General features: G+C 57.5%; 49 protein-coding genes (2 of these 49 cut by a window edge). 32 read left to right on the top strand and 17 right to left on the bottom strand.

Annotated features, from left to right (window positions below; genetic code table 11):
* Nucleotides 1-145, top strand: partial view of a beta-ketoacyl-ACP synthase I gene (gene fabB / locus CF137_RS04430; RefSeq protein WP_101319878.1) — the 3' portion only. 1,067 nt of this gene lie to the left of the window's left edge; 145 of the gene's 1,212 nt are visible here — the last part of the coding sequence; its start codon lies off the left edge, out of view; its stop codon occupies nucleotides 143-145.
* A 746-nt stretch (nucleotides 146-891) separates the two neighbouring features.
* Nucleotides 892-1,548 carry a HEPN domain-containing protein gene (locus CF137_RS04420; RefSeq protein ID WP_139718158.1) on the top strand — a complete coding sequence of 219 codons (657 nt, stop codon included), beginning with the start codon at nucleotides 892-894 and terminating at the stop codon, nucleotides 1,546-1,548.
* Nucleotides 1,549-1,587: 39 nt separating this feature from the next.
* Here CF137_RS04420 and CF137_RS22250 read toward each other — a convergent pair whose 3' ends face one another.
* Nucleotides 1,588-2,226, bottom strand: coding sequence for an ADP-ribosylglycohydrolase (locus CF137_RS22250; protein WP_240038508.1), 639 nt, complete (start codon nucleotides 2,224-2,226; stop codon nucleotides 1,588-1,590).
* A 6-nt stretch (nucleotides 2,227-2,232) separates the two neighbouring features.
* Nucleotides 2,233-2,523, bottom strand: a complete 291-nt coding sequence (locus CF137_RS04410; protein WP_139718157.1) for a DUF4258 domain-containing protein — start codon at nucleotides 2,521-2,523, stop codon at nucleotides 2,233-2,235.
* A 100-nt stretch (nucleotides 2,524-2,623) separates the two neighbouring features.
* On the opposite strand from CF137_RS04410, the gene CF137_RS04405 reads away from it, so the two are divergent.
* Nucleotides 2,624-3,562, top strand: a complete 939-nt coding sequence (locus CF137_RS04405) for a WYL domain-containing protein (RefSeq protein ID WP_139718156.1) — start codon at nucleotides 2,624-2,626, stop codon at nucleotides 3,560-3,562.
* Nucleotides 3,563-3,669: 107 nt separating this feature from the next.
* Here the strand turns inward: CF137_RS04405 and CF137_RS04400 are convergent, their stop codons facing one another.
* From CF137_RS04400 to yhfZ, 8 genes are all read right to left on the bottom strand, one after another.
* Nucleotides 3,670-5,856 (bottom strand): carbohydrate-binding protein, encoded by a 2,187-nt coding sequence (locus tag CF137_RS04400; protein ID WP_139718155.1) that lies wholly within the window; start codon nucleotides 5,854-5,856, stop codon nucleotides 3,670-3,672.
* A gap of 76 nt (nucleotides 5,857-5,932) precedes the next feature.
* On the bottom strand, nucleotides 5,933-7,165 hold the full coding sequence (locus CF137_RS04395; protein ID WP_139718154.1) for a phosphopentomutase: 1,233 nt from the start codon (nucleotides 7,163-7,165) through the stop codon (nucleotides 5,933-5,935).
* 10 nt (nucleotides 7,166-7,175) lie between these two features.
* Nucleotides 7,176-8,339, bottom strand: coding sequence for an alanine racemase (locus CF137_RS04390; protein ID WP_139692767.1), 1,164 nt, complete (start codon nucleotides 8,337-8,339; stop codon nucleotides 7,176-7,178).
* A gap of 73 nt (nucleotides 8,340-8,412) precedes the next feature.
* Nucleotides 8,413-9,714: a YhfT family protein gene (locus tag CF137_RS04385; protein ID WP_139718153.1), complete on the bottom strand. Its 1,302-nt coding sequence runs from the start codon at nucleotides 9,712-9,714 to the stop codon at nucleotides 8,413-8,415.
* A 10-nt stretch (nucleotides 9,715-9,724) separates the two neighbouring features.
* Entirely contained in the window at nucleotides 9,725-10,084 is a 360-nt protein-coding gene (locus CF137_RS04380) for a DUF2620 family protein (protein ID WP_139692762.1), read from the bottom strand.
* Between the two features lie 13 nt (nucleotides 10,085-10,097).
* Complete coding sequence (locus CF137_RS04375) at nucleotides 10,098-10,976, bottom strand: phosphotriesterase family protein (RefSeq protein ID WP_139692760.1); 879 nt, start codon at nucleotides 10,974-10,976, stop codon at nucleotides 10,098-10,100.
* The gene (locus CF137_RS04370) at nucleotides 10,976-11,344 is read right to left on the bottom strand and encodes a PRD domain-containing protein (RefSeq protein ID WP_139718152.1); all 369 of its coding nucleotides are present in this window, start codon (nucleotides 11,342-11,344) and stop codon (nucleotides 10,976-10,978) included. Before CF137_RS04370 ends, CF137_RS04375 begins: the two co-directional genes overlap by 1 nt.
* 22 nt (nucleotides 11,345-11,366) lie before the next feature.
* Nucleotides 11,367-12,266: a GntR family transcriptional regulator YhfZ gene (gene yhfZ, locus CF137_RS04365; protein ID WP_204787358.1), complete on the bottom strand. Its 900-nt coding sequence runs from the start codon at nucleotides 12,264-12,266 to the stop codon at nucleotides 11,367-11,369.
* Between the two features lie 391 nt (nucleotides 12,267-12,657).
* Here yhfZ and sbcB point away from each other — a divergent pair, with 391 nt between their 5' ends.
* Nucleotides 12,658-14,085, top strand: a complete 1,428-nt coding sequence (gene sbcB / locus CF137_RS04360) for an exodeoxyribonuclease I (RefSeq protein WP_139718151.1) — start codon at nucleotides 12,658-12,660, stop codon at nucleotides 14,083-14,085.
* Nucleotides 14,086-14,240: 155 nt separating this feature from the next.
* Nucleotides 14,241-14,741 carry a hypothetical protein gene (locus CF137_RS04355; protein WP_139718150.1) on the top strand — a complete coding sequence of 167 codons (501 nt, stop codon included), beginning with the start codon at nucleotides 14,241-14,243 and terminating at the stop codon, nucleotides 14,739-14,741.
* 77 nt (nucleotides 14,742-14,818) lie between these two features.
* On the opposite strand, the gene CF137_RS04350 is transcribed toward CF137_RS04355, so the two are convergent.
* Nucleotides 14,819-16,528, bottom strand: coding sequence for a glycoside hydrolase family 36 protein (locus tag CF137_RS04350; protein WP_139718149.1), 1,710 nt, complete (start codon nucleotides 16,526-16,528; stop codon nucleotides 14,819-14,821).
* Nucleotides 16,529-16,703: 175 nt separating this feature from the next.
* On the opposite strand from CF137_RS04350, the gene CF137_RS04345 reads away from it, so the two are divergent.
* From CF137_RS04345 to cdd, 3 genes are all read left to right on the top strand, one after another.
* Nucleotides 16,704-17,060, top strand: coding sequence for a CidA/LrgA family protein (locus tag CF137_RS04345; protein ID WP_042023702.1), 357 nt, complete (start codon nucleotides 16,704-16,706; stop codon nucleotides 17,058-17,060).
* A complete protein-coding gene (locus CF137_RS04340; RefSeq protein WP_139718148.1) occupies nucleotides 17,057-17,743 on the top strand; it encodes an LrgB family protein in 687 nt (228 codons plus the stop codon). Before CF137_RS04345 ends, CF137_RS04340 begins: the two co-directional genes overlap by 4 nt.
* Nucleotides 17,744-17,962: 219 nt before the next feature.
* A complete protein-coding gene (gene cdd / locus CF137_RS04335) occupies nucleotides 17,963-18,847 on the top strand; it encodes a cytidine deaminase (RefSeq protein WP_139718147.1) in 885 nt (294 codons plus the stop codon).
* Between the two features lie 134 nt (nucleotides 18,848-18,981).
* Here the strand turns inward: cdd and CF137_RS04330 are convergent, their stop codons facing one another.
* Complete coding sequence (locus tag CF137_RS04330; RefSeq protein WP_139718146.1) at nucleotides 18,982-20,367, bottom strand: tryptophanase; 1,386 nt, start codon at nucleotides 20,365-20,367, stop codon at nucleotides 18,982-18,984.
* A gap of 457 nt (nucleotides 20,368-20,824) precedes the next feature.
* Between CF137_RS04330 and CF137_RS04325 the strand changes: the two genes are divergently transcribed.
* Together CF137_RS04325 and CF137_RS04320 are read left to right on the top strand one after the other, a co-directional pair.
* Nucleotides 20,825-20,989, top strand: coding sequence for a DUF2256 domain-containing protein (locus tag CF137_RS04325; protein ID WP_139718145.1), 165 nt, complete (start codon nucleotides 20,825-20,827; stop codon nucleotides 20,987-20,989).
* Nucleotides 20,989-22,509 (top strand): cryptochrome/photolyase family protein, encoded by a 1,521-nt coding sequence (locus CF137_RS04320; protein WP_139718144.1) that lies wholly within the window; start codon nucleotides 20,989-20,991, stop codon nucleotides 22,507-22,509. The genes CF137_RS04325 and CF137_RS04320 overlap by 1 nt, the downstream gene beginning before the upstream one ends.
* Before the next feature lie 180 nt (nucleotides 22,510-22,689).
* Here the strand turns inward: CF137_RS04320 and CF137_RS04315 are convergent, their stop codons facing one another.
* Complete coding sequence (locus CF137_RS04315) at nucleotides 22,690-35,901, bottom strand: retention module-containing protein (RefSeq protein ID WP_139718143.1); 13,212 nt, start codon at nucleotides 35,899-35,901, stop codon at nucleotides 22,690-22,692.
* A gap of 700 nt (nucleotides 35,902-36,601) precedes the next feature.
* Between CF137_RS04315 and nrfA the strand changes: the two genes are divergently transcribed.
* The 9 genes from nrfA (at nucleotide 36,602) to CF137_RS04270 (ending at nucleotide 45,651) form a co-directional block, all read left to right on the top strand.
* Nucleotides 36,602-38,044 carry an ammonia-forming nitrite reductase cytochrome c552 subunit gene (gene nrfA, locus CF137_RS04310; protein WP_139718181.1) on the top strand — a complete coding sequence of 481 codons (1,443 nt, stop codon included), beginning with the start codon at nucleotides 36,602-36,604 and terminating at the stop codon, nucleotides 38,042-38,044.
* A gap of 51 nt (nucleotides 38,045-38,095) precedes the next feature.
* Nucleotides 38,096-38,695 (top strand): cytochrome c nitrite reductase pentaheme subunit, encoded by a 600-nt coding sequence (gene nrfB, locus CF137_RS04305; protein WP_139718142.1) that lies wholly within the window; start codon nucleotides 38,096-38,098, stop codon nucleotides 38,693-38,695.
* The gene (gene nrfC / locus CF137_RS04300) at nucleotides 38,692-39,372 is read left to right on the top strand and encodes a cytochrome c nitrite reductase Fe-S protein (protein WP_139718141.1); all 681 of its coding nucleotides are present in this window, start codon (nucleotides 38,692-38,694) and stop codon (nucleotides 39,370-39,372) included. The genes nrfB and nrfC overlap by 4 nt, the downstream gene beginning before the upstream one ends.
* A complete protein-coding gene (gene nrfD / locus CF137_RS04295; protein WP_139718140.1) occupies nucleotides 39,369-40,325 on the top strand; it encodes a cytochrome c nitrite reductase subunit NrfD in 957 nt (318 codons plus the stop codon). The genes nrfC and nrfD overlap by 4 nt, the downstream gene beginning before the upstream one ends.
* A gap of 317 nt (nucleotides 40,326-40,642) precedes the next feature.
* Nucleotides 40,643-42,610, top strand: a complete 1,968-nt coding sequence (nrfE, locus tag CF137_RS04290) for a heme lyase NrfEFG subunit NrfE (RefSeq protein ID WP_139718139.1) — start codon at nucleotides 40,643-40,645, stop codon at nucleotides 42,608-42,610.
* The gene (locus CF137_RS04285; protein WP_139718138.1) at nucleotides 42,607-43,221 is read left to right on the top strand and encodes a DsbE family thiol:disulfide interchange protein; all 615 of its coding nucleotides are present in this window, start codon (nucleotides 42,607-42,609) and stop codon (nucleotides 43,219-43,221) included. The genes nrfE and CF137_RS04285 overlap by 4 nt, the downstream gene beginning before the upstream one ends.
* Nucleotides 43,218-44,423 carry a heme lyase NrfEFG subunit NrfF gene (gene nrfF / locus CF137_RS04280; RefSeq protein WP_139718137.1) on the top strand — a complete coding sequence of 402 codons (1,206 nt, stop codon included), beginning with the start codon at nucleotides 43,218-43,220 and terminating at the stop codon, nucleotides 44,421-44,423. The genes CF137_RS04285 and nrfF overlap by 4 nt, the downstream gene beginning before the upstream one ends.
* 91 nt (nucleotides 44,424-44,514) lie before the next feature.
* Complete coding sequence (locus tag CF137_RS04275; protein WP_101319840.1) at nucleotides 44,515-45,144, top strand: DUF2268 domain-containing putative Zn-dependent protease; 630 nt, start codon at nucleotides 44,515-44,517, stop codon at nucleotides 45,142-45,144.
* 54 nt (nucleotides 45,145-45,198) lie between these two features.
* Nucleotides 45,199-45,651: an NUDIX hydrolase gene (locus CF137_RS04270; protein ID WP_139718136.1), complete on the top strand. Its 453-nt coding sequence runs from the start codon at nucleotides 45,199-45,201 to the stop codon at nucleotides 45,649-45,651.
* Between the two features lie 715 nt (nucleotides 45,652-46,366).
* On the opposite strand, the gene CF137_RS04265 is transcribed toward CF137_RS04270, so the two are convergent.
* Complete coding sequence (locus CF137_RS04265) at nucleotides 46,367-46,645, bottom strand: YcgL domain-containing protein (protein WP_101319837.1); 279 nt, start codon at nucleotides 46,643-46,645, stop codon at nucleotides 46,367-46,369.
* A 107-nt stretch (nucleotides 46,646-46,752) separates the two neighbouring features.
* Here CF137_RS04265 and minC point away from each other — a divergent pair, with 107 nt between their 5' ends.
* From minC to CF137_RS04235, 6 genes are all read left to right on the top strand, one after another.
* Entirely contained in the window at nucleotides 46,753-47,466 is a 714-nt protein-coding gene (gene minC, locus CF137_RS04260) for a septum site-determining protein MinC (protein WP_139718135.1), read from the top strand.
* Nucleotides 47,467-47,484: 18 nt separating this feature from the next.
* Nucleotides 47,485-48,297, top strand: a complete 813-nt coding sequence (gene minD, locus CF137_RS04255) for a septum site-determining protein MinD (protein WP_042023745.1) — start codon at nucleotides 47,485-47,487, stop codon at nucleotides 48,295-48,297.
* Nucleotides 48,298-48,299: 2 nt separating this feature from the next.
* Nucleotides 48,300-48,566, top strand: coding sequence for a cell division topological specificity factor MinE (gene minE, locus CF137_RS04250; RefSeq protein ID WP_042023747.1), 267 nt, complete (start codon nucleotides 48,300-48,302; stop codon nucleotides 48,564-48,566).
* A gap of 196 nt (nucleotides 48,567-48,762) precedes the next feature.
* Complete coding sequence (locus CF137_RS04245; RefSeq protein ID WP_162515835.1) at nucleotides 48,763-49,089, top strand: HI1450 family dsDNA-mimic protein; 327 nt, start codon at nucleotides 48,763-48,765, stop codon at nucleotides 49,087-49,089.
* Nucleotides 49,074-49,865 (top strand): monofunctional biosynthetic peptidoglycan transglycosylase, encoded by a 792-nt coding sequence (gene mtgA / locus CF137_RS04240; protein WP_162515833.1) that lies wholly within the window; start codon nucleotides 49,074-49,076, stop codon nucleotides 49,863-49,865. Before CF137_RS04245 ends, mtgA begins: the two co-directional genes overlap by 16 nt.
* Before the next feature lie 266 nt (nucleotides 49,866-50,131).
* Nucleotides 50,132-50,455, top strand: a complete 324-nt coding sequence (locus CF137_RS04235; protein ID WP_101319834.1) for an HI1450 family dsDNA-mimic protein — start codon at nucleotides 50,132-50,134, stop codon at nucleotides 50,453-50,455.
* Between the two features lie 47 nt (nucleotides 50,456-50,502).
* On the opposite strand, the gene CF137_RS04230 is transcribed toward CF137_RS04235, so the two are convergent.
* Both CF137_RS04230 and CF137_RS04225 read right to left on the bottom strand, forming a co-directional pair.
* A complete protein-coding gene (locus tag CF137_RS04230; RefSeq protein WP_139718134.1) occupies nucleotides 50,503-50,814 on the bottom strand; it encodes a DUF1289 domain-containing protein in 312 nt (103 codons plus the stop codon).
* Nucleotide 50,815: 1 nt separating this feature from the next.
* Complete coding sequence (locus tag CF137_RS04225; RefSeq protein ID WP_101324676.1) at nucleotides 50,816-51,706, bottom strand: CvfB family protein; 891 nt, start codon at nucleotides 51,704-51,706, stop codon at nucleotides 50,816-50,818.
* 213 nt (nucleotides 51,707-51,919) lie between these two features.
* On the opposite strand from CF137_RS04225, the gene CF137_RS04220 reads away from it, so the two are divergent.
* The 4 genes from CF137_RS04220 to CF137_RS04205 all read left to right on the top strand — a co-directional run bounded on the left by CF137_RS04220 (nucleotide 51,920) and on the right by CF137_RS04205 (nucleotide 54,306).
* Complete coding sequence (locus CF137_RS04220) at nucleotides 51,920-53,134, top strand: UPF0149 family protein (protein WP_139718133.1); 1,215 nt, start codon at nucleotides 51,920-51,922, stop codon at nucleotides 53,132-53,134.
* Between the two features lie 170 nt (nucleotides 53,135-53,304).
* The gene (locus CF137_RS04215) at nucleotides 53,305-53,769 is read left to right on the top strand and encodes a MarR family winged helix-turn-helix transcriptional regulator (RefSeq protein WP_162515569.1); all 465 of its coding nucleotides are present in this window, start codon (nucleotides 53,305-53,307) and stop codon (nucleotides 53,767-53,769) included.
* 2 nt (nucleotides 53,770-53,771) lie between these two features.
* Nucleotides 53,772-53,960 (top strand): DUF4250 domain-containing protein, encoded by a 189-nt coding sequence (locus CF137_RS04210; RefSeq protein ID WP_101347203.1) that lies wholly within the window; start codon nucleotides 53,772-53,774, stop codon nucleotides 53,958-53,960.
* Nucleotides 53,961-54,126: 166 nt separating this feature from the next.
* On the top strand, nucleotides 54,127-54,306 hold the full coding sequence (locus CF137_RS04205; protein ID WP_101324669.1) for a hypothetical protein: 180 nt from the start codon (nucleotides 54,127-54,129) through the stop codon (nucleotides 54,304-54,306).
* A gap of 182 nt (nucleotides 54,307-54,488) precedes the next feature.
* Here the strand turns inward: CF137_RS04205 and CF137_RS04200 are convergent, their stop codons facing one another.
* Nucleotides 54,489-55,076, bottom strand: coding sequence for an FMN-dependent NADH-azoreductase (locus CF137_RS04200; RefSeq protein ID WP_162515832.1), 588 nt, complete (start codon nucleotides 55,074-55,076; stop codon nucleotides 54,489-54,491).
* A gap of 226 nt (nucleotides 55,077-55,302) precedes the next feature.
* Between CF137_RS04200 and CF137_RS04195 the strand changes: the two genes are divergently transcribed.
* The 3 genes from CF137_RS04195 to hxpB all read left to right on the top strand — a co-directional run.
* The gene (locus tag CF137_RS04195; protein ID WP_139718130.1) at nucleotides 55,303-56,193 is read left to right on the top strand and encodes a DMT family transporter; all 891 of its coding nucleotides are present in this window, start codon (nucleotides 55,303-55,305) and stop codon (nucleotides 56,191-56,193) included.
* Between the two features lie 85 nt (nucleotides 56,194-56,278).
* Complete coding sequence (gene purT / locus CF137_RS04190) at nucleotides 56,279-57,457, top strand: formate-dependent phosphoribosylglycinamide formyltransferase (RefSeq protein ID WP_139718129.1); 1,179 nt, start codon at nucleotides 56,279-56,281, stop codon at nucleotides 57,455-57,457.
* Between the two features lie 127 nt (nucleotides 57,458-57,584).
* On the top strand, nucleotides 57,585-57,671 hold the start of the coding sequence (gene hxpB, locus CF137_RS04185) for a hexitol phosphatase HxpB (protein WP_139718128.1). It continues 573 nt past the right edge of the window; only the first 87 of its 660 coding nucleotides appear in the window; its start codon is at nucleotides 57,585-57,587; its stop codon lies beyond the right edge, outside the window.

Below are 57,671 nucleotides of genomic sequence, written 5' to 3'. Positions count from 1 at the left end.
CAACATCGAGACCCTGGACGAGAAGGCTGAAGGCCTGCCCATCGTACGCGAGTACGAAGAGGCCGAGCTCAATACCATCATGTCCAACAGCTTTGGCTTTGGCGGTACCAACGCCTCTCTGGTGTTCAGTAAGTTCAAAGGCTGATATCCGGGTGATATAAAAAGCGCCTCAGGGCGTAATCACCAACAGCTTGGGATCTTTTGATTGGTCCTCCAGATCTGAAAAAATCCGAAACCACGTGAGTTGGTTTCGGATTTTTTATTTGCCTCTATTCGTATCACCCCAGCATCTTCTCGCCCTGTCATCCCCTCCTTATCCCAATCTACCGCCCTATAACCCCACATATCTCCATCCCGTTGTTCAACCAGAACTACGCTGCAATCTCTGATGGCCTACTTCAATATGAGCCTTTCAACACATCATTGGGACCTAGCCATCAAGAACCTTATTTGACCTAATCCCGCTCTGAAAGAACCGGAATTTTCGATGCAACATGCAGAAAACAGCTGCACTCAACAAGCCGTCACTGTGGTAAGTTGGACCAAAATGGAACTTATTGAGGATCCTATGCCTATTTCCCCGCCCCCTTCTACCTTTCACTGCCCCAAATGTGGCTGGCACAAGACGATCGCCCCCAAGAGTGACGTAATGGTACGGGGCCACACCTGGTTTGAAGTCTGTCCCGAGTGCAATCATGGGTCACTGGAAAGAACCCCAGCCACCATGGTTGAGCGAGCAATGGCAAAGCTCAGGGATGTGGTGGGGAAGTGACCATCATGAGCAGATGGCCACTCAAGCTGATTCACCACATGCAAAATAAGCCAGAAACCATAAGCTGATTGCGTAGCCACAGATGCCAGCTATTCATCCGATAGAAAAGGAGATCGTCGTTGAACTTTGAACAGTTGAAAACCCGTCACCGCACCCTGCGTGAGCACTCCCCCGGCAACCTCAACCTGCGGGTTCATCGGGCATTAAGCTGGCTGCAGCGCGCTGAAATGGCCGAGGATGAAGATGGCCGCTTTATCTTTCTCTGGATTGCGTTCAATGCGGCTTATGCCACTGAAATCGATGACGATCGTCGCCTCTCGGAACAGGAGACCTTCAAAGGCTTTCTGGAGAAACTGTGTGACCTGGATGAGCACAAGCAGATCGAGCAACTGGTCTGGCAAGAGTTCTCGGGCAGTATCCGCATGCTGCTGGACACCCCGTTTGTACTGCAAAGCTTCTGGGATTATCACAGCGGTAAGATCAGCGAAGCCCAGTGGAAAGAGCGGCTGGCACAGGGTAAGAAGATGGCGACCCTGGCGCTTGCCAGCGGCAACACACCGCAGTTGCTGGGTGTGGTGTTTAACCGCCTCTATACCTTGCGCAACCAACTGATCCATGGCGGTGCGACCTGGAACAGTTCGGTCAATCGCAAACAACTGAAGGATTGTGCCAACCTGCTCGGCAAACTGGTACCGGTGATCATCGACTTAATGATGGCTCACCCCGATAGCCTGTGGGGGGATGCCTGTTATCCGGTGGTAGAGATGGCTGGGTAACCAGAAACACGATGGCGGGAACGTGAGTGCCCCGCCTCTTCAATCCGTCCGATCTGACAGATAGAAAGCCCCGGCCAGCAGACCATAGACCAACCACACCCGCTCATCCCTGCCCAGCAGTACACCGAGTAATACTTCGCCGCTTGCCAGGGAGTCCCCATGCCAGAAGCACCAGATGGCCGCTTCTACCACATCCAGCCAGCTGGCATGGCCCAGCTGATTGCGTGACTTGCGTCGCCAGCTGCCGCGCACCACGGCGCCGCTATTCGGTGATCTGGCCGCCAGCCCCCGCTGCTCCATCACACTTGGCGTGAGTCCATCCAACTTGGCCTGACGGCTGCCGCGCCCTCCTCGCAACAATTTATCGAGTAGCAGCGCCAGCAAGCGAAACGCATCCTGATCTTCAAAACAGGCCTCTCCCCCCAGCAAGTCGGCAGCACCGGCCATCAGTAGCTCACGTCCCTGATAGATGGGCAGTAACGTGCGATCCAGCCGATGTTGCTCGATATGGATCGCCAACGCCGTCACGACTGCCAGCGGTGACGTTTCACCCTCTTGGTGAGACGCTCCTTTGCTAAGCAAAGATGTCAGCTCGGTGACTCGCTCGGCTGACAACAGGCAACAGATCCCCTTGATCAGGGGCATGGCCGCCTGACCCGATAACAGAGTTGAGTTCATAGCGCCTCAGTGACGATCGCGTTTGAAGTGAGTGGTTTTATGACCGACGGTGACAATATCTCCGTCTTGCAGTACCAGATAGTGACGGCGCAGACGCTGGCAGTATTCCGCTGGCAATCCGCACTCGGTTTGCAGCATGACCAACCCTTTGCGATCGAGATAAACCAGTTCACGCCCCTGGTGATAAGCAGAGCGCCCGATGCTCAAAAGCAGCTCCACCAGCTCGGAAGCAATGCCACGCTGCTGCATCCGGCACGCGGCATGATGGCTGTATGCACCGTCCAACTTACCGTTCATGACATGCTCCTTTGGCGCTCATTTAGATGGCCTCATTATATGTAGCCTGTATACTCATGCCGATACTGGTTACATATACATGTCGCATTTTGGAGCACATATGACACCCAAAGAGCTAACCTGGGATCAAACCCTGCGTTTTCGTCTGCTGGAAATCGTGTTGCAGTGGGAGGGACGGCTGACCACCAATCATTTGATGACCGCCTTCAATATCGGCCGCCAACAGGCGTCACGGGATATCAACCACTACCTGACGCACTACGCCCCAGAGGGGCTGGTCTATGACAAAAGCCTGAAGGGATACAAACCCACCGAGCAATTTGAGCCGCGCTTTAGTGAAGGCAAGGTAGACGAGTACCTGATGCTGCTGCATCGGGAAAAACAGCACCTGCGCCAACATGAAGCCGGACTCCTGATGCCTTTGATGGATCTACGCTATGGCCATATCGAAATCCTGGATGTGCCCAACCGCCATATCGACCCCAAGATTGTGCGGGGCCTGGTGCAAGCTGCTCGTGGCCAACTGCGGGTCGATGTCGATTACGTATCCCTCAGCTCAGAGGAGCAGAGTGGCCGCAACATCGTGCCCCACACCCTGGTCTATGACGGGATCCGCTGGCACGTACGTGCCTACTGCGAGAAGAAAGGGGAATATCTGGACTTTGTGATGAGTCGTTTTCGGGGTGAACCGGATCTGCTGGATGCCTCCCCTCACGGCCGGGATCAGGACCTAGAGTGGAACACCCAAGTCACCGCAGTAGTCGTTCCCAATCCTAGTCTTAGTCAAGGGCAGCAAGCCATCATCGCCAACGACTACGCCATGCCAGATGACAAACTGTTGCTGAGCCAGCGCATCCCTTTGATGCACTATGCGCTGGAGCGGATGCAGGTGAGCTATAACGGTGAACACCAACAACATCCTCTGCTCTACCCGCTGGTGCTGGCCAACCGGGAGGAGCTCATTGAGCAAGGATGTACCTTCAAACTCAAGAGTGCGGATTTACTGACACAACCCCTCTCGTCTGACTCCACGCATTAATAACGACGGGTAAAGTGAATTAAGTTCAAAAGAAAAATCCCCGAGCAATGCTCGGGGATTTTCGGATAAGAAACGGCGCATTTGGTTATCGCGGGTCAGCACACAGTTTACTGACAAGCGTCCACCAGCTTCCAGGGACCGCCCTGATCCGGCTGGCTGCCAGTGTTCCACCACTTAGCCTCGTAGATGTTGCCGGCATAGGTCGCCTTGTCACCGGTGTTGTACACCTGAGTGCTGTTCCAGGAGGCCGGGCAGGCACTGCCCTTCTCAAAGCTCACTTCAAGGCGGTGATTGGCCGCCAAGCTCGGAAAGGTATAAGCGCTCGCTACAGGCTGAGCTACGCCGTCCACAACGATGCTCTTGATCCGATAACCGGGATTGGGAATAAACGCCACTGTCAGTGCGCTTCCCCCTTTCCCCTGAATGACGCCTGCGGTATCCGGTGCCGGTGAGATGGTGCCACCGGTGCCGACGACACTGGCACGAATGTCGAACATCACGGGAACATCAATCGTCACCTCTTTGTACTGACCGCTGAAGCCGGAGAAGTTCTGTGCAGAGAGGTTCTTCACATCGGTATTGCGCAGGATAACGATCTTCTTGTCACCCTTGGCAAACGGCTCGAGCAAGGTCAGTTCAGTGTTGGCGCCATTTTGAGTCAACTGCACAGCCGAGAACGGCACTGGCTGGTTGCTCGGAACGGTCAGCACCGTTTTTTGCGGATTGAAGCTGTTCACCACCAGCGACACATTCCAGCCCCAGGTTTTGTGATCAAGCGGTACGATAAAGCCCAGACGATCAAAACTGCCGGTCACGTTGATGAACATATCAGGCGACAGGTCGGCCAGCGTCAACCCCATTAGCTCATAAGAAGCATAAATGCCACCGTCATCGGCTTGGGGACCAATCACCACCGAGGAGCTGGTCTCATAAGCTTTGAGATGCTTGAACCCAATCCCGGACGAACCCTCAATGCGATCCACCTTGGGGTCAAATTGAGCGACAACCTGCTTGCCAGAATTCCACGCCAGCGTGTACACCATAGACTGGATGACCACTTGCGAAGGGTTGGCCAGTACATCGCTGGCATTGATGTTGTTCAGAATGATTTTTTGCCCGGTGACATCGATTTCAGTGCCATTTTTCCCCTGAGTTACCACCATGGACGCCAGAGGTGATTCGCTAGACCAGCCACGTAACACTATCTTGTCCTTGCCGATCACAAAGTCGGTGACCGTGGTGATAGAGCCCTTCTGCTCGTTGAGCAACAGCTGGTTTTTACCGCCCCCCAAGATAACGGTGTCATTCCCCCACCCCGCCATCAGTACTTCATCGTAAGGGGAGCCTTGAGTGACGTTGTCGCCCGGCACATCAAACAGAGTGTTGTACCCGCCAAACTTATGCACATATTTGGTGATGCAAGTTCCCTGCTCGTCACACGTGATCTTGTCTTTGGTCAACAGCTCGGCGGTTCCCCACGCCCCACGCAAGTGAGCCGCGGCCAGGATGCCGGACATGGTTGCCTTAACCGTTACCTGCTGTCCGTTATCATCCTTATCGGCCCAACTTTTCGACAAGGCCTGTGCCCAGGTCATATTGGCATCTTGTAGCAGCTTGCTGATGACCTTGTAGTTGAAGTGCATGACATCCCGGATCACCAGCTCCTGTTTTTCGGGCTTGATGAAATCGGTGAAATTGTTGACCCCGTTCTTGCCGATAAAATGCCCTTGCCAACGGTTGATATCCGTTACATACACCTGATTACCGCCTGAGCCAGGGATTTCAGCCAGCGCCTCGGTTTTACAGCCGATCCAGGTCGAATCGGGCACGAACATGTAAAAGCTGTCGTACTCCTTGCCTGCAATCTGGACTGTCGGCGGGTTGTAATAGCCTCCATCGATCAATACCGCTTCACCCAGCTGATACCCGACAAATCCCCAGGCATTCATCGAGCTGTACTGCATCAACTTGAACATGCCCGGGTCATGAGGGGTATTTTCGTTATAGATGCTGCCAAGACCAAGCTTGGTAAAGTACTGCTTTATCGTGGTGGGCTCTTGCACCATATTCCCGGTGGCGCAGTCCCTGACCAGCCGACCGGGCTTGGTGACCTTGGCGTAGGTATAAACGGGGTTATCCAGGTTATCGAGGTAAAACTGGCTCAGTGCCGGATTGATACCCGACTCAAAGTTTCTAAGACTATCGAGAAATTCCTGCATCCCCACGGTTGAGGCTGATGCCGTGGTCGCAATAATTATGCTACCTAATAACGGAAGACTTAATCCATGTTTCATCGCGCAACTCCTGATTGACAATAGCAGTTTATCTCACCAAAATACCCAGTGAGGTGTGAAATAAATATTCATAGAGTTATATGTTGTCGAACGCCAATCTTATTGGCGAACCAAATTCTGGCATAGGGGCATTAAAGAAATAGGTGACACTGGCCCCCACATCAGATAGCGTATCGCGAACACCTAATTCAAGCCCTTTTAATTTATGGCTGTACAACAATATTGGAACCATTTCTCGAGTATGAAGAGCGTGGCCGATAAAAGGATCGTTGCCATGATCGGCCATAACAATCAAGATATCGTTTATTGACATAGCCGCTATGATATTTGATAGTCCAGCATCAGCCTTTTCGAGCGTATTCCAATAACGTTCAGCATTTTGCTGGTGACCGGAAAGATCCGTTTCCTGAACATTGAGGCAGAAAAAAGCGTTATCTTCCCGCTCCACATCCTGCTGCAATAAATCGAAGAGCGTATCGGTGTCGACAACTCCAGGGTATGATGTACCGTGTTCATTCTCTACAATATCGGCGACCTTACCATATAAGAACGTCGTGATTCCGATCTTATTAAGACAGTGTGGTACTTGTGTCGATGGATCTACCCCATAGCCAAGGTGAATAACCTTGAATCCGTTGTTATAGGCCCCAGAGTGAGGAGCATTGACTCCAATAAATTTTTTATCGCCGTTTTTGTCTGTTTTAGTTTCTATGGCTGCATATATCTCATCCATTGAATCAACTAATCCACCAAAAGCAATATTTCGTCCAGCTTCATTATACTTCCTGACCACTCTCCCAATTTGCACGACGTCATCGAACGATATCAGATTCAGGTTGGCGGTGATGTTATATACCTGTCCCAACTCGGCCTCGAGGTTATCCCCGATCACGACACAGTTGTTGACCTCTAGCAGGGCAAGCGCATCCCGATAAATTCGGTTGACCTGGTATCCTTCGGCAATCAACCCCGCCTCAATCTCATCGATATAAGTACTGAAGGGGGCTTGTAGCGGTGATCTCGGTTTGGTCCCCATGATCTCCTGATGCCCCATAAAGGTGTCACACCCTTCATGGGCCAGCATTGACCTACCCCAGTTTGCAGTCTCACTTATTTGCATCACTGAGTTGGCTGAGTACACCGAATTCAGCAATCCAAGCCGTGCCAATGTTGGCAGATGTTTATCTGAAAAATGCTCGATGAGATTTCTTGCTGTATTGGCACCGTGATCTTGTGGCCGATCGGTCAGTACATCCGGCATTTCACCGATACCAAAGCCATCGAGGACGACAACAATGAACCTTGCCATAATCCCTCCCTTACAGTTCTCGCCCTTGCGAATCATAGAGTCCGATTATTTTCGGGGTCCCTGTCGATATCCCTGAAACCAACGCAACATCACTCCTGGTCACAAACACCTGAGAGCGGAAAGCCATGATGACGGGAGTTCCGACGGGACACGTTCCCGCCAACTGGATGTGATAATCAATGCTGCCATCATCACCTGCCATAAACGGCATGAAGCGCCCGTGTGGATCTGAGCCATCCATTGCCAATGCGCCACGAATACGCCCACGCCGATAGTATCCACCACCGTAGCAATAACTATTTCCGTTATGATGATGAGATACCTCACTCAAATAGAGCATCGCTATTTTTTCAGGCTGCTCGCCATTCTGATTTGATGGAATGGTCCCGGTCAGAGCATGCCCTGGTTCGCCATGCGTCCCACCTCGAGAGGCAATTAGCGGTATCGTTTCACAACAAGTTGAAGACGGAACATTGACCTGTGATATCCGGCAACCCAATCGCTCAGCCTGCTCTTTGGCAATCATCGTTGTCCTGAAATTATGCGTGGCAACGGTCACATCTTTATCTTCGTCATAGAGAAAACTGGGAAAATGAGTTACTCCTTCTACAGCGATATTCGGCAATGCTGATAATGACTGGATAACCTCATCCAGATCACTTAACGAAAATCCAGACTCTTGGCTGGGATAGATAATGTCCCCATTCTGATAAAACTTAACCATAATCTTTTGGATTACATTCGCCTTAACTGCGGCAGATGAAATCTCCTTGGCCTTTTCAATCGAATAAACGGTGATAACCTCAGGCTTGGTAATACTCACCAATTCATTGACCATCCCACTCGGTGGTTGTACCAAATGCCCGACATGGCTGACTTTTATTCCCAGAGCGGAATAATGGCGGACCTCTTTAAAATCGACACAGACGATGCCATCGTAACCTAACTCATCAACCAGTAATCTGGCTAAAACGGGATTGCGTCCAAACTGCTTCGTCATCGCATACAGTGTAATCCCATATGCATCAGCATTTTTCTTTATCGTTCTGGCATTTTCAGCAAACTGGTCGACATCAATAAGATAAGTATCAGGCAACACTTGGTTGGACTTTAATAATTCAGCTGCACATTCTATAAATCTCGGATTTTGTTTTTTCAAGGCATCAAGAAACATCTTCGCTCACCTTATGAATATAGCTTACCCGGCCCGATAGGTTTCAGGCTGTCAAACCGGGCGAACGCTAGGGTCAGATATTAAAAAGTCCGACAATATGGAAAATATTGAGCGCGACACCAGTTAATATGGCAGCGAGAGCCGGAGCAGCAATCTTGAGTACAGGACGTCCCATTACCTCATTGAGGAAGAACAATATAGTGAAAATGGTAATCCCGGTGGTCCCACCCATTTTCATAACCGCCAATACACCGCCGATAAGAAGTGCAAACTCCATCAGCGTATTCATCGAGTTGCGGATATTATCCGAAGCATTACGAATAGATGGGAATTGTTCTAGGAAATGGCCGATCCGACGTAGCAGGAATACTTCCGCACAAATGGTCAGAGCACCAAGCACCGCAGCAACCGGTATGTTAGGCGAGAGATAACCAACCACAAATACAAAGGTCATCCCGACCACACCATATACACCAGTGGCCAGTGCCGTGGTGGCAATCAGGGGTACAAAACCAAGCCCGCGCATAAATTCAGAGAGGGCCACCTGGTTGATAGCCGTCTGCTGCGCGACAGGGTCAGTCAGCTTGTATGCATCTGCCAATGGATAGATAGAGACTTCTGAACCTGCAAAATAGCCTGCATTGACAACCACAGCAACCAGCGCACCGGTTGCAGCCAGGAATGGCAGGTTTTTCATGATGCGTTTGGTACGCTCTTCAAACAAACTGTGCATCCCCGACATATCAGGCGGCGCAATACCGTTTTTCTTGTCGTTGATGTCTTTGTAGATGGCAGTCCCCACCAACATCATCATCCCCACGAAGATTTGCAGAGACTCAGGATAAATAGTGGTAAATTTCATCGTGGCCAGCCGGGCCAGCACAATAACAGCCGCCGAAATAGCACCGGCTTTCCACCCGAACTGATAAAAGATGGCGAGCAGCGGGAAGAGCGCAAAAGCGGTCATCACCGGCGTGCCCAACTCACCCAATGCGCCAATCGCATCGACAGGCAAGCCGGTCAATACCGCATTCACACCGGAAATAGAGGTAACAACCAGAACCCCCCATAAGCCGCCAGCTAACGCGGCTTGCCAGCGCCGAGCCATCATCACACCGAGAATATCTGTCGGCAAAAAAAGCAGCCACGGGTTTAGAAGACCAGTGGAGAGAGTAAATGAAATACCGACTGAGGCCACGAAACCAATCGATAGGCCAAACGCCACGGATCCCGCATCACGCCGCGTCATATTTCCTTCGACGACTTGGGGCAGGATCGGTCTGATACCATCATGAAATACCGCTGCACTCATATTGGCCAGCAGTGCTGTCATGGCACACAACAGAGTGACTAACCCTAATTGCATAATGTCCATTATTATTCCCTCAATTAGCTGCCAGTTTGGTAATTAATAACGGGATGGCATGTTCGACATGCTCCACTGAAAGACCGAATGCAACCTTACCCTCTTTAATAAATTTATCCACCTCTTCGGACTTTGCCTTGATGGAGGGTTTGGCAATAGTGCAGCTTTTCGGATAGCCGATAATTGCGATAGCGATAGAGAGTGCAGCCCCGGCACCGGTATTACAGCACCCGATGTAATAATCCAAGACTCCAGCTTTCACCTTCATTGCTGCATCCATGTCATTGAGAATATGACACTCGAACTCACCTGGAGCAGCTTGCTCAATCTGAGCCTTGATCTGCTCACGTTGTAATCCAGCGATCCCTATTTTTTTCATTTTATATCCAGCCTCATTTAAAAAAGTGGTAAGGGGTAAGACGTAACATTTGTTCTATTTGATGTTTACTAATACCTGAATCAAGTAACTGTGGAATAAAATATTCCACCAGATAGCAAAATCCGGGGCCTCCATTTTTCTTAAGGTGTGACTTTCTCGTTATATCCATAGACAACATGACTCTATTCAGCAAATTCCTGCTGGCCAATTCTTTCAGCATGTCGATTCTCGACGAATCAGGGAAATAACTGTTCTTGCCGATAGTGTCAAACTGAACATGACAGCCTTGATCAATCAACCACAAGATGTCATCTAGATTATTTTTAAGATCGCAGTGGCCGATAGTGATCCTTTCCATTTCGACCGAATACGACTTGAATAACTTCACCTGTTCTCTTGCCATGGTGCTCATAGAAAGATGGGTCGAGATTGGGCGACCAGTCTCATAATGCGCCATAGCTGCGGCTTCGAAGACTTTTCGCTCAGTTTCGGTAAATGCGTTCTCGCTACTACCAATCTCCCCAATAACACTTGCTTTAAGTGCACTTTCATCAATGCCCACCGTAATTTCATGCACCATCTCATCGCAGATCTCGCGAGCGGACAAACGGTAAAGCCTTTCGGGGAAAAAACCTTCGATGTAATAACCGGTCGACATCAGTACGTTCATGCCGGTATCTCGCATTAAATTTTCAATAAAATGAGGATTTCTTCCCATAAAACGATTGGTCATCTCGATAACATTGAGCACCCCACACTGCTTGAGCGCCAGAAGCTCGTCCCGGATCAGCGCGTAGCTATCCAGAAGACAATCATTATCCCGTTTCTGCGAAGAGAGATCTATGTGCAGATGTTCATGGCAATAAGTGTAGCCATCGAGATTAATCGACATTACATATGCTCCTGACATGAGTAGTGCAGTGATAAAAGATTACTGAGCATAAATGACTTCTCGCTATCAGGTGCCTCCGCAAGATCAATTGCATCAAGCATTCTTCTGTTAAGAACATCCATTTCATGGAAGAACGGATCTTCCTGCACTTCATCAAACAGGGATGGGTCCATACCCTGCTCGATAGGTGCTCCAGATTTAATACGATCAAATGCCCTGGCCAGATGGACAATCATCATCTGGTACTGTTCATTATCATCACTAACAGAAAAATGATCTCTGAGATCGTCCATCACCACCAGACATGCTTTTAATGCATCAGTACTGATCACATCAGCTGACTGAAGTAACTGTAATCGCTCTATCACTGCACATCTCCATATTTAAACATCAATAACTGGGTATCAACTTCCCTTCAATAACCAAGCGTTGATGTTCCAGAAGTTGATGAACATCAAGCAACTTATTAATGAGTTCACTGATATGCGGGCTCTGACGGCTAAGAAGAATGACAGCCTGAGATGCCTGACAGCATTCATCAAGGTGCTTCAGCGATTTTTCGCTCAGCCCTGATACATTCATATCAATAGCCTCTGACAACCACACGACCGCATCAATTTGTCCGGAAACGAGATAACTCAAACTGTTGGAATAGTTGATCTCGACAATTTCAATTTCTTTTCCTACAAATGCCTTCTCGGTCAGAATTCGCTGGTCAGGAGACGCCGGATCCACCCCCACGCGCCTGATGACTTCATATTCGTTTGTCCGATAAATCAAACGGTGTTCGAGTGAATAGGACTCCGCCCCCAGATCCGCCAAGATCTTAACACTACTGCCCAACGTACCGGCGGCAAGCTTGGACATAATGGCCAGGTCATAAACACCGTTTTTCAAACATTCGGCCCGCACATTAGCGCCGCGCATGTGGGCAAAATAGAGCGGCAGGCTGCCAAGCTGTGCCTTCAGTCCACTAGCCAACCCCTCGTAATGCTTTGTATAAGGCAGTGGCATGGCACACACTACATGGCTGATGCCGGAATAACGAACCAACTTCTGATAATCGAGCTGTCGAATATAGGTCCCGTTACGCCCCTGCTTGCTCAGGCTGACTGCCTTGTCATTTTCCAGCGTGGTAAACGCCTTCTGTATAAATCCGACCGATACACCGATCTCGTCCGACAAGGACTCTATCGTCCTCAGGCGGTCGTCAGGCTGGGTCGTCATGAGATACTTGGCAAGGCATATCACTGCCATGCCTTCTTTACTGATGTATGGGTTTGTCATCATCTTTATCTTCATTATTTTGAATAAATGATACACCAGAGATTTCGTCCAAAACTAAACGATTGCTCAATTTTGTGAGCGTCTTCATAACAAATAGGATGAGAGAGGCTCTATGCAGAAAACACCACGAGCAAGATCAACGCGACTCAAGAGTAGTAATGACCCCTATCGACTGAAGAAGTGCATTTAGTGACATAGTGAATTTGGCCACCTGATTGGATGAATCACCCCACCTTAATCTCTATGAGATACCCTTCCGCCCAATAAACCACCACCTGCACGGCTCGCCCTTCGTTCTGCCTGCGCTATGGTTTACCATGCGAACAATTGTGGTGCATGGCACCGCCCACCCAGGCGCATAGTGCCGCCGTCATCGGACCCCCTCTCGAGCAACATGAGCAAAACAGCACACGCGGGCAGCGAGCCAACCTTCTTCTTCCACGACTACGAGACCTTCGGCATCAGTCCCGCCAAGGACAGGCCGTCGCAGTTTGCCGGTATTCGTACCGATGCGGATTTCAACATCATTGGCGAGCCGCTTGTTGTCTATTGCAAGCCGCCGGCGGACTATCTGCCGGATCCGGAGGCGTGCCTTATCACCGGTATCACGCCGCAAAAGGCGATGAAGGATGGGCTTTGCGAGGCGGATTTCATTCGCCAGATCCACGAGCAGTTCGCCACTCCGAATACCTGCGTACTGGGCTATAACAGCATCCGCTTCGATGACGAAGTGACCCGCTACACCCTCTATCGCAACTTCTATGATCCCTATGCCTACGCTTGGCAGAACGGCAACTCCCGCTGGGACATCCTCGACATGCTGCGGGCTTGCTACGCCCTGCGGCCAGAGGGGATCGAGTGGGCCTTTGACGATGAAGGCAAGCCGAGCTTCCGGCTGGAGAAGCTGACGGTGGCCAACGGTGTGGCGCACGCCAATGCCCACGATGCGCTCTCAGACGTCTTGGCCACCATCGAGATGGCCAAGCTGGTGAAAAAGGCCCAGCCCAAGCTGTTTGGCTATCTCTTTGATCTGCGCAACAAGAACAAGGTGAAGGCGCTGATCGACGTGGTGACCATGAAGCCGCTGGTGCACGTTTCCGGCATGTTCTCCCCGTGGCAAGGGTGCGTGAGCTGGGTCTCGCCGCTCGCCTGGCACCCGACCAACCAGAATGCAGTGATCATGGTGGATCTGACCCGCGACCCTACCCCGCTCATTGAACTCACCAGCGAGGAGATCCGCGAGCGGCTCTATACCAAGAAAGAAGATCTTGGGGAACTGGCGGGTATTCCGGTGAAACTGGTACATATCAACAAGTGCCCGGTGCTGGCACCGGCCGCCACCCTGACCCCTGAGCGGGCCGACCAGCTTGGCATCGATCGGGAACAATGCCGCAAAAGCCTGGATCTGCTGCGCGCCCATCCGGAAGTGCGGGAAAAACTGGTGGAGGTGTTCAATCAGGAGTTTGCCGGCAGCAATGACAGCGACCCCGATACCCAGCTCTACGCCGGTTTCTTTGGCCACGGTGACAAGTCCACCATGGATCTGGTGCGTGCCACCCCCGCAGATCAGCTGGGGGAACGAGAGTTTGCCTTCACCGACTCGCGCCTGCCCGAGATGCTGTTCCGCTACCGTGCCCGCAACTGGCCACACACCTTGAGCGAGGCGGAGCAGAAGCGCTGGCGCCTGCACTGCAGCGACTACTTCAGCCGCCGTCTGCCGGACTATGTACCCCGTCTCGAGGCGCTGGCGGAGCAGAACCAGAGTAACGAACGGAACTTTGCGATCCTCAAGAGTCTCTATCACTATCTGGAAGATTTATGAGTTGTGAGTAGTTTCACAATAAATCCTTCCCGCCCATCCCCTTCTTCAGGTCATAATGACGAAGGGGATTTCCCCAAAAACCAATATCTTGCAACATCCTTGGCGGATATCTCCCAAGCAAGAGATCTCTTTGGCCGAACGGAAGCCATTTGCTGATGCCTCGTCACCACGCACTGCTCGGATTACTGACCCTGCTGCCACTGGCAGCCAACGCCGCATACCGGTTCGATGTGCCGGATTATCTTGCTCGTCTGCCAGAGCAGACCTACCAGATCGTCGAACACAACTTCAGCACCCTTTACCAGCAAACTGACTTCACCCCCCAGATCACCAACAGCTACTTTAACGACTCCAACCTCTACAAGTTTGTCGGGGTGCCATTAGTCATCACTGCCCAAGCGGGTTTTCAACTGGAGGTATTTGGCCAGGTCTATAACCGCGCCTCTCAGGCTTATACCCACTTGAGCCAGGATATGTCGCTCTATCGGGTGATGCGGGTCGATCTGATGGGGAACCCCAATGATCAGCTGGCCATCGGTTTTGGCCTCGGCGTACCACTCAGCCCCCAACTGACCCTCAAGGCGATCGCCTCCGGCAGTGATATCCCTGGCTATGGCTCCGCCAAATATGCCGTCGGCTTTGAGTGGCATTACTGACAGACGTTGCTGACCACCACTGATTGAAACAATTCAGGCTCCGTAATGGAGCCTGAATTGTTAGTGGGAATGAATTATCAGAGGTAGCGGATCACCCGCCCCTCGCCCCCTTGCAGGGTCACGGCCGTGCCGACTACCCGCCCCTGCCAAAAATCGGTTCCCCCTTCTGGCAGCAGAAACTCCTGTGGTTGCCCCTCCCAGTTGAACAGGCAGAGCAAGGATCCCCCCTGCGGCAGGTTCACTTCACCACAGGCAAAGTCCATCGACTCGAAACGGGCAGAGGGTGCACGAGCAGCACAAAGACCCAGCAGCTTGCGCAGTTGCGCCGCCTGCTCCTTGTCGAGATCTTGCAATCGATCTCCCGCCAGCATCATGCCGCCGCTCGCCACCAGTGCAGCCAGATGGAAGCTGTATTCAGCTTTGCTTGCCTGCTGGGTCGGCAGATCCCGCAGACAGATGCAATCGGGGTCGAGGGCCCAGAGCTTGTCATTTTGCCAGGCGCGGCAGAAGGCTTCGCGGGCGATCTGGCGATAACGGTGGCCATTGCGCTCCACATCGTCACTCACCCGCATACCGTGCACCAGCCCAAGGCTTGGCCAGATAGGAGCGTTGCAACCAAGCAGGAAAGCGCCTTCACCTGCACCGCTCAGGATAGCGGCCATGCCGCGCCGATAGGCTTCGACCCGGGTGGCTGCCGGATCGTGGAAACGGCCACCGTGGATGGCGCCCCAGAAGTTGGCATCGAGCTTGAAGTAGTGGATGCCCCACTGCTCACGCAGGGTGCGAAACACCTGCTCAAGGTGCGCCTGCACCCCGGGGTGGGTACCGTCCAGCACATACCAGGGGGTGCAGCGCCAGCCACCGTAAGTAACCCGCTCTGAAGGCAGCGGCAGGCCATCATCCCCCTTCACGAACCAGTCGGGGTGATCCTGAAACACCTGCGAGCTTGGTTCGGCAATAAAGGGAGCGACCCAGAGGGCCGGTTCACAGCCAGCACCTTTGATCTCGGCAGCCAGTGACGCCACACCTTGCTCGAACTTGGCCGATGGAGTGAGCCAGTCACCCATTTTAGCCTGGTAGCCATCGTCGATCTGCACATAGCGCAGCGCCGGGAAACGCTCGGCACGCACCTGCAGGTTTTCGCGAATGTCGGCAGCGCTCACCTCGGCATAGTAGTGGTACCAAGAGCACCAGCCGCTCGGGCGATCACTCACCTTGCCGATCAGCGAGCCATGCTCAGCCTCGATCATCCGTGCCAACTCGGCCAGCAGATCCTCGCGATCCGCCCCTTCGAGGCAGATCAGCGCCTCGCTCTGCCAATGCTCACCGACCGCCAGTTCGCGCCCTTCGCAGTTCATCAGGATCTGCAAACGACCATCGGGGTAGAGACGAAACTCCCCGCCAAAACGGTGGCAGCTGGCAAAGGCGAGCAGCAGCCACCCCTTGCCATGTTCCACCAGCAGCAGGTTGTGAACGGTGTGGTAGCCGTTGTCGTCGGTAATGCGATAGACGCTGGCATCGGGACAACGGCCGACAGGTTGCGGTGATTGCCAGCTGCCCATGGTCTGGGCCAGCATCTGAAACCCTTCGCCGTAAATAGCGCTCTCCAGCGGCAGGCCAAGCTTGCCGTCAAACAGCACCCAGCGCTCAACCGAGGTGGCATCAGCGCCGGTGTTATCGAGCCGCGCCCGGCACAGAGGCCCTTCCCACTGACGGGTTTGCAGCAGATGGGATGGCAACGCATTATCGCTCGCCAACTGGCGAACTCGGGACAAGAGGGATGTCATCACTACTCCTTGTAGTTCGAAAAGGGTGCTATCAGACGATGTTCAAAAGATTGTTCAACAGATCATCGTCATACAAATCAGCTTCAAACGAACTGATTTCAGTTGTTATTGTTTTAATGCCGCGACCCGGCCTCTCTGGTAAACTGCATTTTTCTTCACAGTCGATGGGGCTCACGTGATCGCGCAACGTGCCTTGCTGTTCCTTCGTGACTTTATGGTCATCGTCGCCTGCCTGCTGGCAGGCAAAACCGTGGCAGCCATCCTGCCTTTTGCCTTCCCCGGCAGCATCATTGGCATGCTGCTGCTGTTTGTGCTGCTCTCCCTGCAACTGATAAAGCTGCACTGGGTCGAGCAGGGAGCAGGCTTGCTGCTGCGCCACATGGGCGTGCTGTTCGTGCCGGTAGCGGTGGGGCTGGTGGCCTGGCTTGAGCCCCTGCGCCAATCCTTCGGCCTGATCATGCTCTGCATCGTGCTCGGGATCGTGCTGATCCTCGCCACCGTCGGTCGGCTCTACCAGAGGATGAACAAATGATCTTCTGGTGCGCGATCCCCCTAACCCTGACGCTCTATTTCACCACCCGCGCCCTCTATCGCCGCCTGCCCTGGCCCATCATCAATCCGGTGCTGGTGCCGACCGCGGTGATCATCGGCCTGCTGCTCTGGTTTGATCTGCCCCTTGAACAGTACGAGCGCGGCAGCAGCCCCATTACCATGCTGCTGGAACCCGCCGTGGTGGCGCTGGCGCTGCCGCTCTATCAGCAGGCACGCCAAATTCAGGCCAAGCTCAAGCCCATCCTAATCTGTACCCTCGCCTCCGTCTTGATCTCGGTGTGCACAACCCTGCTGATCGGTCACTTTATGGGCGCAGATCCGGCACTGCTGGCTTCATTGGCCACCAAATCCATCACCACCCCGCTCGCCATGAGTGTCAGCCACTCCATCGGCGGTATTCCCGCTATCGCGGCGGCTGTGGTGGTGGTGGTGGGGATTGTCGGCGCGCTGATCGGCTACCCATTGCTCAAACTGCTGAAAGTAACCGATCCGGAAGCCCAAGGTCTGGCCATGGGGGCCTGCGCCCACGCCATCGGCACCGCCACCTCCGCCGAGAAGGGGATCACCCAGGGAGCCTTTGCGTCGCTGGCCATGGTGGTGTGCGGGATCCTCACCGCTGCCGTCGCCCCCCTGCTGTTTGCCATCTATCACTGGCTGATCTGATCGTACTGCTGACCAGAAATTGACCACAGATTGACCATCTATTGACGACCCCGAGAGGCCTGCAGGCCTCTCGGGGTGCGACCTGCCGCACAATTTGCACAAGACAAACGTTTCCATTACCATCTCCCTCCGTTTGCCCGTCAGGGCGTGAGCCTGCTCACATAATTACCCGAGCTGGCTCCCTACAATGGCCGCCCAATTGGCCTTTGAGGACACACTATGCATCCCCGTTTTGCCAAGCCATTCGATACCCTCTCTGCTCCGCTCAAAGCAGCCGTACAGCCCATGCTGGATAGTGCCGACTTCAATGCCCGTTTCACCCCGGAGCAAGTCGCCACACTGAAAACCGCCACCGGGCTGGATGAGCGCGCTCTGCGTCTCGCCCTGTTGCCACTGGCTGCCGCCTGTTCGGTGGCGCCCATCTCCAAATTTTATGTCGGTGCCATCGCCTGCGGCCTGAGCGGCAGCTGGTACTTCGGCGCCAACATGGAGTTCGCGGGGCAAGGTCTGTTCCACTCGGTCCATGCCGAGCAGTCTGCCATCTCCAACGCCTGGCTGGGCGGCGAGACCGGGATCAGCGAGATCACCGTCAACTACACCCCCTGTGGCCACTGCCGTCAGTTTATGAACGAGCTGAGCACCGCCAAGATCCTCAAAGTTTCTCTGCCCGATGACTTGAGCACCCTGCAATCCTTCCTGCCCCACTCGTTCGGCCCGGCGGATCTCGATATCACGGATGCGCTGATGAGCCCGCAGGATCACGCCGAGCTAACGCTGGAGAGCGAAGACCCGCTGTGGCAAGCCGTGCTGGCCGCCGCCCGTCAAAGCTATGCCCCTTACAGCCAAGGCTATGCCGCAGTGGCGCTGCAGTTTGCCGATGGCCGTATGTTCACTGGCCGTTACGCCGAGAACGCTGCCTTCAACCCCAGCCTGCCGCCGATGCAGATGGCCTGTGCCCACGCGGTATTGGGCGGTGAAGATCTCGCCACCGTCACCCGCGCCGTGCTGCTGGAGAACAAAAACGGCCAGATCAGCCAGCGTGACTCCGCCCAGTCCACCCTCAAGGCGCTGGGCTCCGTCGAGCTTGAGTATCAGGCGGTCTAACCCCTGCTCCGCCTCGATAAACAAAAGCCCCCGCACCTTGGTGCGGGGGCTTTTTTACTAGGCGGTTTAACCGGGAACTGCCCTTGATCTTCACCGCTCTGCGCGGTTGATCACCCCTTCAAGCCGGTTGCTGATCAAACCGGCTTGAGCCGTGCGGTGAAGTGGCGCAACAGCGGCGGCTCGTAGTCAAAAGTGAGCCCGCGAATGTCGCTGGCCCGCGCTTTCACCGCGATCAGGCAGTCGGCCACATAGTCCATGTGATCCCGGGTGTAGACCCGCCGTGGAATGGTGAGGCGCAGCAGCTCAAAGTCCGCCGCTTCCTGCTTACCGGTGGCGGGATCACGCCCCAGCAGCAGGGAGCCGATCTCCACCCCGCGCACGCCCCCTTCCAGATAGAGCGCACAGGCGAGCGCATGGGCCGGGAACTGCTCGGCCGGAATATGGGGCAGCAGCTTTTTGGCATCGACAAACACCGCATGGCCGCCGGTGGGGGTCTGGATGGGGATCCCTGCCTCGACCAACCGCTCACCGAGATAAGCCACCTGACTGATGCGATAAGTGAGATACTCCTCATCCATTCCCTCCCGCAGGCCGATGGCGAGCGCCGCCATATCCCGCCCGGCGAGACCGCCATAAGTGACAAACCCCTCCATCGCCACACAGCGCACCTGCACCGCGCGGAACAGGTCAAGATCTTCCTTAAAGCAGCAGAGCCCGCCGATATTGACCAGCCCGTCCTTCTTGGCCGACATGGTGAACATGTCCCCCAGCGCAAACATTTGGCGCACTATCTCCTTGATGCTGCTCTTGGCATAAGCCGGGTCGCGCTCCTTGATAAACCAGGCGTTTTCGGCAAAGCGGGCGGCATCGATCACCACCGGAATATGGTGGCGACGGGCCAGCTCGGAGACCGCCTGCATATTGGCCATGGAGACCGGCTGGCCACCGGCGCTGTTGCAAGTGACCGTGATGATCACACCGGCCACGTTGTCGGCCCCCAGAGTCTCGATGGTGTCGGTCAGGCGACCGAGATCAAAATCTCCCTTCCAGGCATAAGGGGCCGTGGTGTCGAGGGCTTTCGGGGTGAGCAGGTTGATGGCCCGCGCGCCAGCCAACTCCACGTGGGCCTTGGTGGTGTCGAAGTGATAGTTGGAGATAAACACCGGCGCCTTGCCCTTGCAGCGCTTGACCAGTTCGGGGAAGAGGATCTGCTCCGCCCCACGCCCCTGGTGAGTCGGCATCACATGTTGATAGCCGAAAATGTCGCGCACTGCGCGCTCCAGCTCGACGAAGTTGCGGCTGCCCGCATAGGCCTCATCCCCCATCATGATGCCTGCCCACTGGCGGTCGGACATGGCACCGGTGCCGCTGTCGGTCAGCAGATCGATATAGACATCCTCGGCCAGCAGCAGGAAGGGGTTCCAGCCCGCGGCCTCGAGGGCGACGCGGCGCTCGGCACCTGTGGTCTGTTTGATGGGTTCAACCATCTTGATACGAAACGGCTCGGGTATACGACGCATATAAGGCTCCTCACCGGCGCGGGGCCAGTGCTCGTGAAAAACGGATAGGTAACGGGACCGGGGCGATCAGCGTCGTCCGGCTGGTTTTCTCGAGTGGCGGGTGCCGCCTTTCAGCGGTGAGGAAAGTCGAAGGTGAGAATGGGATCTCGGGTATACCAGTGGGCGAGCAGGCAAGCTGCCCGGGGCGTAGCTGTCATAATTGGCATCACTCCCCTCCATGTCGGTTGTAAAAAGAAGTTGGTTACCAAAAAAATGATTGCGCTGCCAACTGGCAGCTTCGCCACGTTAGCGGGGGTGGTTCGGCGACACAAGGGACATACCGGCTAGCTGTGCGCCTGCTCACAAAGTGCGCACCTGCGCGGCAAACCGGCAGTGAGGTTGATCCGCCCCCGCCTCCTGTTCGTTATCTTACCCAAGTGCACGCCACCTCACTCATCAGCCAAGGCCGGAAGCCATCATGCATCGCAAACCCCATCTGCCCGAGAAGAACTGCCCCGTCTGCCAGCGCCCCTTCAGCTGGCGGCGCAAGTGGGCACACAGCTGGGAGGAGGTGCGCTACTGCAGCGAGCGCTGTCGCCACGCTCGTCACCGCAGCCGTCAACATAATGGGGAGCAAGCCTGATGGAGCTACGCCTTGTACTCGGCGATCAGCTGAACGCCGGTCACAGCTGGTTTCGCACCCCGGATCCGGCAGTCTGCTATGTGATGGCAGAACTGCACCAAGAGACCGACTACTGCCGCCACCATCGCCAGAAGGTGCTGGCCTTCTTTGCCGCCATGCGCGCCTTCGCCGCCGCCCTCACCCAGGCGGGCCATAACGTCTGTTACCTGACCCTTGATGAGAGCGCCCGCTGGCCCGATTTGCCCACTTTGCTGGAGGCCCAGCTCATTGCCCATCAGGCCAGCAGCTTTGCCTGGCAGAGCCCGGATGAGTGGCGCCTCGCAAGCCAGTTGAAAAGCTGGGCAGCGGGCCTTGCCATGCCGACCGCCGAGGTGGAGAGCGAGCATTTTCTCACCCCCCGCGATGGCTGGCAGCGCTACCCCCACAGCCGGATGGAGTTTTTCTACCGCGCCCTGCGCAAGCAATACAAGGTGTTGCTGGATGAGGACGGCAAACCCCTTGGCGGGCGCTGGAATTTTGATGACGAGAATCGTGCCAAGCTGCCGGAGCGTCAGCCCATTCCCACCCCCCTGCTTTTTGCCAACGAGGTGAGCGAGATTGATGCCATGCTGACCCGTCACGGGGTCAAGACGCTGGGGAGCGCCGATGCCAGCAAACTGCCGTGGCCCATCAGCCGGCGCCAGAGCCGCGAGCTGCTGGAGCACTTTCTGACGCACTGCCTGCCGCACTTTGGCCGCTATCAGGATGCCCTGAGCGAGCGAGGCTGGAGTCTGTTTCACAGCCGCTTGTCGTTTTCCCTCAACAGCAAAATGCTCCACCCCCTCGAGGTGATCCGCGCCGCGCAATCCCACTGGCAGGCCAATCAGGACACCATCACCCTGGCGCAGGTGGAGGGCTTTATTCGCCAGATCCTTGGCTGGCGCGAGTTTGTCCGCGCCCTCTATTGGGAAAAAATGCCCGCCTATGGCAGCAGCAATTTTCTGGGTGCAAATCGGCCGCTGCCCAGCTTTTTCTGGAGCGGGGAGACCAGGATGGCCTGCGTGCGCCACGCCATAAGCCAGTCTTTGGAGCACGGCTACGCCCACCATATTCAGCGACTGATGGTGACTGGCAACTTTGCCCTGCTGGCGGGGATAGATCCTGACCAGGTCGATGAGTGGTATCTGGGGATCTATGTCGATGCCATCGAGTGGGTGGAGCTACCCAATACCCGCGGCATGAGTCAGTTTGCCGATGGCGGCCTGATGGGCAGCAAGCCCTACGTCAGCAGCGGCGCTTATCTCGAGCGGATGGGCCACTACTGCAAAGGGTGTCACTATCAGGTCAAGGCCCGCAGCGGTGAGGGGAGTTGCCCGTTCAACAGCCTCTATTGGCACTTTTTATGGCGCAATCGGGATAAACTTGGCAGCAATCCCCGCCTCGCCCTGCCCTATGCCAATTGGGATGGGCAACCCGAGCCACAACAACAAACCATATTGGCCAGCGCAGAACACCATTTGATCCACCTTGAGCAGCTTTAGGCGCATTAATATCCCGCCTCATTAACGCTATGGATAACCGCGACGGCCTGCTTGCGGCGCCGTGGCAATCAGCCATCAACTCACGGAAGGGTTTTGCGATCAGACAGTATGTGCATGGGGCACCGAAGCGCCCCATGCAACACACCACGTAAAGTCGGCCTCAAAAAGACCACCACACTATCAGGGGTGCTGAATGATCAGACTGTGGTTATCCAGCATGCTCTGCAGCACATCGTGAGACGAGGTAGTGGCCAGATGCCAGCTGCTCAAGTCCACATCCTTCAGGGTGATCTGCTGGGTTACCTGCCCATCCCCTGCCGGTGCCACCGAGAGACTCACATCACTGAGACCATTGCTGCCGGTCGTCACTGACGCCGAGAGGTTATTCAGCAGACTTTCGACGCTGGCTCCCGGGCCCCCCTGCAGCATGTCGGCCAGATCGATCTTGTCCCCCTGCTCCGGGTGGAAGTCGGTGATGGTATCGATCGCGGGCTGACCCTGACTCCCCTCATCACCGTGCTGCCAGACGAAGAGATCGCTGCCAGCCCCACCGGTGAGGATGTCATTACCATGACCGCCATGGAGCAGATCGTTACCCTGACCACCAAACAAGCGGTCATCACCGGAGGAGCCAAACAGCCAATCCCCCTGATCGGAACCGACCAGCTCATGGCCACTCTGGCCGTGCACCGTGATGGTATCAAGGGGCGTGCTAACGGTTGAACCGCCAACACTGGACTCGGCACTAATCCCCAGCACATGATCACCCGCGCCAAAACCGCTGAAGTAGAGCGGAACCGAGTGATCGGCCGGGATCAGCCAGTCGCCATTGCCATCGGCATGGCCGACGCTCTGGCCATGCTCATCCTGCACCTGAGCCCCACCCAGCCCACTGATGCGGATGGAGAGCTCGCCGGTTGCCGGATTGACCACGCTAGCGTTGAGACCCAGCGGGATCACAGCCCCCTGCAAGGCATGGAACGCATGCTGATCCACCGTCAGACTCGGCATATCCGGCTCGGCCGTGACCGTTATAGCCAGCTGATCGGTGTCGGTTTTCGCACCGCCAGCACCGCTGTTGCCCTGATCCGAGGTGGTGATAGTGAGATTATCCTGCCCCCAGAAATCTTTGGCCGGTTCATAGTGCAACTGGCTGGCCAGCAACTGGTTTAGATCGGCCAGCGACCCCACCAGGGAGATCTCGTTGGTACCCGCCCCCTGCACAACCACGGCGCCAGTCGCGCCAAGCAGGGTCAGCACACCATGCTCGACCCGCAGCACCATGGAGACGGGCGCACTGCCTGCATCCACATCCTTCACACTGACGCCGGAGAGCGACAGGGAGCCATCCTCCTTCACCGTCATGCTGGCAGGCAACTGATTGACCGGGGCATCGTTGACCGGCTGCACTTCGATGGCCACCACGTCGGTATCGCTCAGCGCGCCGCCGCTGCCGCTATTGCCGAGATCATTGGTCACCATGGTGAGCTGATCCTGACCATTGAAGTCCTGCTTACCCTGATAGGTCACCCCACCGGACAGCAGCGCATTGATGGCATCCAGCGGCCCGCTGAGCACCAGCGTACCGCTACCGTTGCCGGTCACCGTCACCCCGCTGCCCGCCACCAGATTGAGGGTGCCGTGCGCCACCGAGAGGCGAACCTCGATGGCGCTGCTGCCCGCATCCATATCTTTCACCTGCAAACCCTGGATGACGAAAGGCTGATCTTCCTGCGCCACCAGCGGCGCGGTTGGCAGCTGATTGACCGGCGCATCGTTGACCGGCTGCACCTCGATGGGCAGCACATCGGTATCGCTGAGTGCCCCGCCACTACCGGTATTCCCCTGATCGTTGGTGACCATGGTCAGGGCGTCACTGCCGTGGAAATTACTGTTACCCTGATAGGTCACCCCACCAGAGAGCAAGGCATTGAGAGCGGCCAGCGTGCCGGTCAGCACCAGAGAACCAGTGCCGTTGCCGACCACAGTCACCCCGCTGCCAGCTGGCAACGTCAGAGTGCCATGTTCCACCGACAGGGTGATCTTGATGGGGCTGCTGCCCGCATCCACATCTTTCACCTGCAAACCCTGAATGACGAAAGGTTGATCTTCCTGCGCGACCTGAGAGGTCGTTGGCAATACGTTAATGGGCGCATCGTTGACCGGGCTCACATCCACATGGATGGTGCCATTGACCACGGGGCCAAGGGCGCCGTTATCGAGGCTCTGAGCCGTGATCTTGAGATCCAGCGCACCGTTGGCATCATTGGTCACCAGCTCGACAGCGCCAAGCTTGCCGCCCTCGGTGGTGACCTGCCAGCGACCGCCACCCAGATCAACAACGGTCCCCGCTACGCCATTTGGCAAGCGGATCTGGGCACCATCAGGCACCCCTTCGATGGTAACCCGCACCTGCTCCGGCTTGTTCTCATGCACATTACCCGCACTACCGCCGGTTGGCTGGATATCCCGGGTCTCCAGCCCCAGATCCAGGGTGATCACATCCCCTTCGGTACCGCTCGTCTTACCCTGAATGTCGGCGATGATGGCATCCCCAACCGGCGTCACCGTGACGGTAAAGCTGCCACTGGTTTCGAGTGGAATGGTGAGCCCCTTGTCCAGGGTAAAGGCGCTCAGCGACAGCTCCACGGTGCCGCTGAAATCTGCTGGCGGGATCAGGGTCAGTTTGGAGAAATCGGTCCCCACCGGGATCTGCCAGACGCCGCCACCATTGTTGACCGCCGGAGCCGACAGGGTGAAGCCATCCGGTACCCCCTTGATCTGCAGCGCGACGATCTGCTCGGAGCCATCGTTGTCGATAAGGGCTGCGCCAAATCCGGCAAGGTTGGCCGTGCCATCTTCGCTCCCCGTGACACTGTGCACCGTGAGCTTGGCCGGATCGTTGACCGGCTTGATCTCAAATTCTGCCTGCCCGTTCCAGCTGGCTTGCGCCGTGCCGGTGGTGGCGGTATCAATGATATCGACCTTGATATCGAGCGGCACCTTGCCGCTAAAGTGCTCTTTGGGCACAAACACCAGATCTTTAAGCGCCGCCACATCGCTGACCACCAGGGTGGTCAGTTGCTGGTTACCGACCAGGAAATAGCCAAACTTGGGATCAACGGAAATGGTCACCGCCTTCACCGTCTCGAGACCGCCGTCAGCCACGCTCGGGCTGATATCAGCCAGTTTGACCGACAGGTCGAGGTGAATGTGGGTATCTTCCAGATTGTCCGGCTGACCATCCCCATTCACATCCTTGACCTGTAGCGTCAGCTCGGGCTGACCATCCTGGCCACCGTTGATATCCACTTCCGGAGTGATGGAGAGAGTGACTTGCTTCTCGACAATCTTGCTATCACCGCTGGTGGTATCGGTATTAACGACTCGCACGTTCAGATTGAGTGTGCCGGCGTAATCAGTGGGTAATCCCAGCGTCAAATTCTCCAGACCACTCAAACTGGTCGGCAATTTGATCAGGTATTCGCCATTGACGAAGTCGTAATTGAGCCCCTGCAGAGTGACTCCCGGCGGGAGCCCTGTGATGACAATGCTCACCTCATCGTGGCGACTGTCCTGGCTAGCAATTGCGATCTGCGACTTGAGCTGAGCCCCGAGATCGACAACATGATCCTCAACCCCGACCACGGCCGCAGGTTGGAAGATGATCTGGGCTGCCTTTTCATCGGTCGCGTTGGCAAAGATGAAGATTGCCGACACGGGCATTTCCCGAACCACAGGGGCACTGACATCACCGTCATCGCTGTAATCCAGAATGCGAGCACTCACCTTGAAGTCGACCCGACCGGTAAAACCATCTGGCGCCTTCAAGCTGTAATTACCAAGGTTGCCAGCAGGTACAGTCCAGTTGCCCTTGCCATCACTGATGCCGCCATTAACGACAAATCCCGGTGGTAAATCGCTGATCACCAGGTAGTCGATCCGCTCGCTACTGCTGGGATCAAGGTCATCAAAACTGAAAGCGCCAACCAAATCCACAGGCTGATCGAGGAAGCCGAACAAGAAGGGGTTGTCTATCTGCAACTCGCCATCGGGTTCAACCACCGCCTGGATATCGACGTGCAACTGACCATCAATCACCTTGTTAACCACCACAGTGGAATCCACGTCCTGCTGGGTCACTGTGACATGACTCTTGATGGTGGTATCCCGGTCGCTATCTTCTGGCGCTTTCACCAGCAGTTGGCCGCCGTTTAACAGGCTCTGCAGATCGGCATCGCTCAACTCGACGACACCCAACGTCACTGTGAGTTGATGGGTTCCGTTGCTGTCCTTCACCCACACGTCGTAGCCGGACTCGATACCTGAGAGGCTAAGGTGCGTCACCTTCTCGGCGCCATCGCTCAGCACCGGATGCCAGTCCAGCACCACAAACTGATCTTCAAGGCCATGGCTGGTCTTGTTGTAGTTGGTCGCATCGATCTCCGGCTCAACCTTGATGTGCAGGGGCACCTCAAAGCTCTTGTGATCACCATCGTTCTCGGTCACCACCACCTTGGCAATCAGGTTCAAATCCTCCGTGCTGTTATGGGGCGGCTGGATCACTAGGTTGCCTAGCCCTTTAATATCAACCTGATAGGTAGGCTTGCCATGGGCATCGAGTCCAGCAAAGGTGAGCGTCAACTCATTCCCTTTACCATCAAACACCTTGGCCCCTTCCGGCAAGCCTTCCAGCACCAGGTTGAGGGTTTCGGAGCCATCGCCCGTCGTCTCTCCTGACTCCAGTTTGAAGTCCAGCGGTGCCTTGCCATCTTCCCCTATGGTGGTGACATAGCCCCTGCCATCCTGGCTCCAGCCGGTGCTGTCCAGGTTGAAATGGGGATCATCCACCACCCCCACCAGATCCACATGCAGGTTCTGGCTGCCGGTCACCTTCTCGTTGACCACTGTATGGGTCTGGCCGTTGGCATCGGTCAGGGTGGCGGTGTCTTTCACCACCCCCTGGATGCCGAGATCGAAGTCGACGTTGCTGTCCTTCGGCGGCTCCAGCTTGAGCTCGCCGATGCGGGCATAGGGCACCTCGTAATAACCGTTCGCATCCAGGGTGACCGCCACGCCGCCGAGCCAGAGGGTGGCACCGGCGGGCAGGCCGCTGATGCGCACGAACATGCTCTCGGAGCCATCCGTGGTATCCCCCAGATGGGCGAGCACTATCTTGCTGCCCAGATCGAGCCGGGTGTCTTCCTTGCCCTGAATATCTCGCACCGTCAGCTTGGCATCGTCCGCCTGCGGATTGACATTGATCACCAGCTCAATCTTGTCTCCCTGTGCCGTACCCTGACTCGGAGCGATCGGGTTTTGCTCCGTGCTGATCGGGGTCACCGACAGTTTGATGTCACCGCTGAAATCCTTGGCCGGGACCACGGTCACCTTGTTGATGTTGCCAGCCGAGACCGTGTAGATGCCGCTGCCATTTGGCTTGAGCTCAGCACCGTTGAGCATCAAAGTTCCCTTGCCCGCTTCCAGCTTGATCTGGTAGGTCAACGTCTCGGAGTTGTCGGTGTCAGTCAGACTCGCCTTGACGTCCAGCTTGATACCTGTGCTGTCTTCATTGGTGTCATAGTGGCAAGTGGTGCTGGCTGTGTCCCACATCGGCTTGTCGGCCACACCGCGCACCGTCACAGCCAGCTCGCCCGTTACGGCCGCAGGTGCCGCACCTTCGGTGACGCCGACCTGCAGTTGCACCTGGAAGTGCAGTGGTTGACCGCCATTGCTCCAGCTCGACCAGTTGCTTGAGGGCACAAAGGTCACCCCCTGAGTGGTGTAGTGAACATTGTCACTGGTCACCATGGCCGCTGGCGGCACGATAAACCACAGGCCATCAGCCGTGGTGGTGAGGGCAACGCCGTTGTAATAGAAGGTACCATGGGCATTGGTGGGCGCCTGAATCAGGAGCTGATCCACATGCTCACCGCGATCGAAATCGCCAATATCGAGCTGCATGTCGATAGGGATACCCTGCCTCGGGTCTTGCGCCCCCTGATCCTCATTGCCAGTAGCCGCCGTGACGGTAAAGTACACCGCTTCATCCTGCAGGCTGAGGGTCAGAGTACTGTCAGCCCGGTCATAATCACCATCAACCAGATGGGCAGTCACCATCTGACTGAGCTGACTTGCGTCGTGATTGAAACCAGCGGCAGGCTTGAAGGAGTAGGAGCCATCGGCGGAGATGGTCAGGGTTCCCATCACCTGCTTGCCATCGGGGCTCATCACATCTTGTATCAAAGAGCCATTGATGGCGTACGTCTGGCCATTGATGGTGATCGACTCGACACGGGCACCATCCGCACCTTCATTAGCGGTAGGCAGCAGATCGCCGGTCACGGCACTGCTCCCCTCGCTCAGGGTATGAGCCAGCACGGAGCCGATGGGCATGTCATCCTGCACGGTCACGGTCACACTGACGTTCGGACTGCGATCGCCGTCATGATCGGTGACAAACAGCGGCACTTCGATAGCCAACTCATCCTTGCCCTGTGCACCGTGATCAAGCTGGCCGACCAGATGGACGCTGTAACTGCCGTTGACGTCTAGATGGATCCAGAAAACGGGCTTGCCACTCTCGGCAGTGGCCAGATACCAGCTGGGGCTGTGTGCCGCCAGCGTAACCTCTTTGCCACCCGACGTGAGGTGATTAGCCTGATTAAATGCAGCCACATCCAGCCCAAGGGAGGCAACCCGATCCGAACCGGCAGTGATGGTCACCTTGCCACCATTTACCTCGCCATTCTCCGCAGGAGTCGTGCCCGGATGCTGACCGTTAACGGCATCAAGATCTGACTCCTCGACCCGTACCGGCTCGATGGCGGAGATAATCGGGTTGGCACCATCGGTCACCGTGACCGTGGCCGCTCCCTGATTCTTGCTGCCATCGCTGTCGGTGATTTCGACCGGCAAGGTCAGGTTGAGTTTGTCATCAGCCCCGTGATCCAGGTTGGTGTGCACCGTCACCTGATAGCCGATATCCACACTGGTGTGAGCGGCGATGCTGGCGGGTACAGTGGGGATGGACACAGTCATCACCACCAGACCACCGCTGGTCACTGCCTGAAAGGTGTGGCCATCGGTGCCAACCGCTTTCCAGCTCAAGCTCTCGCCATTGTGGGTAATGGGCTTGCCGCTGGCATCCATGACCTGACCGGAGAGGGTCAGTCGCACATCGGTCACCGGATCCGAGTCGGCTTTGATGGTGATCTTGCCGCTGGATTGCTGATCATCCGCCGTCTGGTTATTGGCGGCGCCATCGAAGCGCCCTTCATTGAGGGTCACACCGGTCAGGGTAAGGGTCGGTTTCTCCCCTTCCCCAATCTTGATATTGAGGATGCCGCTGGTGCTGTCGTTGTTGCCACCCGCCTTGTCGTAGTCGTTGACGATCACCTTGATGGGCAGCTCGGTCACGGCGTTGCCGTTCTGATGGAGTCCCTGATAGAGGGTCACCTGATAGTCAAACCTGTTGTTGCCAGCCTGATCGAGGCTGCCAACCAGCTTGACCTCGAAAACCTCGACCCGCTGGCCATCCACCATCACATAGCCCTTGATCAGCTGGCTGCCAGGGATGGCGGGATCCCCATCAACCAGCTCGTATTTGACGCTCTGGCCGAGGGCAGTGAGGACCGGTTGCTGGTTAGCATCAGCAAAAGCCACCTCAACGACCCGATCCGACCCGGCTTGCACGTCAAAGTGGCCGGTTTGGCTCAGGCTGTTGTTGCCGGTGAGGTCCCCCTCATCCAGCGTCACCCCGGTGCCTGGGATAAAGCTCGGCGCCTTGCCATCGGCGATGGTGAGCGGCAGCGTAGTGCCAATGCGGTCGCCATCCTTGTCGGCAAGGGTGACGGCCAGCGGCAGGTTGAGTGATTCACTGCCCTTGTGATCCAGCTCGCCACTCAAAGTGACCTTGGCGGTGACGCTCCAGTTGCCGTTGTTGTCGAGCAGACTCAGCTCGGCACGCAGCACCACCTGCCCACCCGCGCTCCCGACCAACTGGCCGTTGGCGTCGAGGGAGAAGGTGACCGGGTTGCCGTGACTGGTCAGTCCGGTCAGAGTGCTCTGGATTTTGGCGATATCAAAGTCAAGAGAGTTAGGGTCGAGGGCATCGCTGCCGTGCGCGACCGAGAAACTCATGGTGCTGACGGCGGCCGCCTCACCTTGCGCCATCTCGGTGATCGTGGTGCCGCTCACGGCGGAGATGGTCGGGTTGGCACCATCACCTACCGCCACGGTAATGGTGGAGGAGACCTTATCGCCATCGCTGTCGAGCAGGGTGAAGCCCGCTTGCAGTAAGTTATTTGCACTGCCCTGATCCAGCGGTTGATGGAGGGTGAAGCTGTATTTGCCATCGTTGCCGAGGGTCAGTTCAAACACCAGCGTGCCATCGGGGGTGCGCCCCTCGATAAGATGGTCGGCCACCGTGATGGTCACGGCCTGCTTGCCCGAGGTGAACCCTTGCAGCCCCGGCTGATTGGCATCGAAGGTGATGCTGGCCAGCGGGTCGCTGCCTGCGGTGATGGCCAGATCCCCGTTAAGGGTCTGGCCCTGCTGCCAGTTGCTATCTTCGGTCAAGGTGAGGGAGACAGGGTCTACCTGCGGCAAGGCACCATCAGTAATGGTGATATTGAGGGTGCCGAGGTTGCTCTTGTCCCCGTCAAAATCGCTGCCTTGTACCTTCAGGCCGAGGTTGAGGCTGTTGGTCGCCTCCGGCTCGTCAAACACACCGGTCAGGGAGACACTGTATTTGCCATCCAGCCCGATGCTGACGGTGAGGATCGCCTTGCCCTGCCAATCCTTGACGATCAGCTGGTTGTCTTGCACCTCATAGGTTGTCGCCTTGCCCTGGCTGGTGAGCCCCGCCAGCGCCGGTTGGTTGCTGTCAAAGTTGAGGGAAACCAGACGATCGCTGCCCACCGTCACCGGCAGCTGGCCATCGATGCTCTGGTTGCCACCCTCTTGCAGCGCAACGCCTTTATCCAGACCGAGCACAGGATCTGCGCTGTCACTTACCGTGATAGTGGCGGAACCCTCATTCTTGCTGCCATCGCTGTCGGTGACTTCTACCGGCAGGGTCAGCGTCAGCTGGTTGTCGGCTCCGTGATCCAGGTTGGTGTGCACCGTCACCTGATAGCCGATATCCACACTGGTGTGGGCGGCGATGCTGGCGGGTACAGTGGGGATGGACACCGTCATCACCACCAGACCACCGCTGGTCACTGCCTGGAAAGTGTGACCATCGGTGCCAACCGCTTTCCAGCTCAAGCTCTCGCCATTGTGGGTAATGGGCTTGCCGCTGGCATCCATGACTTGACCGGAGAGGGTCAGTCGTACATCGGCCACCGGATCCGAGTCGGCTTTGATGGTGATCTTGCCGCTGGCTTGCTGATCATCCGCCGTCTGGTTATTGGCGGAGCCATCGAAGCGCCCTTCATTGAGGGTCACACCGGTCAGGGTAAGGGTCGGTTTCTCCCCTTCCCCAATCTTGATATTGAGGATGCCGCTGGTGCTGTCGTTGTTGCCACCCGCCTTGTCGTAGTCGTTGACGATCACCTTGATGGGTAGCTCGGTCACCGCATTGCCGTTCTGATGGAGTCCCTGATAGAGGGTCACCTGATAGTCAAACCCGTTCTTACCCGCCTGATTGAGGTTGCCGGAGAGAGTAACCTCGAACACCTCGACCCGCAGGCCATCCACCATCACATAACCCTTGATCAGCTGGCTACCGGGGATGGCGCTGTTGCCATCAACCAGCTCGTACTGCACCGGTTTACCCAATGCGGTCAGCGCAGGCTGTTCGTTGGCATCGGCAAACGCCACTTCGACGACCCGATCCGACCCGGCTTGCACGTCAAAGTGACCGGTTTGGCTCAGGCTGTTGTTGTCGGTGAGGTTCCCCTCATCCAGGGTTACACCGATGCCGGGGATAAAGCTCGGCGCCGTGCCGTCCGCAATGGTGAGCGGCAGCGTAGTGCCAATGCGGTCGCCATCCTTGTCGGCGAGAGTAATGGCAAGGGGCAGGTTGAGGGATTCGCTCCCCTTGTGATCCAGCTCGCCACTCAAAGTGACCTTGGCGGTGACGCTCCAGTTGCCGTTGTTGTCGACCAGAGTCAGCTCGGCACGCAGCACCACCTGCCCACCCGCGCTCCCGACCAACTGGCCGGTTGCGGGGTTGAGAGAGAAGGTGACCGGGTTGCCGTGACTGGTGAGTCCAGTCAGGGTGCTCTGGATGTTGGCGATATCAAAGCCAAGGGAGTTGGGGTCGAGGGCATCACTGCCGTGCGCCACCGAGAAACTCATGGTGCTGACGGCTGCCGCCTCACCTTGCGCCATCTCGGTGATAGTGGTGCCGGTCACGGCGGAGATGGTCGGGTTGGCGCCATCACCTACCGCCACGGTAATGGTGGAGGCAACCTTATCGCCATCGCTGTCGAGCAGGGTGAAGCCCGCCTTGAGCAGGCTGTCGGCACTGCCCTGATCCAGCGGTTGATGGAGGGTGAAACTGTATTTGCCATCGTTACCGAGGGTCAGCTCAAACACCAGCGTGCCATCGGGGGTACGCCCCTCGATCAGGTGATCGGCCACCGTGATGGTCACGGCCTGCTTGCCCGAGGTAAACCCTTGCAGCCCCGGCTGACTGGCATCAAAAGTAATGCTGGCCAGCGGATCGCTGCCTGCGGTGATGGCCAGATCCCCGTTAAGGGTCTGGCCCTGCTGCCAGTTGCTATCTTCGGTCAGGGTGACCGAAACAGCATTAACCTGCGGCAAGGCACCGTCGGTAATGGTGATATTGAGGGTGCCGAGGTTGCTCTTGTCGCCGTCAAAATCGCTGCCCTGCACCTTAAGACCAAGATCGAGGCGATCGGTGGTAGTCGGCTCATCAAACACGCCGGTCAGGGAGACACTGTATTTGCCATCCAGCCCGATGCTGACGGTGAGGATCGCCTTGCCCTGCCAATCCTTGACGATCAGCTGGTTGTCTTGCACCTCATAGGTTGTCGCCTTGCCCTGGCTGGTGAGCCCCGCCAGCGCCGGTTGGTTGCTGTCAAAGTTGAGGGAAACCAGACGATCGCTGCCCACCGTCACCGGCAGCTGGCCATCGATGCTCTGGTTGCCCCCCTCTTGCAGGGCGACCCCATTGTCGATGCCCAATGCGGGATCACTGCCATCATTGACGGTCAGCGTCAGGTTGGCGCTGGTGCTGTCGCCATCGATCTCTTTGGCGCTAACCTGCAAACCAAGGGAAAACTTATCGCTGCCCTTATGATCCAGCGGCCCGGTGAGGGTGACAACCACCCGGCCAGCCAGATCGCTGCCCTGCTGCTCAGCCTTCAGCTCGGCGCGCAGCACCTCTACCCGTTTGCCACTGCCATCCAGGTAGTAACCCAACAGGGTGCGATCACCGGCAAATTCGAACGTCAGCGGATGGCCATCACTACCCAGCCCAGCACTGTTGAGGGTGGCCAGGGTCAGGCTCTGGTTACTGAACACCAGCGAATCTACCAGCAGGGGATCGGCGGTGTGTTTGACCACAAAACTGCTCTCGCCCACCACGGTGGCGCCGTTGGTAAAGGCATCTTCAGTCAGGGGAATGGCCGGGATCTCGAAGCTGGGCGGATTGCTGTCCACCAGATTGATCACCAGCGGCGCCTTCACCAGATCGCCGTCACTATCGCGATATTCGAGGTTGAACGGCAGGCGCAATGCATCCTGACCGTGATCCAGACTCTGGCTCCAGACGATGCGGTAGCTGCCTTCATTGTTAAGGGTCAGGGTGAAGACAGTCGCCCCACCGGCGGTAGCGGTCAGAGTCTGACCGTTGATGGAGTAACCAAGGGGCGCGCCATGGCTGACGAGTCCCAGCCCTTCCAACGCACTCTGATCAGCGGCGAACCGGACTTGCAGATTGCCATCCTGACCGGCACCGGTGTTGAGGCTACCGATGGCGGTCACCGGGCCATCGGCCAACCCGGCTTCGGAGAGCGTCAGGGTCTCGCTCTGACCGATCAGCGGCGCACCATCGTTGGCACTGTTGCCAGCCAGATCGGTGACGCTGGCACGCACTTCAAAGGATTGATTGATACCGGAGAGATCAAGGCCGCTCACCTGCCAGCGGCCATCGGCCCCCACCAGTGCCGAGGTGGTCAGCAGCGGCTGGCCATTGCTGTCGACCAGAGTGATGGTGACGCTCTGACCCGCTTCCACATTACTGGTGGTGCCGCTCAGGGTGGCGCTGCTGTTGCCAAACAGGACAGCGGCATCGAGATCATCGATGTCGATGAAGGCCTGGGTATCGACATTGATAACGAGGGTATCGCTGGCGCGGTTGCCAGCAATATCCACAGAATTAACCTGAAATTGGTACTGGCCATCGGCCAGGGTTTGCGGCAGCTGATATTGCCAGTTACCGGCTGCATCCACCGTCAGGACGGTGAGCACGCTGCCGCCAAGGCTCAGGGTCACGGTGGCGCCGGGCTCCCCCTTCCCTTGCAGCAGCGGGGTATTGTCGCGGGTCAGATCATCGATCTGGCTGGCGCCGGTGTCGCTCTCATCGGCGAGATCGAGGGTAATGGTGGTGATGGTATCTAGCAGAGTCTGTCCGGTATCGCTGGCGTTGTTGCCCGCCAGATCCTGGGTGTTGGCCACAATCTGCAACGGGCCATCCACCAGCTTGCCGATCACATCGCCAAAATTGGCTTCCCACACCAGGCCGGGCAGCACCACTGTCGTCACCGTCAGTGAATTGCCCGCCTGATCGATAAGGGTCACAGTGACTGGCTGGCCTACCTCCACATCATCCACCACACCACGAATGATGACACCAGCCGCTTCATCGGCGTTGATAATGTTGTCGCTGGTTTGGGGCTCGGTGATGGTGATGGAGGCAAAGAAATCACGCTCTTCGGAAAACAGCAGCTCATCGCCAACAGGTTGCACCGCATGATCGGTATCAAAACCAGCCTCGGCCAAGGTGGCATCATTGGTACGATCGACCACCACAAATCCACCCGAGCTGGAACCGGCTACACCACCGATATTGCCCGCGGCTGCAGCTGCGTTACCGGCGGCGGTTTCCTGGAACAATTCGGTCGGGTCAATACCCTGACGGATCGCCTCCTGCAACGAGGCCAGTTCCGGATCGGCCGGTTGCCCATCAGCAGCAGGTGTGGCGGGCTCAGGTTTGGCGGCCATATCTTGTTCGCCTGCGAGATCACTGCCCGGCTCGGCTAGTTGAAAATGGCCCCCTTGGGCAGCTTGCAGGCGATCCCCCGGCTGCAATGCCATCCCCACCGTTGCTCGTATGACAGATCCATCTGCACTGATGACAAACACGGAGCCCTCGAGTTGGGAGATCACCGTGGACTTTTCAATTTGCAACTCTGCCATACAACCTCCAGCAACAACCAAACCATTAACATCAGCATCTAAAGAATGCTCATCTGTTCAAGAACCATACCTCATCTGACAACGTTGGTCTTTTCACAATTTTCGATAGAGATCGCGCTAAAAGGGCCATTACCTGCTGTTTTGTGCATCCAGCAAGGGCGCCAAGAAAAGAATAGCTTCATACAGAGCCAAACATTCTCGCTGCAACGCTGGCCCCGGCGTTGTTGTTATGACCAATTCTGTCGTTTGGCGAAAAATTCCCTCGTTGATGTGCGTAAGTGATACTTTAATGATTACTAAATAGCTGCAAACCCCTGAGCTGATGGGCTCACTTGTTGGGTACCCCACCACCTGGCTGGGGTCAGCCTATGGCCCCCTCGTCAAAATGAACGCGAACACCACCTGGGTAGCGAACCATCCCTCATCTGCCAACTCACGCCATGCAACGCCTTGAGTTCTCATAAATTTCAATCCAGATCTCATTTCAGCTTTTTTCCCGTCTCAACAATTGATCTGACGCAACTCTGCTTCTGATAAAACAACATTGAATTTACCTGTTTGATAAATTCAGCGTGAGTAATCAGGTACTGCAAGGTCAGTGTCACCACCAACGGCATGTCTGCCCTCCCCCACGGGGATAAAGTCCACACGACAAGATGGATCGGGTCAGACCGGACAAAAAAACATTTATCTGGGAGTGATAAACGTGGGTTCACAAAACAGGCATTCCAAACTGGGCCTCACCGCCCTGTTGCTGACCAGCTGGCTTGGCACCAGCGGCTGGGCACTGGCTGATGACGCAACCACCAAGGGCAAGATCGAGGCGCGCAGCGAGCTGTTCGCCAAGGATCACGCCGATCAGTTCACCAGCTGGCAAGCCACCAGCGAAAGCAAGGAGCGTACCGACGCGCTGGCGGAAGATCCCAATATGGTGGTGCTGTGGGGCGGTTACCCCTTCGCCAAGGATTACAACAAGCCGCGGGGCCACTTCTATGCGCTGACCGATGTGCGCGAAACCCTGCGTACCGGCGCCCCCAAGACAGCCGAAGATGGCCCGCTGCCGATGGCCTGCTGGAGCTGCAAAGGCCCGGATGTGGCCCGCGTCATCGACGAGAAGGGTGAGGATGGCTACTTCAAGGGGATGTGGGCCAAGGGCGGGCCGGAAGTAGTCAACACCATCGGCTGCGCCGACTGCCACGACACCGCCTCGAAAGAGTTCAAGGAGGGCAAACCTGCCCTGCACCTCTCCCGTCCCTATGCCGATCGGGCCATGACCGCCATCGGCAAGCCGTTCAAGGAGCAGGGGCGCTTTGATCAGCAGTCCCAGGTGTGCGGCCAGTGCCACGTGGAGTACTACTTCAGTGGCCCCACCAAGGCGGTGAAATTCCCCTGGGACAAGGGCACCAGCGTCGAGCAGATGGAAGCCTACTATGACGAACTGGGCTTCGCCGACTGGACGCACGCCCTCTCCAAAACACCGATGCTGAAAGCCCAGCACCCCGAGTACGAAACCTGGCGCGCCGGCATTCACGGCCAGAACAACGTCGCCTGTGTCGATTGCCATATGCCCAAGGTGCAGAACGAGCAGGGCAAGGTCTACACGGATCACAAAGTGGGGAACCCCTTCGATCGTTTCGAGCAGACCTGCCGCAACTGCCACACCCAGAGCAAGGAGATGCTGCAAGGGATCGTCAAGCAGCGCAAAGAGGCGGTGATCGAGACCAAGCTGAAAGTCGAGAAACAGCTGGTTCACACCCACTTTGAAGCCAAGGCGGCCTGGGATGCCGGTGCCACCGAGGCCGAGATGAAGGATATCCTGCAAGACATCCGTCACGCCCAGTGGCGCTGGGACTATGCCATCGCCTCCCACGGGGTGCAGATGCACGCCCCTGAAGTGGCGCTCAAGGTGCTCGGCAGCGCGCTGGACAAGGCTGCCGACGCCCGCACCAAGCTGGCGCGCCTGTTGGCTGCAAAGGGAATAACCCACGAGATCGCCATTCCCGACATCTCCACCAAGGAGAAAGCGCAAGCGGCCCTTGGCATGGATATGAAGCAGTTCAACAGCGACAAGGCCCAGTTCCTCAAGACCACGGTCCCCGCCTGGGATGCCGAGGCCAAAGCGGCCGGACGGCTGGCACAGTAACGGCGCCTGCGGGCCCGGCCAGACCAGGCCCGCAGCGGATGGAGGCTTCCTATGGGTGATTTAACGATGGATTTTTTACGACTGATGCTGATGGCAGCCATGTTGCTCACCAGCCTGCAGGGTCAGGCGGCAGAGCCGGCAGCTGCCCCTGTTCCAGCTACACATGAGGTGGAATTTTTACGCAATCCCGACAAGGCCTGTACCGACTGTCACAAGGAGCAGAGCGAGGGGATGCACGGCAAGCATGGTCAGGCGACCAATCCCAACAACCTGGCACCTGTCACCTGCACCAACTGCCACGGCCAGCCCTCCCCCCAGCACCGGGAAGGGGTCAAGGATGTGATGCGCTTCAGCCACAGCCTGAAGGATAAAGAGAGCATCAAGCTTTATCCCATCAGCGAGCAGAATGGAGTCTGCATGAGCTGCCACGAGCCCAAACCACTGCGCGAGGCGCTCTGGGCCCACGACGTGCACGCCACCAAGCTCACCTGCACCAGCTGCCACCAGTTGCATCCGGCCAAGGAGCCCATGGTGGCGATCCCGGAAAAATCCCGCATCAAGCTCTGCATCGACTGCCACAGCAAGCAACATGAGGCCAGCAAGGCCCGGCAGGAGCAGTCCAAACCGGCTACCGGCAAGGAGGCATCATGAGCTGCTCTCGCCGTGACTTTATGGCGGGCATGGGCGCGGGGGCCCTTATCATGATGACGGGGCCGACTCGTTCACTTGCTACCCCCCTCGCCCACAGCCAGACCATCGACGGGATCCGCTATGGCATGATCCACGACGAGACGGCCTGCATCGGCTGCACCGCCTGCATGGACGCCTGCCGAGAGGTCAACAAGGTGCCGGAAGGGGTCTCGCGCCTCGAGATCACCCGTTCAGGCCCTATCGGTGAATTCCCTGATGCCGAGTACCGCTTCTTTCGCAAATCGTGCCAGCACTGCGACAACGCCCCCTGCGTGCACGTCTGCCCGACCGGTGCCTCCCATATCCGCAAGGAGGATGGCATCGTCGATGTCGACGCGGCTCTCTGCGTCGGCTGCATGTATTGCCTCGCCGCCTGCCCCTATCAGGTGCGCTTTATCAACCCGGTCACCCGGGTGGCAGACAAGTGCGACTTTTGCCGCAAGACCAACCTGGCGGCGGGCAAGGAGCCGGCGTGCGTGGAATCCTGCCCCACCAAGGCGCTGGTGTTCGGCAATCTGGATGATCCGGACAGCCCCATCGCCCAACGGCTGGTGAAGGAGACCACCTATCGCTACAAGCAGGCACTCGGCACCTCACCCAAGATGTACCGCGTGCCCAAAGGGGAGATAACGTCATGACCATGCAAGCGGCATTTCACTTCCCCTCTCTGGTGTGGGACTGGCCCATCGCTATCTATCTCTTTCTGCTCGGCATCTCTGCGGGGGCCACCACCCTCTCGGTGCTATTGCGCCGCAAGGGGGCTGGCAGCGAGAGCGGCATCATCAAGGCGACAGCCATTCTGGCGCCGGCGAGCGTGGTGCTGGGGTTACTGATCCTTATCTTCCATCTGGCCCGCCCCTGGACCTTCTGGAAGCTGATGTTTCACTACCAGTTCGACTCCGTGATGTCGATGGGGGTCATGCTGTTCCAGCTCTATATGGCGGTGCTGTTCGCCTGGCTGGCGGTGGTGTTTCGCTCCGAGATCGAGACCCTGCGCAGCCGGTTGCTGAAAGAGAAGTTCGCCTTTGTGGATGGACTGATCGCCCTGTTGGCACGAGTTGAAACCTTGCTGGCACCGCTGTTGCTGCTGCTCGCCGTGCTGCTGGGGGCCTACACCGGCTTTCTGCTCTCGGCGCTCAAGACCTATCCGCTATTGAACAACCCGGTGCTACCGGTGCTGTTTCTGGTCTCGGGCATCAGCTCCGGCATTGCCGCCACCATCTTGCTGGCGGTGACGATCTTCAAGGAGAACCACCACAGCCAGGGGGTGAGCTTTGTCCACCGCTTCGAGCGGCCACTGCTGGCGGTGGAGGTGCTGCTGCTGATCTGCTTCTTTACCGGCCTCTACTTTGGTGGCGGCCAGAAAGAGGTGGCGATGTGGGCTGCCATCGGCAGCGGTTTCTGGGCTCAGGTGTTCTGGGTCGGGGTGGTGGGGATCGGCATGCTGCTGCCCCAGCTGCTGGCCCTGTTGACCCCGGCACCCCTGCGGGAGCGAAACGGCCATCTGGTGCTGGTCTGCAGCCTGACCCTGGTGGGGATCCTGCTGCTGCGCTACTTCGTGCTTTATGCCGGCCAGATGACGGTCGTATAACAACCCGTTCACGCTCCTGCTGCGAGGCCGTGATCAAGGCTCATGTGCTGCTCGGAATCCTCACGTATGTCTATACGCTCCGGTTCCTGCGCTGCTCTTTACCTTGCTGACAACCTCTCGCGACGGATCGTGGACAGGTTATAAACATGGGGGACCAGCGCCAGCCGCCCTCGGGTGACTGGCGCTGGCTTGTTGCTGGCCCAATGAATTTCTGGTGATGCCACACCCGTTGCTTGGCAATGTTTCCCACCAAAGGGAGACGACGCGGCGTATGTGCCATGACATGAATGAGATCAAAGATTGAACCTGGAGGTTTTGTGCTGGCAGAGCTTGGTTATCTCTCACTGCTACTGGCAGCGGTACTCTCGCTGCTGCAGGGCACCTTGCCCTGGCTGGGATTGCGCCTCGCCTCCCCGCCCCTGCTGCGCTGCGCCAAGCCGCTGGCGCAGATCAATGCCATCCTGCTGGGGGCAGCGCTGCTGCTGCTCGCCAGCTGCTTTGCCCGGGATGATTTTACCGTCAGCTATGTAGCCCAGCACGCCAACAGCGCCCTGCCCCTGGGCTTCAAGCTGGCGGCCGTGTGGGGCGGCCATGAAGGCTCCATGCTCTTTTTCGTCTTTGCACTGGCCCTGTGGGGGGCCTTGGTGGCGCTTTGTTCGAAGCGGGTCGATCCGCTGATCACCGCCCGGGTACTGGCCATCATGGGGCTGATCGTCGGTTTGTTCGCCCTCTATACCCTGATCTTCTCCAGCCCGTTTGACCGCCAGTTTCCGGGGCCGCTGGAGGGGCGCGATCTCAACCCCATGCTGCAAGATATCGGTCTTATCATCCACCCGCCCCTGCTCTATCTCGGTTACGTCGGCTTTGCGGTCAACTTCGCCTTCGCCATGGCGGCGCTGCTCTCGGGTCGGCTCGATGGCGCCGTGGCCCACTGGAGTCGCCCCTGGGCGCTCGGCTCCTGGGTGTTTCTCACCGCCGGTATCGTACTGGGCTCCTGGTGGGCCTATTACGAACTGGGCTGGGGCGGCTGGTGGTTCTGGGATCCGGTGGAAAATGCCTCCCTGCTGCCCTGGCTGCTCGGCACTGCCCTACTGCACGCTCTTGTCGTCTGCGAGAAGCGCGGCGCCTACGGTCACGCCGTACTGCTGCTCTCCATCTTCACCTTCGCCTTGAGCCTGCTCGGCACCTTTGTGGTGCGCTCCGGGGTGCTCACCTCGGTGCACGCCTTTGCGGTGGATCCCGACCGCGGCCTCACCCTGCTGTTGCTGCTCGGCTTGCTATTGACCTGCGCCCTCACCCTGTTTGCCCTGCGCGCTGACACCCGCGCCCCCTATGAACGTTTCGGCTTCTGGTCAAAAGAGGGGCTGCTCGGCGCCGCCATCCTGCTGCTCTGCGTGGCCTGCGCCAGTGTGCTGCTCGGCACCTTCTACCCCATGGTGTTCCAGTCGCTCCATCTGGGTTCGCTCTCGGTGGGTGCCCCCTACTTCAATACCATCTTCGTGCCGCTGGCCCTGCTGCTGATGGGGCTGATGACCCTGCTGCCGCGCCTGCGCTGGCAGCAGCTTGCCGCAGGTTCCCGGCTCAACACTTTGTTGCCGCCACTGTTTGGCCTGCTTGGTGGCGGACTGCTTAGCCTTGCCTATCTGGAACAGGGATCATTTTCCGGTAGCTGGAGCGGTATCCTCGCCAATATGGTGAGCCTCTGGCTGGTGACCAGCCTGCTGCTCCCGCTCTTGCAACCGACGTCGCTGCGCGAGCTCACCCTCAATCGGCTCGGCAGCCTGCTGGCCCACCTCGGGGTGGCGGTGTGCGCCCTTGGCATCGCGCAGGTGAGTCACCACAGTCAGGAAGGGGGCGTCGTACTCTCAGCCGACAAGCCCTATCACCTCGGCGCCTTCGAGTTTCGTTATGAGGGGCGAGAGCCGGTGATCGGCCCCAACTATACCGCCGAGCGCATCATGCTTAGCGTGTACAAGAATGGTAAAGAGGTGGCACGGCTGACGCCGGAGCGGCGCCACTACAGCGTGCGCACCATGAACATGAACGAACCGGGCATCGCGTGGGGAATGCTCGGCGATCTCTACGTGGTGCTCGGTGAGAAGATGGGGCCAGATGCCTATGCCATGCGGCTGCACTACAAGCCGCTGGTGCGCTGGATCTGGCTCGGTGGCCTGTTGATGATGGCAGGTGGCGCCCTGCGTCTGCTCGCCCGTCGCCCCTTGCTAGCCTCTCGTTCCGTTGCGGTTCGCACCTCCCATCAACGGCTCGAACAGGAGGCGTTATGAGATCCCGCCTGCGCCTCTTTCTTCCACTGCTGCTGACCCTGAGCCTCTGCATCCTGCTCTGGCTCGGCCTTGGCAACAATCCCTACAGCCAGGATGAGGCGACGCTCGGGCGTACCCTGCCTGCGTTGCAGAGCGACAATCTACTGGATGGGCGTCCGATCCAGACCGCCAACCTCAAGGGGGAGCCCTTTGTGCTCAACGTCTGGGCCAGCTGGTGCGCCAACTGCCGCGCTGAACATCCGCTGCTCAGCGAGCTCGCGGGTACTGTGCCCCTCTACGGTCTCAACTACCGGGACAAGGGGGATGCGGCCCGCGCCTGGCTTATCCAGGCAGGCAACCCCTATCGCGCCGTACTGGCCGACCCTGACGGCAAACTGGCTCTTGAGCTCGGCGTCTACGGCACGCCGGAAACCTATCTGTTTGATGCCGATGGTGCCCTGCTCGCCCGCCATACCGGCGAGCTTACCAAAGGGATCTGGCAACGTCAGTTTGCCCCCCTGCTCGACCAGGCGCGAACTGACGCGCAAATGAAGGCCGCTACAAAGGCACCCGCGATTGCGCCATCTATTGCGCCGTCTATTGCGATATCAGCTCGGGAGACACAGCCATGATGTGCCGTTCTCTTGCCTGCGCCCTGCTGGCCCTCGGCATGCTGTTGAGTGCAACTGCATTTGCCAGCGGAGTCGATACCTATCAGTTTCGCCACCCCGAGCAGCAGACCCGCGCGCAGGAATTGGCCCGCGCCCTGCGTTGCCCCCAGTGTCAGAACCAGAATCTGGTGGAGTCCAACTCCCCCATCGCCCGGGATCTGCGGCTCGAAGTCTACCGCTGGGTGGATGAGGGGCAGAGCGACGAGCAAGTGATCGCCCGCATGACGGAGCGCTTCGGCGATTTCGTCCGCTACGATCCCCCCTTCAAGGCCAGTACCTTGCTGTTGTGGGGCGGCCCCCTGCTGCTGTTGGGGCTGGCGCTGTTGACCCTGTCTCGCCGCCTGACGCGCACAAAGGCACAGGCCATCCCTGTCGTTAAGGCCATCGTTGAGTCAATCCATCACCCCGCGGCCGATCCACGCAGCGAATTGAATTGGCTGATCATGCACGGGGAGCAAGCAGGCCTCTCACCCGACCAGCCACTCTACAGGGAGCTGAGCGCCGCCCGCCTGGCCAATGCCATCCCGGCGGCGGAGCTGACCCTGCGCGCGCGACTGGCCAGCCAGCATGACAATCGCGGGTGCAATAACCGGCACACCCGCGCCTTGTTGCTGCTTGGCATCATGGTACTCGCGGCCGTTGCCGCTGTGTATATAAGCAGCGGCCGTTATCAGGCATGGCAGGCTCATGCATCCCGTCCCGATCCACTGGCCGGGCTGAGCCCGCGGGATCTGCAAGACAAGGAGCTGGGCGCCCTGCACCAGCGCCTGCAGACCAACCCCGCCGATCTCGACGGTTGGGCGGCGCTTGGCCAGCTCTATCTCTATCGGAACGAGTACGACAACGCCCTGCTTGCCTATCAGCGTCTTGCCCTGCTGGAAGGGGGCGCCAGCGCGGCGACCCAGGCCGCGCAAGCCACCGTGCTCTACTATCAGGCGGGCCAGCGGCTTACCCCGGAGGCAACCCGCCTGCTGGAGAGCGCCCTCAAGCAGGACGCGGGGGAAGTGAGCGCCCTGATGCTGCTCGCCTCCGATCACTTCCTGCATGGTCGCTACAGTCAGGCCATTGCCCTGTGGCAGCAACTGCTCGATGGCGAGCGCCCTCGCATCAACCGGGCCGCGCTGATTGAGGCGATCCAGACAGCGAGAATAATGGGCGGGTAACCCCTTGATTGGGGAGAGATAATCGTGGTGATATGGCGCCGCGACCACGCAAGTGGCTCAACCCCATATTTCAATAGACAAGGATGTCTGGATGCAACTCACCCTGTTAAACGACTCGGGCAAATTCGATGGGCTCGATGACACCATTACCCACGTCTTTGCCGAGACGGCGAACAAATTGAATGCCTTGTTCGATCTCTCCCAACTGGATGTCACCTTCAGCCCTTTTGCCGAGGGGGATGCTCCCGACTCGGGTATCGGTGGCTGGGCCATCAACATGTATCGAATAGAACTCCAGCTTGCTCTGGAGAGGCCCGACATCAAAGAGGTGATCATCACCGAATTGCCTGCCGTGCTGGCCCACGAAGTCCACCATATCGTGCAAAAGAAGAACAAGGTGACCGCAGAGACACTGGCCGAAAACCTGATTTTTGAAGGGCTGGCCTGCTACTTTGAGCAAAGGTTCAATGGTGGCACACTCCCCTCGCTGTTCAAGGAGTCTCATCATCATGACTGGCAATCGATCCTGGCAGAGATGACACCCCATCTGTCCAGCAAGCAGTTCAACTATTTAGACTTTTTCTACTGCCGTGATAACCGGCCATTTCCCAAATATGCCGGTTACTGGGTGGGGTTCAATCTGGTGAGCAACTATCTGGCCAAAAATGGACTGAATGAAATAGAGGTCATGGGCCTACCCGCCGAGGCATATTTCAATTAACACACCTTCACACTGTTCGTAGCTATTACAGAGCCCAAACCCGGAGAGAAGATCATGATCCCCATTCGCTGCAAGGCCGTCTCCGGCGTTGCTCTTACCACTGTCGATGGCGAAACAAAATTGCTGGTGATGAAACGGGTCAAAGGGGGCTTCTGGTGCCATGTGGCGGGCACGGTGGAGGCGGGTGAAACCGGCTGGCAGACCATTATTCGGGAGTTTGGCGAGGAGACGGGGATCCGGGTCACTGAACTCTACAACGGCCAGTATCTGGAGCAGTTTTACGATGCGGCCTTGAATACGGTGGAGGTGGTGCCGGTCTTTGTGGTCTATTGCCCGCCCAATCAGGCGGTGACCCTCAACGATGAACACACCGACTATCGCTGGTGTTCCCTGGCCGAGGCCAAGGCGCTGGTGAGTTTCCCCGGCCAGAAGGCGCTCTACGACCATATCTGGCACCACTTTGTCGACAACGCCCCCTCTCACCTGATGCGGGTCGATATCCGCTGACCGCGCACGGCTGAGACCTCGGCCTCACGTATGGCGGTGAACTCCGGCAAGGTGGTGCCAAACTGGTTGCCAGAAACCGACTGGCTCCCCTCCACATGCCGGCGTTCCGCCCTTCGCTTATGGTGTGCCACAGCTTCATCCACCTTGAGGCCGCGCTCCAGGCCAGCACCATCTAAGGATCGGGGCAACCGTGCGGCGCTGATCGAGGCGATACAGACGGCGAAAATGATGGGGGGATAACGGGCGATGCGGCCAAACGACCTTGAAAATGCCCACTCAGTTGACCCGCCGAACGTTGTCAGTCAACCGAGTGCTTCAGAGTTGGCCTCTCGCAATGACCCAGCTCACGGCAGAGTTGCGACATAAAAGAGTTGCCGCATAAAAAGGCGAGAAGCGAAACCGCAATATGTGGATTAAAGGAGGTGATGTCAAAACAACCAGCAATGCCTGACCGCTAACCATCCATTTGCGCACTCTTATCCCGCACGCTCACTCAGAGGGTAGAGCGGCAAAGTGGAGCGGTTATCGGAGTAAGATAAATTGAGGCTGGTTTAAAAAAACAGCCAAAGGATCGGCAAAGTGGGAAACATTGTTCATCTGGGCTGACAGACATTGATTATCAGGCAACTCAATATTGCGGAGCGTGCGCCTGCGCACCTTAAAAATTAAACTCCGCGGCACCGTTTTCGGCTCTCGGCGCAGCGGAGATAATTTATCAGAATGACTTTTTCAAATGGGATTTATGCTGTTCCAGCAAATTCTCGGGAGGAGGTGGCACCTGCAGGTAGAACCCCTGGGTGGTCAGCGCGGCCATCACCTTGTTGACATCGGCCATCCCCAAGGGCTTGCTCGGGTCCAACTTGCTCATCAAGACCAGCTCGGGACGCCCGAATGCGGTCAATAATGGCTCTGGCACGCGGGAGAAATCCTCTCTTCTTTCAACAAAAAGGTAGGTCTCGGCTTTTTTGCGACTTTTATAGACTGCACACAACATGGAAATTGATATAATCCGACGAGTTTATTGCCTCTGGTGGGGGCAAACTATAACATCAGGAATTGAATAACAATAACGGATTAGCATCTCTGCCTCGGGGAAGATTCATGGTTGATCGCGATAACGAATTGAAAGGGACTACCTTCACTATTTCTGTGTTGCATATCAGCGATGGCGAGCCTGAGCGGATCCGTCAGTTGTTGGCCGAAAAAGTGGCTCAGGCACCCTACTTTTTTAATTGTGCGCCACTGGTGGTCAATGTTTCCCGGCTGGAACATATCCCCGATTTCGAACAGCTCAAGGAGCTGGTGGAGTCTGAGGAGTTTGTGCTGGTCGGTATCACAGGGGCGCGCACAGAAGAGATGAAGACCGCCGCCAAGGCGGTTGGGCTGGCAGTCATGGCCTCGGGAAAAAGTCGCAGCAGCGAGTCCGAACCGACACTGGCACCGGCTGCGCCCGTGGTAATACCCGAGCCAGAGCCTGCCCCTGTGATCCCGACCAAGGTGCATGTGGGGCCAGTGCGTTCCGGCCAGCAGATTTATGCTGCTGGCAGCTCGCTGGTGGTGCTCGGCTCCGTCAGTCCGGGCGCTGAAGTGCTCGCCGATGACAGCATTCATATTTATGGCACCCTGCGTGGCAGAGCCATTGCCGGTGCCCGGGGCAACGCCCAGGCCCGGATCTATTGCCAGCAATTACAGGCCGAGCTGCTCTCCATCGCAGGCACGTTCCAGTTGAGCGATGCACTGCCAGCAGGCCTGATCCAGCAACCGGTACACGTCCGGCTGGACAACGAACAACTCCGAATAGACCGTATCAAATAGAGTTACAAGGAAGCGAGAATGGCGCGAATCATAGTCGTTACATCGGGTAAAGGTGGCGTTGGCAAGACCACAACCAGTGCGGCCCTGAGCACCGGTTTAGCCCAGCGCGGTCACAAGACTGTGGTCATTGATTTTGACATCGGTCTGAGAAATCTGGATCTCATCATGGGCTGCGAACGGCGCGTGGTGTATGACTTTGTCAATGTCATCAACGGGGAAGCAAACCTCAATCAGGCACTTATCAAGGATAAACGCTCAGAAAATCTGTTTATCCTGCCCGCCTCCCAGACCCGCGATAAAGACGCCCTCACCCGTGAAGGGGTTGAAAAGATCCTGGATCAGCTGGCCGAGATGAAGTTCGATTACATCGTCTGCGACTCCCCGGCAGGGATCGAGGCTGGTGCGCTGATGGCGCTCTATTTTGCCGATGAGGCCATCGTTACCACCAATCCGGAAGTCTCTTCCGTGCGTGACTCGGACCGCATCCTCGGCATCCTGGCCTCCAAGTCCCGTCGCGCTGAACGTGGCGAAGACCCCATCAAGGAGCACCTGCTGCTGACCCGCTACTGCCCGACCCGCGTTAACCGCGGCGACATGCTGAGCGTGCAAGATGTGCAGGAGATCCTGGCGATCCCGTTACTTGGGGTGATCCCCGAGTCCCAGGCGGTCCTGCGCGCCTCCAACTCCGGCGAACCCGTCATACTGGACAAGGAATCTGACGCAGGCAAAGCATACGAAGATGCGGTTTCCCGTTTGCTGGGTGATGCCAAAGAATTTCGTTTTCTGGAAGAAGAAAAGAAGGGCTTCTTTAGCCGACTGTTCGGGAGTTAATCATGTCATTATTGGATTATTTTCGTTCCAGCAAGAAACCGAATACCGCACAGATGGCCAAAGAGCGGTTGCAGATCATTGTTGCTCATGAGCGTTCATCCAGAGGGGGGCCGGATTACCTGCCCCAGCTCAAGCAGGACATCCTTGATGTCATTCGTAAATACGTCAATATTGATCCGGAGAAGATCACCGTCCAACTGGATCAGAAGAGTGATGAGCTGTCAGTGCTGGAGCTTAATATCACCTTCGCTGATGACAAAAAGGGATAAGCTGACGCCCTATGCGTAACCCAGTTCCCCAATAAAGACCGGATCCTTAACCAGGATCCGGTTTTTTATTTGCTCAAACTGCCACAGCGATTCACCTCACCTCGCCAAGGTGGCCGCTGATCGCTAGAATAGCGCCGCCCCTCACTGGCATGGGTCAGTGCAGGCACCTTTTTCTCTTTTCTGGAACCGACCGTTTATGCCTTTGAATGACGAAATGCACAGCGTCGAAGAGCTGCTCGACACCGCTCTCGAACTTTTTATGGAGCTGGCCTCCGATAATCTGCCAGAGCAGGAGATCGCCCGTTTTAATCAGGGGTTCAACGATCACGGCCTGCTGGCGGAAACAGACCCGGCAGATGACTGGGAAGCGGACGTGGGTTTTGCGGTGAGCGACACCGACTATGCCGAGATCTGGATCGGCCTTGGCAATGAAGAACAAGAGTACGAGCACCTGTTTGCCCGCATGCTGCTCTCCCGCCGTGTTGATGAAAAGTTCTGCCACATCGAATGGCTGCCCCAATAATTCCGGATCCCGATGATCCCAGCCACTATCAGTGGGGGTCAGCCCCTGACTCCGTGGCTCCCGTGCGCGCATCTGCATCGCTTGGCCGCCGGGTGCTGAGGTGGGCAGGCAAAATCGCACTGACCGGGCTGCTCTGCTCGGTCGGTTCGATCGCCCTGTTGCGCTTTATCGATCCACCGATGTGGAGCTGGCGCATCGAGCGGGCAATGTTTCCGCCCGCCAAGATCACTCAGGTTCGCCATGAGTGGGTCGATCTGGCGTCCATCTCCAAAGAGCTGCAGCTGGCGGTGATCGCCGCAGAAGATCAGCGTTTTGCCGACCATAACGGCTTTGATATGAATGCCATCAGCGCCGCATTCAAACATAACCAGCGCAGCGAACGGGTGCGCGGCGCCAGCACCCTCAGCCAGCAGACCGCCAAGAACCTCTTTATGTGGAGTGATCGCAGCTTCCTGCGCAAGGGGCTGGAGGCCTGGTTTACCCTGTTGATGGAGCTGGGGTGGGACAAATCCCGCATTCTTGAGGTCTATCTCAATATCGTGGAGTTCGGCCCCGGCATCTATGGCGCCGAAGCCGCTGCCCGCACCTATTTTGGCAAACCGGCCAGCCGCTTGACCCGTTACGAATCATCGCTGCTGGCGGCGATACTGCCCAATCCGTGGCGCTATCGGATCAAGCCCCCTTCACCCTATGTGCAGAAGCGCTCGGTCTGGATCCGCCGCCAGATGGGGCAGCTGGGCCAGATCACCCTCAATCGGGTGCATCAGGCCGATTAATCGTCAGACTCATCGGATCTTCCTGGTGGGCCCAAATGCCCTCCCACCATCCCTCTGTGGAGGGGCAGATAGTGCCACCACCAGGTCTCCCTGCGCCGTTTGATCTGCTGCCGCCGCACCCGCTGTTTCATCCCCTCGCCCCCTTCACTGAACCAAGTAGTAACCATACGCCGACCACAGCGACTTTGACAGGCTGACGCACTGGTCTGGCTGCCATCGCCAATAATTGCTACAGTAGCGCACCCCGATGTATCTGGAGTGATTTCATGGAACAACGTACCCCGGATCAGCTGGTCGAATGGGCCTATGATCTGTTTCTGGAGCAGGCAGCCGATATGCTGGCCCCTGAGCAAATAGTCGATATCACCCTGGAATTTGAGCAACGTGGCGCCGTGGAAGCGACCCTGCCCAATGCCGACTGGTCGGCAGAGCTCGGTGAGCCGGTCGATATGGAGCGCTGGGTCGAAGTGTGGGTTGGGTTGCTGGATCATCAGGATGAGTTTGAGGTGATCTTCGCCACCTTCCTGCTGCCCCGGCTGCAAACCGAAGATGAGGTGCATGTGCGCTGGCATCGCCAGCAGCAACCATAAGAAAGGCGCCCTGGGCGCCTTTCTCGTTTCAGATTGCCCTCTCCCGCTCAGGGCTGAGCGGCGATAGCCTTGGCCAGGCAGCGACGGCACCAGCAGACGCTGGCATCGTTGATCGGCAGGGCTGACAAGTGACTGCACCAGCACTGCTCGATAGTCTGACCGGCAGACACCGCGCAATAGGCGGGTTCACCACAACCAGGACAGGTGTGGCTGCGCTTGCTGCCATCGAGCTCGGCCATCACTGCCAACTGGGCCTTGCTATCCATTGCCGACCAGTGACTGATCTCGGTCAGGGTCCGACCGCAACCCAGACAGAGCCCGTCTTTGGCTTTGCACAGACCGATGCAGGGGCTTGGCATCTTATTCGCTGTCCTGCGCCTGCTCGCCTGCTTGCGCTGCACCCGCGTCGGTGAGGGTGATGGCGTTATCTTCGATGACAATCTTGCCCTGCTTGTAGAGGCCGCCGATCGCCTTCTTGAAGGTGCCCTTGCTGATGCCCAGCAGCTTGTAGATGAGTTCTGGCTCGCTCTTGTCACCCACCGCCAGGCTGCCGCCCTGCTTTTTCATCCGGATCAGAATACGCTCACCAGCATCATCCAACCGGGCCAGACCCGGCTTTTGCAGGGTCAGATCCAGCTTGCCATCTTCGCGCACCTGCTTGACCCAGGCGGTTTGCGGCCGACCGGTCATCACCCGGCCAAACACTTCATTCTTGAACAGCATGCCAGGATATTGACCGTTAACGATCACCTTGATGCCCAGAGGCGAATGCTCGCCCGGCAGCGCGCTCACTTCGTCACCGACCTTGAACGCGTGATCAGCAGGGGTCAAAAAGCGCTCGATGCGGCTGGTGCCCACCATGCGCCCTTCGTTATCGAGCTGCAGACGCACCAGATAGACATGCCCCACCTGCATCGGTTTGTTCTGCTCGCGGCTTGGCACGAACAGATCCTTTTTCATGCCCCAGTCGAGGAAAGCCCCGATCTTGTTGGCATTGACCACCTTCAGGCCAGCAAATTCGTCCACCATGGCAAACGGCTTGTCAGTGGTGATCACCGGTTCACAATCGGCATCCAGATAGAGAAATACCTGTACGGTATCCTCTGCTTTGATCCCTTCTGGCAATTGGCGTTTAGGCAGCAGCAGTTCACCGTACTCACCGGCTGCCAGCCAGGCACCACGGTCTTCAAGTTCAACGACGGTGAGGGTGTTCATCTTGCCAATCTGCATCATGGAGCTCTCTTTTTTCATTACCCGGATGGACCAATTGAACATGGCCCCTATGGGCGCGCATGTTACCTCAAGAGCGGTGATCTGGCCTAGTCCCCCAGCCACTGCATCCACTCCTTTCGTCGCGACGCCAGCCATTTGTGGTGATTAAATCGCCAAGCAGGTGCCCGTTTACTGTAAATACCCCCTTTTTTAGGTAGACTTCTCGGCTGTTCAAATTCAGAGGAACTGTCGATGACCCCATCCACTCGCACCCGCCAGCTTAATCAATGGATCCAGAGCCACAGTGATCAGGACATGACCTACCCGGCCCTGCACGGTTTTCTTTGTGCCCGTCTGGTGGGGCCACATAGCCCTGACTGGCAACATCCGCTGATGGGCCTGCTGGAACAGGATGCCGAGCTGGATGAAAAAAGTGCCGAGGCGCTGCGCCACCTCATCGCCGAACTGGAAGCGCAGGCTGATGACGCCCAGCTGGCCCTGCCCAGCCAGTGCCGCCTGCCCAGCGACAACCCGGAGCAGGTGTTTGAGCAGAGCCATCCCCTCGGTCAGTGGTGCTACGGTTTCAGCCAGGGGTTTGCCACCTGGCCCAAGCCGAAGGATTTGAACGACCTGACGACCCAATACCGATTCAGCCTGGCCGCCGAGCTCTGTCTGTTTCGTGATAAACCCATGGCCCAGATGCTCTATAGCGCTGCCGCCAGCGAGCTCCCCTTTGTCGAGTTTTGCAAACGCCAGCGTCAGAATATGAAAACCACGCTTAATCAGTTACTTAATATCGACCAGTATCAGCCAGCCCCTAGCACCACGGTGGCGATGAGCAGCGAGCAGGCCCAGCAGTGGCAGCAATGGTTCGAACTGGCCGACTGTTGCCGGGATCATCAAACCCGCCTTGGCTGGTTCGAGAAGATCATCGCCGATGCTACGCCGCTGTTTGACCAGGCCTTCTGGCAGCAGAATGCGGGCCACGGCTGGAGTGCCCCCGAGCTGCGCCCTCTGCTGGCGGCCCGCGCCGGACGCGCCGACTGCCTGCTGCGCCTTGGCAAGCTGGATGAAGCCAAAGCCGAGTATCTGGATCTGCTGGCCCTTTGTGTGGCCGATGAGCTGGGCTGTCGCTACAACCTATCCTCCCTTTACGCATTGCAAGGGGATTGGCTGGCACTGGCCGCCCTGCTGGTACGCTTCGATGAAGCCTCCAGCTGGCTGCTCTACAACAAGGCGCTGATGCTCTTTGCCACCGAAGGCAGCGAGGCGGCCAAGCCCCATCTGCTGGCGGCCATCGAGGCGAATCCACACATTCCAGCCTGCCTGCTGGGCCAACGCAAGCTACCCAAACAGGATCCCGAAAGCTGGCAAGCGGGCAGCCGTGACGAAGCCGCGCTCTATGCCTTGCACACCCGCGAGGCCTGGCTCACCCAGAGCGCCCTGATTTGGTTGCGCAAAGGCTGAACAGCGATGGATTAAAAACCCGCCGGTCAGACCCGGTTTTTCCTTGATGGCGTGCGCCACCGCACATTTCATCGCAACCGGATCAGACAAATCAGCTTGAGTTTCGTATCATCAATGTCAAAGTATCAAAAGAAACTGCATCTGATGCAGCCGTCACAGCAGGGTGTAATATGTCAAAAATCATAGCGTTACTCGCTCACTACCCGCCCTATCAGTTGGTTCATGCCGCCGAGATGCTGCGGGATACCTTCGAACAGTTTTATGAACAGCGTTACCAGCTGACCGTACCGCAATGGCGCCTGATGATGGTGCTTGGCCCCAACTACCCCATCAGCCAAAAAGAGCTGGTCGAGGCGAGCGGCATGGACAAGGTGCGGATCTCCCGCGAGATCCGCCGGCTGGTCGAAAAAGGGATCATCTTCACCGAGAGCAGCGCGCAGGACAAACGGATCAGTCTGGTCTCCCTCACCAACGCTGGCCTCGCCCTCTTCCTGCAGCTCAAAAGCGAAGCAGGTAGCTGGCAACATACCCTGACCGACTATCTGCCAAGCGAATCCCGCGAGGCGATCCGCCAGCATCTGCACAGTGTCAGCGCCGCCATCGAGCAGTTGCAATCACTGGATCAGGAGCGGTAATCATGGATTTGAAAAAGTTCGCCACCATGGAGGTCAACATGCTGCTGAGCGTCGTCAATATGCAGCTGCGTGATCGCTATGACGATCTGGACGATCTCTGCAAAGCGCAGGAGATCGATCAGGCGGCACTGGAGGCGCGGCTCGCCAGCGGCGATTTTCACTACCAGCCAGCGCAGAAACAGTTCAGATAAGGGTAGGTTGCGGGATCGGGATCACAGCGCCAACCATGGCGCTGGCTCTGTGGTAAAAAGCTGATATGGTCTGACAAGCCCCGAACAAGAGGTGATGTACGGATACATCACGCTGTCACAAGAGGGCGCTAGATTGATTTCAGGTGAACAACGCAAGGATGACCCCATGATATTGATGACCCGCCAGAGCCTGTTGATCACGCTCTGCGCCCTGTTGATGATCAGTCTCTTCACCCCCCAGTTGCCGCAAGGTACCGAGCAGTGGCTAACCACCCTGTTGCTGGGCCTGCTGGTTGCCGTTGCGCTGCTGCTCTTGCGCGGTTTTCGCCGCTTTATGATGGAGTAGTGACTCGCCAACGCTTCTGTATGGCCCGCTTGCCGCGATACTCTCTATAGCAGTAACGCCTGTATCAATAACGTCTGTCGCAATCACATCGCTCCAAAAAACAAACGCAGCCTGATGGCTGCGTTGTGGTATCTGGCGGGGCAATCTCTTGAAGAGATTGCCCCTGACTGGGTAGAGAGCCCTTAGATAGCCAGGGTTTCCAGCTGCGCTTTGGCTGCGTCCATCCCCTTGCTCTGGGCATCCGGGCCCATCCCCATCCCCTCGGCGTAGATGAAATCCACCGCTTTGATGCCAATAAAGCCCAACACGGTGCGCATGTAAGGAGTCACCAGATCGGTGGCGCTGCCAACGTGCATGCCACCACGGGGGCTGATCACCAGCGCGCGGGTGTTTTCAACCATGCCGACCGGACCGGTCTCGGTATAACGGAAGGTAACACCGGCGCGAGCCACCAGATCGATCCAGTTTTTCAGCTGGGTCGGGATGTTGAAGTTGTACATGGGGGCCGCAATCACCACCAGGTCGCTCGCTTTCAGTTCTGCGATCAGCTCGTCGGACTGGGCGATCACCGCCAGTTGACGCTCATTGAGGTTGTCACCACCGCGCAGACCGGAGGCCAGCTCGCCATCCAGCACCGGCAGGTTGAGGGCGGCCAGATCCCGTACAGTGACGGTGTCGCCTTGATGCTGGGCGAGGAAGCCGTCGATCAGGGCGTTGGATTGGGAATATTGACCCAGGATGCTGGATTTGAGTACGAGGATATTGGCCATGGTGAAACTCCATTTGGTTGTCGGTTGAACAGCGTTGCTGTCGATGGAGGTCACTCTAAACATTGTGCTTATTTGCTGATAGCGAAAATAGATGCTCAACTTGTTCAAAATTTTTGATATTGGGCCACTTCCTCGCCAGCCGGTCTCATCCCTGCGCTTCAACCCTTGGCAGAACAAACGATTGCCGTTATGATCCGCCGCACTTTTTTCCAGCGACCCGGATCCCATGATACCCTCGCGCAGGCACTCTCCTTTGGCCGGTGCAGTCTGGATGATGGTGGCAGGACTCTGCTTCGCCGCCGTCAACAGCCTGAGCCAGTATGTCAGTTTCAAACTCGGCCTCCCCTCCACTCAGGTCGCTTTTCATCAATACCTGATCGCCCTGGTTTGCCTGGTCCCTTGGCTGATCCGCCACGGCTTGCGCCAATCCCTGCAGACCAATCAGTTCCAGTTGCACCTGTTGCGGGTGTTGCTGGCGGTGATCGGCATCCAGCTCTGGCTATGGGCACTGGCGGTGCCGATCCCCATCTGGCAGGGGATCGCCCTGCTGATGACCTCGCCGCTGTTTGCCACCCTGGGCTCCGCCCTGCTGCTCAAGGAGCAGGTGAGCCGGGCCCGTATTCTGGCCACGCTGGCGGGCTTTGCTGGCGCCATGCTGATCTTGGCCCCCTGGACCGACGAGTTCAGCTGGGCCTCCCTGCTGCCAGTAGCGGCGGCGCTGTTCTGGGCAGGCTACTCCCTGATGGTGCGCTATCAGGCGGCCAACGAATCATCCCACACCATAGTGGTCTACCTGCTGATCTTCAGCACCCCGTTCAACGTCATGCTGGCAATGCCACAGTGGCAGTGGCCAAGCGAGAGCCAATGGCTGCTGGTGGCCGCGTCCGGCGTGCTGACGGCGCTGGCCCAGATGTCCATCGCTCGCGCCTATAGCGTGGCGGAGGCTTCCTTCGTGCAGCCTTTCGATTTTGCCAAGCTGCCGATGAACGTGCTGGCAGGCTGGCTGGTCTTTGGCTGGGCGCCCCCCGGCCGGCTGTGGCTCGGCGCCGCCATCATCATTGGCGCCATTACCTTGCTGACCCATCTGGAGCAGCGCGCTCACAAACCGGTTTCCTGAGGTACGCCATGCGTGCCTCTTTTTTTGCCCGCTATTCCCGCGATAGCGATTATCAACAGTGACCATCGACATCAGGAGAGATCGTATGTTTGGAACCGCAACCCGCCCCGGCGCCAGCCGTGCCCTGCTGCTGGGCTCCGGCGAACTTGGCAAAGAAGTCGCCATCGAGTTGCAACGGTTCGGCATCGAAGTGATCGCCGCCGACCGCTACCCCAATGCCCCCGCCATGCAGGTGGCGCACAAAGCCCACGTGCTGGACATGCTCGATGGCAACGCCCTGCGCGAGCTGGTCGCCCTGGTCAAACCCGACCTCATCATCCCCGAGATTGAAGCGATCGCCACCGATACCCTGGCCGCCCTTGAGCAAGAAGGGGTCAAGGTGGTGCCCAACGCCCGCGCCACCCAGCTCACCATGAACCGGGAAGGGATCCGCCGCCTCGCCGCCGAGACCCTGGGTCTGCCCACCTCCCCCTACCGCTTTGCCCAGAGCAAAGAGGAGTTTATCGCCGCCGTCGAGGCCATCGGCATGCCTTGCGTGATAAAACCGGTGATGAGCTCATCCGGCAAGGGGCAGAGCGTATTGCGCGATCTTGCCAAGCTCGATGAGAGCTGGACCTACGCCCAGGAGGGCGGCCGCGCCGGTCGTGGCAAGGTAATTGTCGAAGGGTTCGTTCCTTTCGAGTACGAGATCACCCTGCTCACGGTGCGCGCCGTCGATGGCATTCACTTCTGCGAGCCGATCGGCCACCGTCAGGAAGATGGCGACTACCGCGAATCCTGGCAGCCCCAGGTGATGAGCGAACTGGCGCTCGCCCGCTCCAAAGAGGTCGCCGCCAAGGTGGTCGAGGCCCTCGGCGGCTACGGCCTGTTCGGGGTCGAGCTCTTTATCAGGGGCGACGAGGTGTGGTTCAGCGAAGTCTCCCCCCGCCCCCACGACACCGGCATGGTGACCCTGATCTCCCAGGATCTCTCCGAGTTCGCCCTGCACGTGCGCGCCATTCTGGGGCTGCCGATCGGCACCATCACCCAGTACGGGCCGAGCGCCTCTGCCGTGGTACTGCGTGAAGGGCATAGCCAGAATATCCGCTATCAGGGGATTGGCGATGCGTTGGCGCTGGTACCGGGTGCCCAGCTGCGGCTGTTTGGCAAACCGGAGATCGCCGGTCGCCGTCGTCTCGGCGTGGCGCTGGCCCGCGCAGCGGATTGCCCGGATGCGGTGGAACACGCCAAAGCGGTGGCCGCCAAGGTTGAGGTGATTTTCTAAGGGCTTTTTTTGCCACCGCAAAACAAACGTTTGCCGATGTGATCGGGCGCAAGGGGCATGGCAATGCCCCTTTTGCATTTCCCCCTCAGGCTTATAATCCCCTCTTCAAATTTGTCAGGAGTACAAGATGTTAGCTGCCGTGATCTTCGATATGGATGGTGTTCTGATCGACTCGGAACCCTTTTGGCAACAGGCCCAGATGGCCGTCTTCTCC

The sequence above is a fragment of the Aeromonas sobria genome (genome assembly GCF_006243315.1).
Taxonomy (GTDB): domain Bacteria; phylum Pseudomonadota; class Gammaproteobacteria; order Enterobacterales; family Aeromonadaceae; genus Aeromonas; species Aeromonas sobria_A.
Note: the sequence above shows the minus strand (reverse complement) of the source record. Positions and strands in the feature narration are given on the sequence as shown.

Coding starts and splice junctions, on each gene's coding strand:
- CF137_RS04355 (WP_139718150.1), top strand. CDS start 14,241: ATGCCTCGTCACCACGCACTGCTCGGATTACTGACCCTGCTGCCACTG.
- minD (WP_042023745.1), top strand. CDS start 47,485: ATGGCGCGAATCATAGTCGTTACATCGGGTAAAGGTGGCGTTGGCAAG.
- CF137_RS04215 (WP_162515569.1), top strand. CDS start 53,305: ATGTCAAAAATCATAGCGTTACTCGCTCACTACCCGCCCTATCAGTTG.
- CF137_RS04315 (WP_139718143.1), bottom strand. CDS start 35,901: ATGGCAGAGTTGCAAATTGAAAAGTCCACGGTGATCTCCCAACTCGAG.
- CF137_RS04275 (WP_101319840.1), top strand. CDS start 44,515: ATGCAACTCACCCTGTTAAACGACTCGGGCAAATTCGATGGGCTCGAT.
- nrfF (WP_139718137.1), top strand. CDS start 43,218: ATGATGTGCCGTTCTCTTGCCTGCGCCCTGCTGGCCCTCGGCATGCTG.
- CF137_RS04285 (WP_139718138.1), top strand. CDS start 42,607: ATGAGATCCCGCCTGCGCCTCTTTCTTCCACTGCTGCTGACCCTGAGC.
- CF137_RS04405 (WP_139718156.1), top strand. CDS start 2,624: ATGACACCCAAAGAGCTAACCTGGGATCAAACCCTGCGTTTTCGTCTG.
- CF137_RS04320 (WP_139718144.1), top strand. CDS start 20,989: ATGGAGCTACGCCTTGTACTCGGCGATCAGCTGAACGCCGGTCACAGC.
- CF137_RS04410 (WP_139718157.1), bottom strand. CDS start 2,523: ATGAACGGTAAGTTGGACGGTGCATACAGCCATCATGCCGCGTGCCGG.
- cdd (WP_139718147.1), top strand. CDS start 17,963: ATGCATCCCCGTTTTGCCAAGCCATTCGATACCCTCTCTGCTCCGCTC.
- mtgA (WP_162515833.1), top strand. CDS start 49,074: ATGGCTGCCCCAATAATTCCGGATCCCGATGATCCCAGCCACTATCAG.
- sbcB (WP_139718151.1), top strand. CDS start 12,658: ATGAGCAAAACAGCACACGCGGGCAGCGAGCCAACCTTCTTCTTCCAC.
- CF137_RS04220 (WP_139718133.1), top strand. CDS start 51,920: ATGACCCCATCCACTCGCACCCGCCAGCTTAATCAATGGATCCAGAGC.
- CF137_RS04340 (WP_139718148.1), top strand. CDS start 17,057: ATGATCTTCTGGTGCGCGATCCCCCTAACCCTGACGCTCTATTTCACC.
- purT (WP_139718129.1), top strand. CDS start 56,279: ATGTTTGGAACCGCAACCCGCCCCGGCGCCAGCCGTGCCCTGCTGCTG.
- nrfD (WP_139718140.1), top strand. CDS start 39,369: ATGACCATGCAAGCGGCATTTCACTTCCCCTCTCTGGTGTGGGACTGG.
- CF137_RS04235 (WP_101319834.1), top strand. CDS start 50,132: ATGGAACAACGTACCCCGGATCAGCTGGTCGAATGGGCCTATGATCTG.
- CF137_RS04200 (WP_162515832.1), bottom strand. CDS start 55,076: ATGGCCAATATCCTCGTACTCAAATCCAGCATCCTGGGTCAATATTCC.
- nrfC (WP_139718141.1), top strand. CDS start 38,692: ATGAGCTGCTCTCGCCGTGACTTTATGGCGGGCATGGGCGCGGGGGCC.
- CF137_RS04380 (WP_139692762.1), bottom strand. CDS start 10,084: ATGAAAAAAATAGGGATCGCTGGATTACAACGTGAGCAGATCAAGGCT.
- minE (WP_042023747.1), top strand. CDS start 48,300: ATGTCATTATTGGATTATTTTCGTTCCAGCAAGAAACCGAATACCGCA.
- CF137_RS04245 (WP_162515835.1), top strand. CDS start 48,763: ATGCCTTTGAATGACGAAATGCACAGCGTCGAAGAGCTGCTCGACACC.
- CF137_RS04390 (WP_139692767.1), bottom strand. CDS start 8,339: ATGTTTCTTGATGCCTTGAAAAAACAAAATCCGAGATTTATAGAATGT.
- CF137_RS04195 (WP_139718130.1), top strand. CDS start 55,303: ATGATACCCTCGCGCAGGCACTCTCCTTTGGCCGGTGCAGTCTGGATG.
- CF137_RS04375 (WP_139692760.1), bottom strand. CDS start 10,976: ATGTCGATTAATCTCGATGGCTACACTTATTGCCATGAACATCTGCAC.
- minC (WP_139718135.1), top strand. CDS start 46,753: ATGGTTGATCGCGATAACGAATTGAAAGGGACTACCTTCACTATTTCT.
- CF137_RS04205 (WP_101324669.1), top strand. CDS start 54,127: ATGATATTGATGACCCGCCAGAGCCTGTTGATCACGCTCTGCGCCCTG.
- CF137_RS04210 (WP_101347203.1), top strand. CDS start 53,772: ATGGATTTGAAAAAGTTCGCCACCATGGAGGTCAACATGCTGCTGAGC.
- CF137_RS04270 (WP_139718136.1), top strand. CDS start 45,199: ATGATCCCCATTCGCTGCAAGGCCGTCTCCGGCGTTGCTCTTACCACT.
- CF137_RS22250 (WP_240038508.1), bottom strand. CDS start 2,226: ATGAACTCAACTCTGTTATCGGGTCAGGCGGCCATGCCCCTGATCAAG.
- CF137_RS04325 (WP_139718145.1), top strand. CDS start 20,825: ATGCATCGCAAACCCCATCTGCCCGAGAAGAACTGCCCCGTCTGCCAG.
- CF137_RS04400 (WP_139718155.1), bottom strand. CDS start 5,856: ATGAAACATGGATTAAGTCTTCCGTTATTAGGTAGCATAATTATTGCG.
- CF137_RS04330 (WP_139718146.1), bottom strand. CDS start 20,367: ATGCGTCGTATACCCGAGCCGTTTCGTATCAAGATGGTTGAACCCATC.
- nrfB (WP_139718142.1), top strand. CDS start 38,096: ATGGGTGATTTAACGATGGATTTTTTACGACTGATGCTGATGGCAGCC.
- yhfZ (WP_204787358.1), bottom strand. CDS start 12,266: ATGATGACAAACCCATACATCAGTAAAGAAGGCATGGCAGTGATATGC.
- CF137_RS04225 (WP_101324676.1), bottom strand. CDS start 51,706: ATGAAAAAAGAGAGCTCCATGATGCAGATTGGCAAGATGAACACCCTC.
- CF137_RS04395 (WP_139718154.1), bottom strand. CDS start 7,165: ATGGCAAGGTTCATTGTTGTCGTCCTCGATGGCTTTGGTATCGGTGAA.
- CF137_RS04230 (WP_139718134.1), bottom strand. CDS start 50,814: ATGCCAAGCCCCTGCATCGGTCTGTGCAAAGCCAAAGACGGGCTCTGT.
- CF137_RS04350 (WP_139718149.1), bottom strand. CDS start 16,528: ATGACATCCCTCTTGTCCCGAGTTCGCCAGTTGGCGAGCGATAATGCG.
- CF137_RS04385 (WP_139718153.1), bottom strand. CDS start 9,714: ATGGACATTATGCAATTAGGGTTAGTCACTCTGTTGTGTGCCATGACA.
- CF137_RS04265 (WP_101319837.1), bottom strand. CDS start 46,645: ATGTTGTGTGCAGTCTATAAAAGTCGCAAAAAAGCCGAGACCTACCTT.